At 73.6% G+C, this 55,888-nt stretch carries 51 protein-coding genes (2 of these 51 only partly in view); 30 read left to right on the top strand and 21 right to left on the bottom strand.

Annotated elements, in window-relative coordinates:
• Positions 1–19 carry the 5' end (the start) of a helix-turn-helix domain-containing protein gene (locus tag ACZ45Q_RS07440; protein ID WP_468256495.1) on the bottom strand. The gene continues 815 nt to the left of window position 1, outside the view, so the window shows 19 of its 834 coding nt (coding positions 1–19); its start codon is at positions 17–19; its stop codon lies beyond the left edge, outside the window.
• Positions 20–134: 115 nt separating this feature from the next.
• Between ACZ45Q_RS07440 and ACZ45Q_RS07435 the strand changes: the two genes are divergently transcribed.
• Genes ACZ45Q_RS07435 through ACZ45Q_RS07415 form a run of 5 tightly spaced genes read left to right on the top strand, consistent with a single transcriptional unit; the run spans position 135 to position 2,776 of the window.
• On the top strand, positions 135–356 hold the full coding sequence (locus tag ACZ45Q_RS07435; protein ID WP_468256276.1) for a hypothetical protein: 222 nt from the start codon (positions 135–137) through the stop codon (positions 354–356).
• Positions 353–568: a hypothetical protein gene (locus tag ACZ45Q_RS07430; protein WP_468256273.1), complete on the top strand. Its 216-nt coding sequence runs from the start codon at positions 353–355 to the stop codon at positions 566–568. Before ACZ45Q_RS07435 ends, ACZ45Q_RS07430 begins: the two co-directional genes overlap by 4 nt.
• A 21-nt stretch (positions 569–589) precedes the next feature.
• Complete coding sequence (gene recO / locus ACZ45Q_RS07425) at positions 590–1,339, top strand: DNA repair protein RecO (RefSeq protein ID WP_468256270.1); 750 nt, start codon at positions 590–592, stop codon at positions 1,337–1,339.
• Between the two features lie 40 nt (positions 1,340–1,379).
• Positions 1,380–2,213 carry an isoprenyl transferase gene (locus ACZ45Q_RS07420; protein ID WP_468256267.1) on the top strand — a complete coding sequence of 278 codons (834 nt, stop codon included), beginning with the start codon at positions 1,380–1,382 and terminating at the stop codon, positions 2,211–2,213.
• Between the two features lie 35 nt (positions 2,214–2,248).
• Entirely contained in the window at positions 2,249–2,776 is a 528-nt protein-coding gene (locus ACZ45Q_RS07415; protein ID WP_468256265.1) for a YcxB family protein, read from the top strand.
• A gap of 37 nt (positions 2,777–2,813) precedes the next feature.
• On the opposite strand, the gene ACZ45Q_RS07410 is transcribed toward ACZ45Q_RS07415, so the two are convergent.
• Genes ACZ45Q_RS07410 through ACZ45Q_RS07395 form a run of 4 tightly spaced genes read right to left on the bottom strand, consistent with a single transcriptional unit; the run spans position 2,814 to position 6,013 of the window.
• The gene (locus tag ACZ45Q_RS07410) at positions 2,814–3,230 is read right to left on the bottom strand and encodes a Fur family transcriptional regulator (RefSeq protein ID WP_468256262.1); all 417 of its coding nucleotides are present in this window, start codon (positions 3,228–3,230) and stop codon (positions 2,814–2,816) included.
• Positions 3,231–3,289: 59 nt separating this feature from the next.
• Entirely contained in the window at positions 3,290–4,192 is a 903-nt protein-coding gene (locus ACZ45Q_RS07405; protein WP_468256259.1) for a metal ABC transporter permease, read from the bottom strand.
• Between the two features lie 13 nt (positions 4,193–4,205).
• Entirely contained in the window at positions 4,206–4,973 is a 768-nt protein-coding gene (locus ACZ45Q_RS07400) for a metal ABC transporter ATP-binding protein (RefSeq protein WP_468256493.1), read from the bottom strand.
• A gap of 20 nt (positions 4,974–4,993) precedes the next feature.
• A complete protein-coding gene (locus ACZ45Q_RS07395) occupies positions 4,994–6,013 on the bottom strand; it encodes a metal ABC transporter solute-binding protein, Zn/Mn family (protein WP_468256257.1) in 1,020 nt (339 codons plus the stop codon).
• A gap of 160 nt (positions 6,014–6,173) precedes the next feature.
• Between ACZ45Q_RS07395 and ACZ45Q_RS07390 the strand changes: the two genes are divergently transcribed.
• The 3 genes from ACZ45Q_RS07390 (at position 6,174) to ACZ45Q_RS07380 (ending at position 9,366) form a co-directional block, all read left to right on the top strand.
• Positions 6,174–7,556 (top strand): glycine--tRNA ligase, encoded by a 1,383-nt coding sequence (locus ACZ45Q_RS07390; RefSeq protein ID WP_468256254.1) that lies wholly within the window; start codon positions 6,174–6,176, stop codon positions 7,554–7,556.
• Between the two features lie 184 nt (positions 7,557–7,740).
• Positions 7,741–8,754: an aldo/keto reductase gene (locus ACZ45Q_RS07385; protein WP_468256251.1), complete on the top strand. Its 1,014-nt coding sequence runs from the start codon at positions 7,741–7,743 to the stop codon at positions 8,752–8,754.
• Positions 8,755–8,778: 24 nt separating this feature from the next.
• Positions 8,779–9,366: a TetR/AcrR family transcriptional regulator gene (locus tag ACZ45Q_RS07380; RefSeq protein ID WP_468256248.1), complete on the top strand. Its 588-nt coding sequence runs from the start codon at positions 8,779–8,781 to the stop codon at positions 9,364–9,366.
• A 16-nt stretch (positions 9,367–9,382) separates the two neighbouring features.
• On the opposite strand, the gene ACZ45Q_RS07375 is transcribed toward ACZ45Q_RS07380, so the two are convergent.
• Positions 9,383–9,814, bottom strand: a complete 432-nt coding sequence (locus ACZ45Q_RS07375) for a teichoic acid biosynthesis protein C (RefSeq protein WP_468256245.1) — start codon at positions 9,812–9,814, stop codon at positions 9,383–9,385.
• A gap of 56 nt (positions 9,815–9,870) precedes the next feature.
• Here ACZ45Q_RS07375 and ACZ45Q_RS07370 point away from each other — a divergent pair, with 56 nt between their 5' ends.
• The 9 genes from ACZ45Q_RS07370 (at position 9,871) to ACZ45Q_RS07330 (ending at position 20,536) form a co-directional block, all read left to right on the top strand.
• A complete protein-coding gene (locus ACZ45Q_RS07370; protein ID WP_468256242.1) occupies positions 9,871–10,023 on the top strand; it encodes a hypothetical protein in 153 nt (50 codons plus the stop codon).
• A gap of 88 nt (positions 10,024–10,111) precedes the next feature.
• A complete protein-coding gene (locus tag ACZ45Q_RS07365) occupies positions 10,112–10,366 on the top strand; it encodes a hypothetical protein (protein WP_468256239.1) in 255 nt (84 codons plus the stop codon).
• A gap of 178 nt (positions 10,367–10,544) precedes the next feature.
• A complete protein-coding gene (locus tag ACZ45Q_RS07360; protein WP_468256236.1) occupies positions 10,545–11,210 on the top strand; it encodes a hypothetical protein in 666 nt (221 codons plus the stop codon).
• 9 nt (positions 11,211–11,219) lie between these two features.
• Positions 11,220–15,566 carry an HAD-IC family P-type ATPase gene (locus ACZ45Q_RS07355; RefSeq protein WP_468256233.1) on the top strand — a complete coding sequence of 1,449 codons (4,347 nt, stop codon included), beginning with the start codon at positions 11,220–11,222 and terminating at the stop codon, positions 15,564–15,566.
• Between the two features lie 409 nt (positions 15,567–15,975).
• A complete protein-coding gene (locus ACZ45Q_RS07350) occupies positions 15,976–16,086 on the top strand; it encodes a keywimysin-related RiPP (RefSeq protein WP_311688311.1) in 111 nt (36 codons plus the stop codon).
• Positions 16,087–16,111: 25 nt separating this feature from the next.
• A complete protein-coding gene (locus ACZ45Q_RS07345; protein WP_468256230.1) occupies positions 16,112–17,956 on the top strand; it encodes a lasso peptide isopeptide bond-forming cyclase in 1,845 nt (614 codons plus the stop codon).
• A gap of 29 nt (positions 17,957–17,985) precedes the next feature.
• A complete protein-coding gene (locus ACZ45Q_RS07340) occupies positions 17,986–18,240 on the top strand; it encodes a lasso peptide biosynthesis PqqD family chaperone (protein ID WP_468256227.1) in 255 nt (84 codons plus the stop codon).
• Positions 18,237–18,680, top strand: coding sequence for a lasso peptide biosynthesis B2 protein (locus ACZ45Q_RS07335; protein WP_468256223.1), 444 nt, complete (start codon positions 18,237–18,239; stop codon positions 18,678–18,680). Before ACZ45Q_RS07340 ends, ACZ45Q_RS07335 begins: the two co-directional genes overlap by 4 nt.
• A gap of 107 nt (positions 18,681–18,787) precedes the next feature.
• The gene (locus ACZ45Q_RS07330) at positions 18,788–20,536 is read left to right on the top strand and encodes an ABC transporter ATP-binding protein (protein ID WP_468256490.1); all 1,749 of its coding nucleotides are present in this window, start codon (positions 18,788–18,790) and stop codon (positions 20,534–20,536) included.
• 63 nt (positions 20,537–20,599) lie between these two features.
• On the opposite strand, the gene ACZ45Q_RS07325 is transcribed toward ACZ45Q_RS07330, so the two are convergent.
• Positions 20,600–21,496: an RNA polymerase sigma-70 factor gene (locus ACZ45Q_RS07325; protein WP_468256220.1), complete on the bottom strand. Its 897-nt coding sequence runs from the start codon at positions 21,494–21,496 to the stop codon at positions 20,600–20,602.
• A gap of 72 nt (positions 21,497–21,568) precedes the next feature.
• Positions 21,569–22,780: an NAD(P)/FAD-dependent oxidoreductase gene (locus ACZ45Q_RS07320; protein WP_468256217.1), complete on the bottom strand. Its 1,212-nt coding sequence runs from the start codon at positions 22,778–22,780 to the stop codon at positions 21,569–21,571.
• A gap of 173 nt (positions 22,781–22,953) precedes the next feature.
• Here ACZ45Q_RS07320 and ACZ45Q_RS07315 point away from each other — a divergent pair, with 173 nt between their 5' ends.
• Complete coding sequence (locus ACZ45Q_RS07315; protein WP_468256214.1) at positions 22,954–23,598, top strand: dihydrofolate reductase family protein; 645 nt, start codon at positions 22,954–22,956, stop codon at positions 23,596–23,598.
• Between the two features lie 79 nt (positions 23,599–23,677).
• Positions 23,678–24,835: a tRNA dihydrouridine synthase DusB gene (gene dusB, locus ACZ45Q_RS07310; RefSeq protein WP_468256212.1), complete on the top strand. Its 1,158-nt coding sequence runs from the start codon at positions 23,678–23,680 to the stop codon at positions 24,833–24,835.
• Positions 24,836–24,855: 20 nt separating this feature from the next.
• On the opposite strand, the gene ACZ45Q_RS07305 is transcribed toward dusB, so the two are convergent.
• Positions 24,856–26,544 (bottom strand): alkaline phosphatase family protein, encoded by a 1,689-nt coding sequence (locus ACZ45Q_RS07305; RefSeq protein WP_468256488.1) that lies wholly within the window; start codon positions 26,542–26,544, stop codon positions 24,856–24,858.
• Between the two features lie 873 nt (positions 26,545–27,417).
• Between ACZ45Q_RS07305 and ppdK the strand changes: the two genes are divergently transcribed.
• Positions 27,418–30,165, top strand: a complete 2,748-nt coding sequence (ppdK, locus tag ACZ45Q_RS07300; RefSeq protein WP_468256210.1) for a pyruvate, phosphate dikinase — start codon at positions 27,418–27,420, stop codon at positions 30,163–30,165.
• Between the two features lie 153 nt (positions 30,166–30,318).
• On the opposite strand, the gene ACZ45Q_RS07295 is transcribed toward ppdK, so the two are convergent.
• Both ACZ45Q_RS07295 and ACZ45Q_RS07290 read right to left on the bottom strand, forming a co-directional pair.
• Positions 30,319–31,476 (bottom strand): alkaline phosphatase PhoX, encoded by a 1,158-nt coding sequence (locus tag ACZ45Q_RS07295; protein ID WP_468256207.1) that lies wholly within the window; start codon positions 31,474–31,476, stop codon positions 30,319–30,321.
• A gap of 156 nt (positions 31,477–31,632) precedes the next feature.
• Entirely contained in the window at positions 31,633–32,115 is a 483-nt protein-coding gene (locus ACZ45Q_RS07290; protein WP_468256204.1) for an excalibur calcium-binding domain-containing protein, read from the bottom strand.
• A 182-nt stretch (positions 32,116–32,297) separates the two neighbouring features.
• On the opposite strand from ACZ45Q_RS07290, the gene ACZ45Q_RS07285 reads away from it, so the two are divergent.
• Positions 32,298–33,224, top strand: coding sequence for an oxidoreductase (locus ACZ45Q_RS07285; RefSeq protein WP_468256201.1), 927 nt, complete (start codon positions 32,298–32,300; stop codon positions 33,222–33,224).
• A 48-nt stretch (positions 33,225–33,272) separates the two neighbouring features.
• Here ACZ45Q_RS07285 and nirD read toward each other — a convergent pair whose 3' ends face one another.
• Genes nirD through ACZ45Q_RS07270 form a run of 3 tightly spaced genes read right to left on the bottom strand, consistent with a single transcriptional unit; the run spans position 33,273 to position 37,464 of the window.
• Complete coding sequence (gene nirD / locus ACZ45Q_RS07280) at positions 33,273–33,623, bottom strand: nitrite reductase small subunit NirD (protein ID WP_468256199.1); 351 nt, start codon at positions 33,621–33,623, stop codon at positions 33,273–33,275.
• Positions 33,620–36,247 carry a nitrite reductase large subunit NirB gene (nirB, locus tag ACZ45Q_RS07275; protein ID WP_468256196.1) on the bottom strand — a complete coding sequence of 876 codons (2,628 nt, stop codon included), beginning with the start codon at positions 36,245–36,247 and terminating at the stop codon, positions 33,620–33,622. Before nirB ends, nirD begins: the two co-directional genes overlap by 4 nt.
• Positions 36,247–37,464, bottom strand: a complete 1,218-nt coding sequence (locus tag ACZ45Q_RS07270; protein ID WP_468256193.1) for an NAD(P)/FAD-dependent oxidoreductase — start codon at positions 37,462–37,464, stop codon at positions 36,247–36,249. Before ACZ45Q_RS07270 ends, nirB begins: the two co-directional genes overlap by 1 nt.
• A gap of 197 nt (positions 37,465–37,661) precedes the next feature.
• Between ACZ45Q_RS07270 and ACZ45Q_RS07265 the strand changes: the two genes are divergently transcribed.
• Complete coding sequence (locus ACZ45Q_RS07265) at positions 37,662–38,444, top strand: sulfite exporter TauE/SafE family protein (RefSeq protein ID WP_468256190.1); 783 nt, start codon at positions 37,662–37,664, stop codon at positions 38,442–38,444.
• Here the strand turns inward: ACZ45Q_RS07265 and ACZ45Q_RS07260 are convergent.
• The gene (locus ACZ45Q_RS07260) at positions 38,441–39,355 is read right to left on the bottom strand and encodes an NAD(P)-dependent oxidoreductase (RefSeq protein WP_468256187.1); all 915 of its coding nucleotides are present in this window, start codon (positions 39,353–39,355) and stop codon (positions 38,441–38,443) included. The genes ACZ45Q_RS07265 and ACZ45Q_RS07260 overlap by 4 nt on opposite strands.
• Positions 39,356–39,457: 102 nt before the next feature.
• Here ACZ45Q_RS07260 and ACZ45Q_RS07255 point away from each other — a divergent pair, with 102 nt between their 5' ends.
• Positions 39,458–39,925 (top strand): winged helix-turn-helix transcriptional regulator, encoded by a 468-nt coding sequence (locus tag ACZ45Q_RS07255; RefSeq protein WP_468256185.1) that lies wholly within the window; start codon positions 39,458–39,460, stop codon positions 39,923–39,925.
• On the opposite strand, the gene ACZ45Q_RS07250 is transcribed toward ACZ45Q_RS07255, so the two are convergent.
• Positions 39,863–40,480, bottom strand: coding sequence for a class F sortase (locus ACZ45Q_RS07250; RefSeq protein ID WP_468256182.1), 618 nt, complete (start codon positions 40,478–40,480; stop codon positions 39,863–39,865). The genes ACZ45Q_RS07255 and ACZ45Q_RS07250 overlap by 63 nt on opposite strands.
• 111 nt (positions 40,481–40,591) lie before the next feature.
• Positions 40,592–41,119 (bottom strand): hypothetical protein, encoded by a 528-nt coding sequence (locus ACZ45Q_RS07245; protein WP_468256179.1) that lies wholly within the window; start codon positions 41,117–41,119, stop codon positions 40,592–40,594.
• Between the two features lie 289 nt (positions 41,120–41,408).
• Here ACZ45Q_RS07245 and ACZ45Q_RS07240 point away from each other — a divergent pair, with 289 nt between their 5' ends.
• Complete coding sequence (locus ACZ45Q_RS07240) at positions 41,409–41,993, top strand: NADPH-dependent FMN reductase (RefSeq protein ID WP_468256176.1); 585 nt, start codon at positions 41,409–41,411, stop codon at positions 41,991–41,993.
• A gap of 65 nt (positions 41,994–42,058) precedes the next feature.
• On the opposite strand, the gene ACZ45Q_RS07235 is transcribed toward ACZ45Q_RS07240, so the two are convergent.
• Complete coding sequence (locus ACZ45Q_RS07235) at positions 42,059–43,702, bottom strand: M4 family metallopeptidase (RefSeq protein WP_468256173.1); 1,644 nt, start codon at positions 43,700–43,702, stop codon at positions 42,059–42,061.
• Positions 43,703–43,881: 179 nt separating this feature from the next.
• Here ACZ45Q_RS07235 and ACZ45Q_RS07230 point away from each other — a divergent pair, with 179 nt between their 5' ends.
• Positions 43,882–44,298, top strand: a complete 417-nt coding sequence (locus ACZ45Q_RS07230; protein WP_468256486.1) for a gamma-glutamylcyclotransferase family protein — start codon at positions 43,882–43,884, stop codon at positions 44,296–44,298.
• Positions 44,299–44,333: 35 nt separating this feature from the next.
• Here the strand turns inward: ACZ45Q_RS07230 and ACZ45Q_RS07225 are convergent, their stop codons facing one another.
• Both ACZ45Q_RS07225 and ACZ45Q_RS07220 read right to left on the bottom strand, forming a co-directional pair.
• Entirely contained in the window at positions 44,334–46,562 is a 2,229-nt protein-coding gene (locus ACZ45Q_RS07225) for a molybdopterin oxidoreductase family protein (protein WP_468256170.1), read from the bottom strand.
• A 129-nt stretch (positions 46,563–46,691) separates the two neighbouring features.
• Positions 46,692–47,387, bottom strand: a complete 696-nt coding sequence (locus tag ACZ45Q_RS07220) for a SanA/YdcF family protein (RefSeq protein WP_468256166.1) — start codon at positions 47,385–47,387, stop codon at positions 46,692–46,694.
• Between the two features lie 215 nt (positions 47,388–47,602).
• On the opposite strand from ACZ45Q_RS07220, the gene ACZ45Q_RS07215 reads away from it, so the two are divergent.
• The 5 genes from ACZ45Q_RS07215 (at position 47,603) to ACZ45Q_RS07195 (ending at position 54,596) form a co-directional block, all read left to right on the top strand.
• Positions 47,603–48,388: a sirohydrochlorin chelatase gene (locus tag ACZ45Q_RS07215; protein WP_468256163.1), complete on the top strand. Its 786-nt coding sequence runs from the start codon at positions 47,603–47,605 to the stop codon at positions 48,386–48,388.
• Between the two features lie 40 nt (positions 48,389–48,428).
• Positions 48,429–49,745, top strand: coding sequence for a deoxyguanosinetriphosphate triphosphohydrolase (locus tag ACZ45Q_RS07210; protein ID WP_468256160.1), 1,317 nt, complete (start codon positions 48,429–48,431; stop codon positions 49,743–49,745).
• Between the two features lie 84 nt (positions 49,746–49,829).
• On the top strand, positions 49,830–51,095 hold the full coding sequence (locus tag ACZ45Q_RS07205; protein WP_468256157.1) for an NAD(P)/FAD-dependent oxidoreductase: 1,266 nt from the start codon (positions 49,830–49,832) through the stop codon (positions 51,093–51,095).
• 49 nt (positions 51,096–51,144) lie between these two features.
• Positions 51,145–53,061 carry a DNA primase gene (dnaG, locus tag ACZ45Q_RS07200; RefSeq protein ID WP_468256154.1) on the top strand — a complete coding sequence of 639 codons (1,917 nt, stop codon included), beginning with the start codon at positions 51,145–51,147 and terminating at the stop codon, positions 53,059–53,061.
• Positions 53,062–53,201: 140 nt separating this feature from the next.
• Complete coding sequence (locus tag ACZ45Q_RS07195) at positions 53,202–54,596, top strand: RNA polymerase sigma factor (RefSeq protein WP_468256151.1); 1,395 nt, start codon at positions 53,202–53,204, stop codon at positions 54,594–54,596.
• Positions 54,597–54,646: 50 nt separating this feature from the next.
• Here the strand turns inward: ACZ45Q_RS07195 and ACZ45Q_RS07190 are convergent, their stop codons facing one another.
• A protein-coding gene (locus tag ACZ45Q_RS07190) for an ABC transporter ATP-binding protein (protein ID WP_468256148.1) crosses the window boundary here: on the bottom strand, positions 54,647–55,888 show its 3' portion. The gene runs 687 nt beyond the window's last position; the window shows 1,242 of its 1,929 coding nt (coding positions 688–1,929); its start codon lies beyond the right edge, outside the window; the stop codon is at positions 54,647–54,649.

The following is a 55,888-nucleotide window of genomic DNA, read 5'->3' as shown; positions in this document are numbered from 1 at the left end:
GCCGTGAACCGTTGGCCAAGGCCAACCCCCATTCGCTGAGCCCCACTTGTAGTGCACGGACTCCTGCCGAGTGTAGGCAAAGAAGGGCACTGTGGAGGTAAGAAGAGTGAAACTCGAAAAGGAAGGGAAGCGCGGTGGAAGCACAGCACAAGGAGCAGCACTCGGCGTTCTGCGTCGAGGAAGCGGAGGAAACCGTGAAGGAATTGCGGGCGGCGCTCGCCAAGGCCGGAATTACCCTGCCGTCACTCGGTCTCGACCCGGTGAGTCTTGCGCGGGAGGCCCCCTGCCCGCTCGTGGAATTGGGGCGCTGCTCCCCCGAGACCGCCCGGCGGCTCGCCGCGGCGGTGGCGCGGTGAGGCCGGCCGTGGGCGCGTTCGTCGTCGACACCCGCTCCGGACGCGTCGGCATCGTGATGGGACACGAGGGGCCGTACGTGCAGCTGCGGCCCTACGGGGGAGGGCGGGAGTGGGACGCCGAACCGCAGGCCGTCCGGGAGGCGACCCCGGCCGAGCGGCTGCGCGCGGCCACCGCCTACGCCAACGCGCGAAGCCGCGGTGAGGTGCCTTGAACGTAGGCGACAATGGGTGCCATGAGTCTGTTCCGCGACGACGGCATCGTGCTGCGCACCCAGAAGCTGGGTGAGGCGGACCGGATCATCACCCTGCTCACGCGCGGTCACGGACGCGTACGCGCCGTGGCGAGGGGCGTGCGGCGGACCAAGTCGAAGTTCGGGGCGCGGCTGGAGCCGTTCTCCCACGTCGACGTGCAGTTCTTCGCCAAGGGCAGTGAGCTGGTGGGACGCGGGCTGCCGCTGTGCACGCAGAGCGAAACGATCGCTCCGTACGGCGGCGGCATCGTGACCGACTACGCCCGGTACACCGCCGGGACGGCCATGCTGGAGACGGCCGAGCGGTTCACCGACCACGAGGGGGAGCCGGCGGTGCAGCAGTACCTGCTGCTCGTCGGCGCGCTGCGGACCCTCGCCCGGGGCGAGCACGCCCCGGGGCTGGTCCTCGACGCGTTCCTGCTGCGCTCCCTCGCCGTCAACGGCTACGCCCCGACGTTCGGGGACTGCGCGAAGTGCGGGATGCCCGGCCCCAACCGGTTCTTCTCGGTCGCCTCCGGCGGTTCCGTCTGCCTCGACTGCCGGGTGCCCGGCAGCGTCGTACCCTCGCCCGAGGCCCTGGAGCTGCTCGGCGCGCTGCTCGCGGGAGACTGGGAGACGGCGGATGCCTGCGAGCCGCGGTACGTCCGGGAGGGCAGCGGGCTGGTGTCCGCGTACCTGCACTGGCACCTGGAGCGCGGGCTGCGCTCCCTCAGGTACGTCGAGAAGACCTAGACAAGCCACACAGCAACCGGCACGAGGAGACGAGAGACACATGGCCGTACGCGGGATCCTGGGGCGCCAGCGCCGGGAGTACAGGACGCCGGAGCCGCACCCGTCCGGCGCGCGGCCCCCGAAGCTCCCCGGCGAGCTGGTCCCGGACCACGTGGCGATCGTCATGGACGGCAACGGACGCTGGGCCAAGGAGCGCGGGCTGCCGCGCACCGAGGGGCACAAGGTCGGCGCCGAGCGGGTGCTGGACGTGCTCCAGGGCGCCATCGAGATGGGTGTGGGCAACATCTCGCTGTACGCCTTCTCCACCGAGAACTGGAAGCGCTCCCCGGAGGAGGTGCGCTTCCTGATGAACTTCAACCGGGACTTCATCCGCAAGAGCCGCGACCAGCTCGACGAGCTGGGCGTCCGGGTGCGCTGGGTGGGCCGGATGCCCAAGCTGTGGAAGTCGGTCGCCAAGGAACTCCAGATCGCCCAGGAGCAGACCCGGGACAACGACCGGCTGACGCTGTACTTCTGCATGAACTACGGCGGGCGGGCCGAGATCGCCGACGCCGCGCAGGCCCTCGCCGAGGACGTGCGGGCCGGGCGGCTCGACCCCTCGAAGGTGAACGAGAAGACCTTCGCCCGGTACCTCTACTACCCCGACATGCCGGACGTGGACCTGTTCCTGCGGCCCAGCGGCGAACAGCGCACCTCCAACTACCTGCTCTGGCAGAGCGCGTACGCCGAGATGGTCTTCCAGGACGTCCTGTGGCCGGACTTCGACCGGCGCGACCTGTGGCGCGCCTGCCTGGAGTTCGCCTCCCGCGACCGTCGCTTCGGCGGCGCCATCCCGAACGAGGAACTGCTCGCCATGGAGGGCAGGCAGGCGTAGGCCCGGGGCCGGGACGGGAAGCTAGGGTTCCGCCCATGGATCACCAGGGGCGGGACATCATCGAGCACACGGACGCCGACGTGGTGGAGCTGGTCTTCCGGCCGACCCACGCCGACATCCTCACCGGCATCCGCACCCGCGACCGGGTGCGGAGGCCGGCGGTGCTGCGCGGGGCGCTGGTGGCCCTGTTCGCCGTGGCCGTCGTGGTGGGCGCGGTCAAGGGCGCGGCGTGGCTCCCGCTGGTGCTGTACACCGTGTGCGGCGTCGTGATCTGGTGCACGCCGCACTTCCAGGCGAACCATGTGCTGCGCACCGTCGCCTGGCAGGGCGATTACCGCGCCACGGTCACCACCGCCGGGGTCACCGTGGAGACCGAGCACACCGTGCTCACCCAGCGGTGGTCCGTCTTCCGTGGCCACCGGGAGACCCGCGACCACCTGGTCCTGCTCAGCCGGGACCCGAGCATCCTGGTCGTCGAGGTGCTGCCGAAGCGCGGCCTGCGCGCGGAGGGCGATCTGACCCGGCTGCGCGACCTGCTGGCCGCGCATCTGCCCCGGGTCTGAGCCCGGCTCGCGGGGCGCCGTCCCACGAGCGGGCGGGCTAGTCGCCGGTCGCCGCGCACTCCGCGCAGGTGCCGAAGATCTCGACCGTGTGCTGCACGTTCACGTAGCCGTGCTCCGCGGCGACGGCCTCCGCCCACTTCTCCACCGCCGGGCCCTCGACCTCGACGGCCTTGCCGCACGAGCGGCAGACCAGGTGGTGGTGGTGGTCGCCGGTGGAGCAGCGCCGGTAGACGGACTCGCCGTCGGCGGTGCGCAGGACGTCGACCTCGCCGGCGTCGGCGAGGGACTGCAGGGTGCGGTACACCGTGGTGAGGCCGACCGAGTCGCCCTTGTGCTTGAGCATGTCGTGGAGCTCCTGCGCGCTGCGGAACTCCTCGACCTCCTGCAGGGCCGCCGCCACGGCGGCGCGCTGCCGGGTGGCCCGGCCCTTCACGGGCGGTCCAGCGGTGGTCACCGGTTGCCTCCTCACGTCTGCTCCTGCCGGGCCATTGTGCCAGCCCGGTCCGGCAGCGGTCAGACGCCGGCTCCGCCGCCGGAGCCCCGGCTGGCCGGAATCGCACACTCCGCCGGGTCCGGCTCGGGCCGTACCGCTGCCGCCGCCCGCGCGCGTCGCCGGGCCAGCGGGGCCGCCAGCGCGGTCAGCGCGATGAACGCGACGATGGTGAGCAGCACGATCGTCGCGCCGGGCGGAACGTCCTGGTAGTACGAGGTCACGGTGCCGCCGATGGTCACGCTCACGCCGATCGCGACGGCGATGGCGAACGTGGCGGCGAAGCTCCGGCTGAGCTGCTGCGCGGCGGCCACCGGGACCACCATCAGCGCCGAGACCAGCAGCAGGCCGACCACCCGCATCGCGACGGTCACCGTGACCGCCGCCGTGACGGCCGTCAGCAGGTTCAGGGCGCGCACCGGCAGGCCCGTCACCCGCGCGAACTCCTCGTCCTGGCTGACCGCGAACAGCTGCCGGCGCAGGCCGAGCGTGACCAGGACCACGAACGCGGCCAGGAGGCAGATCGCGGTGACGTCCGACTCCGAGACGGTCGACAGCGAGCCGAAGAGGTAGGAGTTGAGGTTGGACGTGGAGCCGCCGGGGGCGAGGTTGATGAACATCACGCCGCCGGCCATGCCGCCGTAGAAGAGCATGGCGAGGGCGATGTCGCCGCGGGTGCGGCCGTACCAGCGGATCAGCTCCATGAGGACCGCGCCGAGGACGGAGACCAGCGTCGCCATCCACACCGGGGACCAGGAGAACAGGAAGCCGAGGCCGACACCGGTCATCGCGACGTGCCCGATGCCGTCGCCCATCAGGGCCTGGCGGCGCTGTACGAGGTAGATGCCGACGGCGGGGGCGGTGATGCCGACCAGGACGGCCGCCAGCAGGGCCCGCTGCATGAAGGCGTAGTTCAGGAGTTCCATCGGATCGCTCGGTTCAGCTCAGCAGGCCCGTACGGACCGGTTCGGTGCCCGCGGGGGCGTGCGGGTGGACGTGGTCGTGGCCGGGCAGGGCGTGCTGGCCGACCGCCTTCGGGGGCGGGCCGTCGTGCACCACGCAGCCGTCGCGCAGGACGACGGCCCGGTCGATCAGCGGCTCCAGCGGGCCCAGCTCGTGCAGGACCAGCAGGACGGTGGTGCCCGCCGCGACCTGGGTGCGCAGGGTCTCGGCGAGGACCTCCTGGCTGGCCAGGTCGACGCCGGCCATCGGCTCGTCCATGATCAGCAGCTCGGGCTCGGGGGCGAGCGCCCGGGCGATCAGGACCCGCTGGTGCTGGCCGCCGGAGAGGGCGTCGACCGAGTCCTTGGCGCGGTCGGTCATGCCGACCAGGTCCAGGGCCCGGCGGACGGCTTCGCGGTCGGCCTTGCGGAGCACGCCGAAGCGGGCCCGGGAGAGCCGGCCGGAGGAGACGACCTCGGTGACCGTCGCGGGCACGCCGCCGGCGGCCGTGGTGCGCTGGGGCACGTAGCCGATCCGCGCCCAGTCCCGGAACCGGCGCCGGTCCGTGCCGAACAGCTCGATCCGCCCGGCGCTGAGCGGCACCTGGCCGATGACGCTGCGCACGGCGGTCGACTTGCCGGAGCCGTTCGCGCCGAGCAGCGCGACGACCTCGCCGCGGCGCACGGTGAGGTCGATGCCGCGCAGCACCGGGCGCGAGCCCAGCTCGGCGCGGACGCCGTGCAGGGATATGGCCGGTTCGGTCATGCCGTCCTCCGAGGAGCGGGTCACTTGGCGCCCAGGGCCTTCTTCAGGGCCGCGAGGTTGGCTTCCATGACCTGGATGTAGTCGTCGCCGCGGGACTTGTCGGTGATGCCCTCGACCGGGTCGAGGACGTCCGTCTTCAGACCGGCGTCCTTGGCGAGGGTCTTGGCGGTCTTGTCGCTGACCAGTGTCTCGTAGAAGACGGTGGTGACGCCGTCCTCCTTCGCCATGGTCTGCAGCTGCCTGACGCGGGCGCCGCTCGGCTCGGACTCGGGGTCGAGGCCGCTGATGGCCTCCTCGGTCAGGCCGTAGCGCTCGGCGAGGTAGCCGAAGGCGGCGTGCGTGGTGATGAAGACCTTGGTGTCGGTGTTCTTCAGCCCGTCGGCGAACTCGGTGTTCAGGGCGTCGAGCTTGCCGACCAGCGCCTCGGTGTTCTTCCGGTAGTCGGCGGCGTGGTCGGGGTCGGCCTTCTCGAAGGCCTTGCCGACGCCCTCGGCGACCTCGGCGTACTTGACCGGGTCGAGCCAGATGTGGGGGTCCTCGCCGCCCTCGCCGTGGTCGTGGCCGTGCTCGTCCTCGGCGGCGTGCTCCTCCTCGTGCCCGTGCTCGTCGGCGTGCCCGTGCTCGTCCGCGTGGCCGCCGGCCTCGGTGCCGTGCGTCTCCAGGGAGGTCAGCGTGGTGGCGTCGATCTTCGTCTTGATCCCGGACTGGGTGATCGCCTCGTCGACGGTGGGCTGGAGGCCCTTGAGGTAGAGGGCCGCGTCGGACTCCTGGAGCTGCGCGGTCTGCTTGGCGCTGATCTCCAGGTCGTGCGGCTCCTGACCGGGCTGGGTCAGGTTGGTGACGGCGACGTGCTCGCCGCCGATCTGCTCGGCGAGGAACGCCATGGGATAGAAGGACGCGACGACGTCGAACTTGTCCGTGCTGCCGCCCGCGCCGCCGGCCGCCGTGCTGTCGCCGCCGCAGGCGGTCAGGGTCGTGAGGCCGAGCGCGGTGGCCGCTGCGACCGCTATGCCGGATATGGTCCGTCGTCGTACGTTCATGACAGTCATTTTCAACGAATCTGGAAACCGTTGTCAACAAGCGCCCGAATCGGCCCGAGGCGGGCCCCGATTTGATTGAGGGGGAGTCCGCGCCGGTAACCTGAAGCATTCGCTGGAAGCATCTCGCTTCGTCGCCCGTCGTCGTAATGAAGAGAGCACCGTGGCCGCCGACAAGATCGACACCATCGTCAGCCTGAGCAAGCGCCGTGGCTTCGTATTCCCGTGCAGTGAGATCTACGGCGGCCAGCGGGCCGCCTGGGACTACGGTCCGCTGGGTGTCGAGCTCAAGGAGAACCTCAAGCGCCAGTGGTGGCGCTACATGGTGACGTCGCGCGAGGACGTCGTCGGTATCGACTCGTCCGTGATCCTGGCCTCCGAGGTCTGGGTGGCCTCCGGCCACGTCGCCACCTTCACGGACCCGCTCACCGAGTGCACCTCCTGCCACAAGCGGTTCCGCGCGGACCACCTGGAGGAGGCGTACGAGGAGAAGAAGGGTCGCGCCCCGGAGAACGGCCTGGCGGACATCAACTGCCCGAACTGCGGCAACAAGGGCCAGTTCACCGAGCCCAAGCAGTTCTCGGGCCTGCTCTCCACCCACCTCGGCCCGACCCAGGACAGCGGCTCCGTCGCCTACCTGCGGCCCGAGACCGCGCAGGGCATCTTCACCAACTTCTCCCAGGTGCAGAGCACTTCGCGCCGCAAGCCGCCGTTCGGCATCGCCCAGATGGGCAAGTCGTTCCGCAACGAGATCACGCCGGGCAACTTCATCTTCCGCACCCGCGAGTTCGAGCAGATGGAGATGGAGTTCTTCGTCAAGCCGGGCGAGGACGAGAAGTGGCACGAGTACTGGATGGAGCAGCGCTGGAACTGGTACACGGGCCTCGGCCTGCGTGAGGAGAACATGCGCTGGTACGAGCACCCGGCGGAGAAGCTCTCCCATTACTCCAAGCGCACCGCCGACATCGAGTACCGCTTCCAGTTCGGCGGCAGCGAGTGGGGCGAGCTGGAGGGTGTCGCCAACCGCACCGACTACGACCTCTCCTCGCACGCCAAGGCCTCCGGCCAGGACCTCTCCTACTTCGACCAGGAGGCCGGGGAGCGCTGGACGCCGTACGTCATCGAGCCGGCGGCCGGTGTCGGCCGCGCGATGCTGGCGTTCCTGCTCGACGCCTACGTCGAGGACGAGGCGCCGAACGCCAAGGGCAAGATGGAGAAGCGCACCGTGCTGCGGCTGGACCACCGCCTGGCGCCGGTGAAGGTCGCGGTGCTGCCGCTGTCCCGTAACCCCGAGCTGTCGCCGAAGGCCAAGGGCCTCGCGCAGACGCTGCGGCAGAACTGGAACATCGAGTTCGACGACGCCGGCGCCATCGGCCGCCGCTACCGCCGCCAGGACGAGATCGGCACGCCGTACTGCGTCACCGTCGACTTCGACACGCTGGACGACAACGCGGTGACGGTGCGCGAGCGGGACTCGATGAAGCAGGAGCGGGTGTCGCTCGACCAGATCGAGGGCTACCTGGCCTCGCGGCTGATCGGCTGCTGAGGCCGGCTCCCGGGGCTCCGCCCGCCGGACACCGAAACGCCCGTCCCTCACCCGACCGAGTCGGGGAGGGGCGGGCGTTTCGTTTGCCCGCGTGCGGGGGCGAGTGGCGACCGGACTGCGGCCGACTGACAAGTGACTGATGACAGATATTGAAATCTGTCATTCGTCATGTCATGGTGGTGGCATGACGAACACGACGATGCACACCCGCACCCTCGGAACCACCGGCCCCCGGGTCTCCGCCCTCGGCCTCGGCTGCATGGGCATGTCCGCGCTGTACGGCGAGGCGGACCGGGGCGAGTCGATCGCCACCGTGCACGCCGCCCTGGAGGCCGGCGTCACCCTGCTGGACACCGGCGACTTCTACGCCATGGGCCACAACGAGCTGCTCGTCGGCGAGGCCCTGCGCACCGCCCCCGCCGCCCGGCGCGAACAGGCCCTGGTCAGCGTCAAGTTCGGCGCCCTGCGCGACCCGGCGGGCGGCTGGTCGGGATACGACGGCCGCCCGGCCGCGGTGAAGAACTTCGCCGCGTACTCGCTCCAGCGCCTCGGCGTCGACCACATCGACGTCTACCGGATCGCCCGCCTCGACCCCGACGTGCCGATCGAGGAGACGGTCGGCGCCATCGCCGAGCTGGTCGAGCAGGGGTACGTGCGGTACATCGGGCTGAGCGAGGTCGGCGCCGCCACCATCCGCCGGGCCGCCGCCACCGCCCCGATCGCCGATCTCCAGATCGAGTACTCCCTCATCTCCCGCGGCATCGAGGACGAGATCCTCCCCGCCACCCGTGAGCTGGGCATCGGCATCACCGCGTACGGCGTACTGTCCCGCGGTCTGATCTCCGGGCACTTCACCGCCGACCGGCGGCTCGGCGCGGACGACTTCCGCGCCCACTCCCCGCGCTTCCAGGGCGCGAACCTGCGGCACAACCTGGACCTGGTCGAGGCGCTGCGGAAGATCGCCGACGCCAAGGGCGTGACCGTGGCCCAGATCGCCATCGCGTGGGTGCTCGGACGCGGGGACGACATCGTCCCGCTGGTCGGCGCCCGGCGCCGGGACCGGCTCACCGAGGCCCTCGGCGCGCTCGACGTGACCCTGGACGGAGCCGACCTCGCCGCCATCGAGGAGGCCGTGCCGGCGGGCGCCGCCGCCGGGGAGCGCTACCCGGCCGCGCAGCTGGCCCACGTCGAGCGCTGACCGGCGCCGGGTACGGTCTAGGGCATGGCACCGACCTCCGAGACCCTGACCGCCGAGCGCATCCTCGAAGCGACCGAGGAGGTCCTGCGCCGCCACGGCCCCGCCAAGGCCACCGTGGTGGACGTGGCCCGCGCGCTCGGCGTCAGCCACGGCAGCGTCTACCGGCACTTCCGGACCAAGGCCGCGCTGCGGGAGGCGGTCACCAAACGGTGGCTGGACCGTACCTCCGAGGCGCTGTCCGGGATCGTCGCCGCGGAACGCGACCCGGAGGCCCGGCTGCGCGACTGGCTGGCGACGCTCTTCGAGGCCAAGCGGCGCAAGGCCGGCGACGATCCCGAGCTGTTCGCCACCTACACCGTGCTGACCGACGAGAACGGCACGGTGGTCGGCGAGCACCTCGCCGACCTCACCGGCCAGCTGACCCGGATCGTCCGCGCCGGCGTGGCCGACGGCACGTTCGCCGCCGCCGACCCCGAGGCCGTGGCCCGCGCGGTCTTCCAGGCCACGGGCCGCTTCCACGACCCCTGCTACGCGCGCGAGTGGCGCCTGCCCGGCGTGGAGGAGGAGTTCGCGGCCGTGGTGGACCTGGTGGTACGGGGGCTGCGGGCCTGAGCGGGGCGGCCCGGGGTCAGATCAGCGCCTCCTTGTAGTAGACGCTGGCGCGCTTGCGGGAGTCCGTGTCGGACGTGACCGAGGCGAACCCCGAGCAGAGCCGGACGGCCGGCGGGTTGGCCGGGTCCGGCACCTGGACGGCCATGCCCTCCGGCTCGCGGTACGGCAGGCTGTACCCGGCCCGGGTCAGCTTCTGCTCCACCACCGCACCCGTGTTCCAGTCGACGCAGGTGAGGAAGGTGTTGCCGTCCGGGCCGACCGAGCCGTCCTTGCCGTACTGGGGGCCGGCCAGCAGGTAGAGGTAGGCGCCGTAGGTGGCGAAACCCTGGAAGGCGTCCGGGTAGCCCGGCTGGAGAACCTCGGGCTGCGCGACCTCGGCCAGGACGGTCCGGCCGCCCGACCGGAAGTCGGCCAGGTCGTACAGGCGGTACCGGAAGGCGCCGCCCACCCGGCAGCGGCGGCCATCGCGGAACCTTCGGCACCCGCAACTCCCGGGGGGACATCGTGCACGCCTTCACGACCGGCTTCGGCATCGGCGCGGGCGGCGGAATGAACTTCGGGTCCGGGATCACCGGCGTCACCAGGATCGCGGACGTCCCGAAGGCCGTCGCCGGTCTGGCGGGGACCGTCGCCGACAAGGTGACGTTCTGGGACTGAGGCCCCGCCGGCCGCGCGGGCGCCGGGCCGGAACACGGCCGGCGCCCTCGTGTATCGACACTCGGCCGCACCACGGGGAACGGACACCATGAACCCCACGCTCGAACTCGTCACCCTGGCCCAGGGCCCCGCGGACCAGCTGCCGCACATGGTGTGGGGTGCGGTGATCGGAGCCCTGGGGCTGCTGGTGGCGTCCGACTACCGGAACATCGGCCTGCGGCTGTACGACTTCACCACGAGCCTGACCCCGGCGGTGCGGACCCGCGCTTCGGGCCCGGCCTGTTCCGGGCCATCTGGGGAGTCGCCGGGGCCGCCGGAACCGGCGTCTTCCTGTTCAACCTGAGCGAGATGCTCGGCGGCTGAGCCTTCGCGCAGATCGCCGGGATGACCGTCCGAAGTGCGGGAACCCGGGTCATGACGGAAGGTGATGTTCTCAATCGGGTTCGTCGGGAGCGCGCGGCCGAGCGGTGTGCGCGCGAGGCGCCGGGCCCATCGGGCGAGAACGGGCGTGGAGGACAGTCATGGCTGAGCAGGAGTCGGCGCGGACGCTTCCGCAGCCGCTGAACGCCGCCGTGTCGGCGCTGCAGCACGTGCCGGGGGCCGGCATGGTCGGCAGGGCGGCGGGCGGAGCGCTGGACCGGATCGGTGCCGTGTCACCGCGCGGGCGGCGGCTGGCGGTGTACACGGGAGCCGGAGCACTGGGCGTCGCGGGGCTCGTGGAGTGGCCCGTCGCGCTCACCGTTTCGGCCGTGGCGTGGCTGACGCAGCCGCGCCCGAAGGAGACGACGGAGGCGCGGACCGTGCGCGCGGCGGGGGACGCGGACGGGGCGGGCACGAAGGCCGCCTCGAAGGACAGTGCCGGGGGTACGACGGCGACGAAGAGCGCCTCCGGGTCCGGGAGCACGGGCCGGAGCACCGCCGCACGGACCAAGAGCACGTCCGGCGGCAAGAGCGCCGCGAAGAGCGCGAGCAAGACGGCGAGCAAGACGGCGAGCAAGACGGCGAGCAAGACCGCGAGCAAGGCCACCACGAAGAGCGCGTCGCGGGCCAAGAGCACGACCGGGCCGAAGAGCTCCACCGGCACCAAGGCCTCCGCCAAGGCCAAGCCGAAGGGCTCCTCGGGCTCCCGGAGCGGGACCGCGCGCAAGACGACGGCATCCGGATCGCGCAGCAGGAAGGCGGGCTGAGACACAGCGATGGGCGTGGGACTCCTGACACGGTCCTCGGGCGCGGTCGCCGGCGTCGTCCTGGCCGGGCCCCGGCTGCTGGCCCGCGGCACGGCACCCGCGGTCGGCGCCGCCGCCGGCGCGGTGGCGGGCACGGCACGGGCCGGCGTACGCGGCGCGGACTTCGCGGCGCGGGCGGCCAGAGCCGCCCGCGCCGCGCTGCCGGGCGGCGACCGCCAGTGGCGGGCCGGGGCCCGCACCCATCTCGCGCTGCGCCCCGCCGCCGCGGACCGGGTGCGCCGGGCGGGCGGGGTCGGGCGAGTGGCCCGGCGGGTGGCGACGGCACTCGCCGAGCACCCGGACGTCGCCTTCGCCTACTGGGACGACGGACTCGCCCGGCTGGTGATCGCCGCCACCGAGGACGCGGTCACCGACCGGGTCGTGGACCGCGCGGACGAACTCGCCGCACAGCACGGGCTGCGGCGCGCCGACGACCTGGTCGAGGAGCCGGCTCACCCCGGCGATCCCTCCGCCGTCCGCGTCGCCGCGACCGTGCTAGGCGCCGACGTCCTGGGCATCGCCGCCGCGCTGACCGGCTCCGCGCTGCGCGTGCCGGCCTCCCCGCGGCTGGTCACCGCCGTGTCCACGCTGCTGCGCGAGAACCCCACCTTCCGCGCCTGGCTGCGCGAACGCCTCGGCCCCGACCGGATGGACGTGGCCCTGGCCGCCGCCAACGCGGCCGTGCACGGCGCCGGCCAGTCCCCGACCTCGCTGGTGCTCGACGGGGCACTGCGCGTCTGCCAGTTGGCGGAGGCGGTGTCCCGGTCGGCCGCGTTCGAGGTCGTCCACGACCGGCTGTGCGCACCGGACCGCGACAGCCTGCCCGCCGCCCCCTCGCTGCGCCCGCCGCTGCGGTCCTCCCCGGCCCAGGAGTACGCCGCCCACGCCTCCACCGGCAGCGTCGCCGGCGCCGCGGCCACCCTGCTGGTCAAACACGATCTCAGCGAAGCGGCCGAGGCGGTCCTCGCCGGCTCGCCCAAGGCCGCCCGGTACGGGCCCGCCGCCTTCCACGCCGTACTGAGCGCGGCCCTGTCCCGCACCGGTGTGCTGGTGCGCGATCCGGAGCGGCTGCGGCAGCTGGAGACCGCCCGCACGGTCGTGCTGCACCCCACCGCGCTGCGGCGCCCCGGCGAGGGCGCCGACCCCTGGACCGAGGAGGTCCTCGACGCCGCGCGCCGGGCCGGGCTGCGCGTGGTCATGGTGCACGACCCGGCCCTGGTCGACTTCACCGGCCTCGCCGACCAGGTGGTCAGCGACCGGCGGCCGTTGCGCGAGGTGGTGGACGGCCTGCGCGAGGAGGGCGGTGTCATCACCGTCGTACGGCCCCGGCCGGACGACGACGGCGCACTCCTCGACGGGCTGCTCGGCGGGGACGTGGCCGTGGCGCTCGCGGACGCCGACGCCCCGGTTGCCTGGGGCGCGGACGTGCTCGCCCCGCACGGGCTGCCCGACGTGTGGCGGCTGCTGCGGTCGGTGCCCGCGGCGCGCGGGGTCGGCCGGCGCTCCCAGGTGCTGGCCCGCTCCGGCGCCGCGCTGTCGGGACTGCTGGTGGCCGTCGGCGAGGCACGGCAGGGCAAGGGCCGCGGCCGGGGCCCCTCGTCGCTGCTCGGCATGCGGCACGCCCCCGTCGACGCGGGCGCCGCCGCGGCCCTGGTCTCCGGCACCCGCGCCGCGCTCGGCGTCGCCGTGGCCCGCGCCCCGCACCCCCGGCCCCGGGTCGCCTGGCACGCCCTGGACCCGGACGGCGTACGCGAGCGGCTGGAACGGGAGAAGGAGCCGGAGCCGTCCGCGACCGAACAGCTCACGGCACGGCTGCGCGCCGCCGCCGACCGGGCCGGCCGGGTGCCCGCGCTCGCCCCCGTGAAGTGGACCTGGCAGCTGGGCCGGGCCGTGCGCGGCGAACTGGACGACCCGCTCACCCCCGTGCTGGCGGTCGGCTCGGCGGCCGAGGCGATCCTCGGCTCCGTCATGGACGCGCTGCTCGTCGTCGGCGCCCTCGACCTGAACGCGCTCGTCGGCGGCTTCCAGCGGCTGCGCGCCGAACGCGCGCTGGCGGGGCTGCTGGCGCAGCAGAAGCAGAAGGCCCGGGTCGCCGAGGAGGAGACGCACGACGCCTCCGCCGAGGCCCGCGTCGTGGACGCCGCCAAGCTGCACCCCGGCGACATCATCGACCTCAAGGCGGACGACGTCGTGCCCGCCGACGCCCGGCTGCTGTGGGAGGACGGCCTGGAGGTCGACGAGTCGGCACTGACCGGCGAGTCCCTGCCGGTGGACAAGTCCGTCGACCCCGCGCCGCGGGCCCCGGTCGCCGAGCGGTACTGCATGGTCTACGAGGGCACGACCGTGGTCGCCGGACGCGCCCAGGCCGTCGTCGTCGACATCGGCGACCACACCGAGGCCGCCCGCGCCGTCTCGCTCGCCGCCCGCACCCCCGCCGCCGCCGGCGTGCAGGCCAGGCTCCAGGAGCTGACCCGCAAGGCCCTGCCGCTGACCCTGGCCGGCGGTGCCGCGGTGACCGGTCTGTCGCTGCTGCGCGGCACCCCCATCCGGCAGGCCGTCAGCGGCGGCGTGTCCGTGGCGGTGGCCGCCGTGCCCGAGGGACTGCCGCTGGTGGCGACGGTGGCCCAGCTGGCGGCGGCCCGCCGGCTCAGCCGCCGGGGGATGCTGGTGCGCACCCCGCGCACGCTGGAGGCGCTGGGGCGGATGGACACCATCTGCTTCGACAAGACCGGCACCCTCACCGAGAACAAGCTGCGGCTGGTGAAGGTCTCCACCGCCGACGGCACGGTCCACCGCCTCGGTGAGCCGCAGGCCGCGGAGACGGTGCGGATCGCGGCCCGCGCCTGCCCCCGGCTCAACGGCGACGGCGGCGGCCGGCCCACGCACGCCACCGACGAGGCCGTCCTGTCCGCCGCCGGGGACGACCCGGAGTGGACGCAGGACGAGGGCCTGCCCTTCGAGACGTCCCGCGGCTACGCCGCCGCGGTCGGCCGGGAGGCGGGCGGCGCCCCCGTCCTGGTGGTCAAGGGCGCCCCGGAGACGGTGCTGCCCGCCTGCGCCGGACTGCCGGACGACGCCTCGGAGGCCGCGCACGCCCTGGCCCGCGCCGGGCTGCGCATCATCGCCGTGGCGCAGCGGCCGCTGACCGACGACGAGGAACCGGAGCGGGTGCTGGAACAGCCGCCCGCCAAGCTGGAGTTCACCGGCCTGGTCGCGCTGGCCGACGTGGCCCGCGAGACGTCCCCGGCGCTGGTGCGCGGGCTGCGCGAGGCGGGCGTACGACCCGTGGTGCTGACGGGCGACCATCCGCAGACCGCCCGCGCCATCGCCGCCGACCTGGGCTGGCCCGAGGACGCGGTCGTGGTCACCGGCGACGAACTGGCCGCCGCCGACCGGACGGAGCGGTCGCGGATGCTGCGCGACGCCGACGTGGTGGCCCGGGTGGCGCCGGAGCAGAAGCTCCAGGTCGTGGAGTCGCTGCGGGACGCCGGCCGGGTCGTCGGCATGGTCGGCGACGGCGCCAACGACGCCGCCGCGATCCGCGCCGCCGACATCGGCGTCGGCATCAACGCCCGCGGCTCGGCCGCCGCGCGCAACGCCGCCGACCTCGTCGTCACCGGAGACGACCTGCTGGTGCTGACCGAGGCGGTGCGCGAGGGACGGGCGCTGTGGCACAGCGTCGCCGACGCCATCGCCATCCTCATCGGCGGCAACGCCGGCGAGGTCGGCTTCGGCATCCTCGGCACCGTCCTCGGCGGATCGGCGCCGCTGTCCACCCGGCAGATGCTGCTGGTGAACCTGTTCACCGACCTGTTCCCGGCGATGGCGGTGGCGGTGACCTCGGTGGAGGAGACCGAGGAGGACGGGACGGACGCCACCGACGCTCCGCTCGGCACGGCCGTCCTCGGCGAGCCGCTGATCCGGCAGATCCGGCACCGGGCCCTGACGACCTGCCTGGGGGCCACGGTGGCCTGGCTGTTCGGCCGGTTCACACCCGGCACGGCACGCCGCTCCACGACGATGGCGCTGTGCGCGGTGGTCGGCACCCAGCTGGCCCAGACCCTCGCCGACCGCCGCGGCAGCCGCCTGGTCCAGGTCACCTCGCTGGGCTCGGCCGCCGCCCTGGTCGCGCTGGTGCAGACGCCGGTCGCCAGCAACCTGTTCGGCTGCACCCCGCTGGGCCCGCTGGCCTGGGCGGGCGTGGCCCTGGCGATCGCGCTGGCGCTGGCGGGCCAGCGGGCCGTGCCGCACGTCGAGGAGGCGGTGACGAAGTGGTGGCCGAAGCTGGCGGAACGGCTGCCGGAGCTGGCGCGGTGATACCGCCGTCGGCCCCGGCCGCGGAAAGAGGTGTGCGAGGACGGGAGCCGAGTGCGCCCCGGCGGCTCTCTCCGATACCGCTGTCGCCACGCGGCGGCGGTGTCCGCAGACGTCGCCGGGTTGGCAGGTCCGAACGTTTCTCCTCCAGGGACGCACGTCGGCCTCGGTGGGGCGCGCCGATCGGCGGCACCACGAGCGGCGAGGCGGGCGCCTGCCCGTCCGGGTAATTCGCCTACTGTCATATTTTCCGTTGTGGCCTTGTCGTGCCGTCCGCCGTGCACCTAGCTAGGTGCTGCGACCGCTTCCTCCCCGAGGCTCCCGATGGGCCCTGGGCGGCCCCGCGGTGTGCCGGACACCCTGTGCACCGCCGGCCAGGGAAGCGGACGTGGACCCTGGCAGAGGAGACGTCATGAAGAAGGCCTACGAAGCGCCGACGCTCGTCCGGCTCGGATCGTTCCGGAAGAAGACCGGGCTGCTCCAGCGCTCCGGCAACGACCGGCTCATCCTGAGCAAGAACTGACGACCGACGGTCCTGACCCGACGTCATGACTGAACTGCACGAAAGTGCGGGGACGGGCCCCGGCGACGCGCACTTCGCGGTCTTCACCGACCGCGCGGACGCGGCCGCCGTGGCCCGCTCCTTCGCCCACCCCCGAGCACGCGTCCTCACGCACCCGTCGGGCCGGCCGTGGCTGGTGGGGCGGTGGGACGACCAGGAGATCGTGACGGCGCACGCCGGGCGCACCGCCCTGGCCGTCGTCGGCTGCTGCCCGGTCGACGCCGCCGAACTGAAGGCCCGGGCAGGACGGCTGCGCGACCCGGCGGAGCTGGACGCCCTGGCCCGCTCCCTGCCCGGCAGCTTCCACCTCGTGGCCGCCCTGGACGGGCAGCTCAGGGTCCAGGGCACCGCGTCCGGGCTCCGGCTGGTCTTCCACGCCCTCGTGGACGGCCTGCGGGTGGCCGCCACCCGTGCCGACGTACTCGCCGACGCGCTCGGCGCCGCGCCGGACGAACAGCGGCTGGCGGCGCGGCTGCTGTGGCCGGTCCCCTACCCGCTGTCCGAGACGTCCCTGTGGCGCGAGGTCACCGCCGTCCCCCCGCAGGACGCGCTGATCGTCACCGCGGACGGGCGGACCGCACGCCACTCACGGTGGTGGGCCCCGCCGGAGCCCGTCCGCACGCTCGCCGACGGCGCCCCCCTGGTCCGCGCGGCCCTCGCCGCGGCCGTCGACGCCCGCACGCGCGAAGGCGGCGTGGTCAGCTGCGACCTGTCCGGCGGCCTGGACTCCACGTCCGTCTGCTTCCTCGCCGACCGCTCTCCCGCCCGTGTGGTGGCCAGTACCTGGCCGGGGCGCGATCCGGCCGACACCGACCTGCACTGGGCCGAGCAGGCGGCGAAGCACCTGCCGGACGTCGAGCACGTGGTGTGGGACGCCGACGCCTCGCCCCTGGTCTACGACGACCTGCTCGCCATCGACGACCTGCTGGACGAGCCCACCATCGGCGTCATGGACCGCTCCCGGGTCCTGCACCACCTGCCCGGCATGGCACGGCGGGGCAGCCGGCTGCACCTGACCGGCATCGGCGGCGACCACGTGGCCTGGTGCTCCGAGGCCTACTACCACCGGCTGGCGCGCACCCGGCCGCTGTTCGCGCTGCGGCAGCTGCGCGGCTTCCGGGCCCTGTGGCAGTGGCCGCTCGGGGGCACGGTCCGCGCCCTGGCCGACTCCCGCCCCTACGGGCGGTGGCTCGCCGACGCGGCGGACCACCTGCGCGACCCGGCCCCCGCCACGGTCACCACCAGCCTCGGCTGGGGCACGCCCCCACGCCTCTTCGACTGGGTCACCCCCGACGCCGCCCGGCTGGCCCGGCGGGCGCTGCGCGAGGCCGCCGACCGGGCGGCCCCGCTCCACGCGGACCGCGGCCTGCACGCCGACCTGGAGCAGATCCGCTCCTGCACCCGCATCATCCGCCAGTGGGACCGGATGGCCGCCCGCGCCGGCGTGCCGATGGCCTCGCCGTTCCTCGACGACCGCGTCATCGAGGCCTGTCTCGCCGTACGGCCGAGCGAGCGGGTGACGCCCTGGCGGTACAAACCCCTCCTCACCGCCGCCATGAGCGGCATCGTGCCCGAGGCGTGCCTGCGGCGCACCACCAAGGCCGCCGCCTCCATGGACGCCGCCGACGGACTGCGCCGGCACCGCGCCGACCTGCACGCCCTGTGGGAGAACTCCCGCCTGGAACAACTCGGCCTGGTCGACGGGGACGCACTGCGCCGCCTCGCCCAGCGGCCCGCCACCCCCGGGCTGCGCGACGCCATCCTCTACTCCACCATCGCCACCGAGGTCTGGCTGCGCGGCCTCTCCCGCACCCGCACCCGCACCCGCTAGACCCGCACCGGAGAAAGGCAGTCACCCCCATGGCACTGCGGTTCAGCCCCGACGTCTCCACCGCTCGGACCGATTACGGCACCGTCCTGCTGGACCAGCGCACCGGGAGCTACTGGGAGCTCAACCCCACCGGCACCCTGGTGGTGCAGACCCTGCTGGACGGCGGCGACGAGGCGGCGGCCGTCGACGCCCTCGTCACGGAGTTCGACACCGACCGCACCCGCGCCGAGCAGGACGTCGCGGCTCTCGTGGCGGAACTGCGGACGTCGGGGCTGGCCGCATGACGACACCGAGCGCCCTGGAACGGCCCACCGGCGTCCCGCTTCCCCGGCGCCTGGCCGCCCGCCTCGTGCTGCTGCCCGCCGTCGCGCTGTCGCGGCTGCCCCCGCGGCGGATCCGCGCCGTCCTCGGCGCCGTCCGCCGCGGGGCCGCGCCCGCCACCGCCGCACAGGCCAGGAACGCCCGGGACGCGATGTGCGCGGTCAGCCTGCTGTGCGCCGGTCCGAAGGGCTGTCTGCCCCGCTCCCTGGGCGCCGCCCTGCTGTGCCGGCTCACCGGCAGCTGGCCCACGTGGGTCACCGGGGCGAGCGTGGTGCCTCCCTTCAACGCGCACGCCTGGATCGAGGCGGAGGGCCGGCCCATCGGTGAGGGGATGCCCGACGACTACTTCACGCGGCTGCTGGCGGTGGAACCGGTGACGGCGCACCGGCCGCCCCCCGCATGACCGGCGCCCGGGCCGAGACGCCGGAACGCCCGGCACGGGCCGAGGCGCCCGGCCGCTCGGCAGGCACCGAGGCACCGGACCGTTCCACACGGGCGGCGGTGGCCACCATGTACCGGCTGACCACCGGTCACCGGGCCGCGATCGTCGTGGCCACCGTGCTCACCCTCGTGGCCTCCGCCCTCGGGCTCGCCCAGCCCCTCGTCGCCAAGCGGATCGTGGACGCGAGCGGCGACGGACGCGTGTACTGGCCGCTGCTGCTCCTGCTCGCCGTGCTCTTCCTCACCGAGGCGACCACCGGCGCCGTCGGCCGGTTCGTCCTGGAACGCATGGGTGAAGGCGTCGTACGGCAGCTCCGCCACGGCCTGGTGGCCCGGCTGCTCCGGCTGGAGATGCGGGAGTACGACCGTCACCGCTGCGGCGATCTCGTCTCCCGCGTCACCGCCGACACCACCCTGCTCAGGGAAGTCGTCTCCCAGGCCCTCGTCGACCTGGTCACCGGCGCGCTCGTCGCGGCGGGCGCCATCGCCCTGATGCTGTGGATCGACCCGCTGCTGCTGCTTCTGGTCGCCGCCACCGTGGCGGCCGCCGCCGCGGTCGTCGCCTCGCTGCTGAAGGGCATCCGGGCCGCGTCCGAACACATGCAGAACTCCGTCGGCGCGATCGCCGCCGACCTCGAGCGCGCCCTCGGCGCCCTGCCGATGGTGCGCGTGCACCGCGCGGAGGAGCGGGAGGCCCGGCGCATCGGAGAACGCGTCGAGGCGGCGTACGGGGCGGGCGTGCGGACCGCGAGGCTGGCCTCCGTGATGAGTCCGGCCGTCGAACTCGCCGTCCAGGGCTCCTTCCTGCTCGTCCTGGTCATCGGCGGGCTGCGCGTCACCGGCCACGCCAACTCGCTCGGCGACCTGGTGGCCTTCCTGCTGTACGCCTCCTACCTCGTGCTCCCGCTGTCCTCGGTCTTCCGCGCGGTCGGGCTGATACAGCGCGGCATGGGCGCCTACCAGCGCGTCCAACAGGCCCTCGACCTTCCCGCGGAGCCCCCGCAGGGCCGGACGCCGGCCGTGCGGGCGCGCACCCGGGAACCGGCCCGGCCGGCCGCACCGGGCCCGGAACCCGCCCTGGCCCTGCGGGACGTCACCTTCGGCTACGACCCCGACCGGCCGGTCCTGCGCGGCGTCAGCCTCACCGTCCCGCACCGGAGCCAGACGGCCCTGGTCGGCCGGTCGGGCGCCGGCAAGAGCACGGTCTTCGCCCTGGTGGCCAGGTTCTACGAACCCGACTCCGGGACCCTGCTCTTCGACGGGCGGCCCGCCACCGCACTGTCCCGCGCGGAATGCCGTGAGCGCATCGCCGTCGTCGACCAGAACACCCACGTCGTCCACGGCACCCTGCGCGACAACATCACCTACGCGGTGCCCGACGCCTCCGAGGCCGAAGTGCGGCGCGTCGTCGAACTCGCCCGGCTCGACGACGTCGTGCGACGGCTGAGAGGGGGCCTGTCCGGCATGCTCGGCGACCGCGGCAGCACCCTCTCGGGAGGCGAACGCCAGCGCGTCGCCCTGGCCCGCGCCCTGCTCGCCCGTCCCCGGCTGCTCCTCCTCGACGAACCCACGTCCCACCTCGACGCCATCAACGAGGCCGCGCTCACCACGGTGATGAAGGAGGCCGCGCGCGACTGCGCGCTCCTGGTGATCGCACACCGGCTCTCCACCGTCCAGCACGCCGACCGGATCGTCGTGCTGGACGACGGCCGCACCATCGCCGGCGGCCGCCACGAGGACCTGCTCACCAGCAGCCCCGTCTACCGCGAACTGGCGGCCGGCCAGATGCTCCGCCCGGCGGCACGGACGTTCGAGTAGCCGCTCGCCGGGCCGGCCGCGGCTCCGCCGGCCCCTGGCGGCGCTCCCGCCGGAGTCCGGGCCTCACCTCAGGGTGAGCGGGGTCTCGGACTCCACGCGGGTCAGCTTCTCCGGGTTGCGGACGTAGTAGATGCCGCTGATGCTGCCGTCCTCCACCCGGAACGCCATGACGCCGTCCAGCTCGCCGTCCACCCGGACCAGCAGCGCCGGGCTGCCGTTGATCGTCGTCAGCTCCGTGGTGATCGCGCCGGCGACCTTGCCGACGCCGCCGAGGATGTAGCGGGCGGCCTTCCCGGCGCCGACGACCGGCCGCGGCGAGGCCTGCTTCAGGCCACCGCCGTCGCCCATCACCACGACGTCGGGCGCGAGCACGTCGAGCAGGCTCTGCGGGTCCCCGCTCTCCACGGCCCGCCGGAACGACTCCAGGGCGGTCCGGGTCTCGCCGGGGGAGACCGCCGTGCGGGGGCGGCGGGCGTCGACGTGCCGGCGGGCGCGGTGCGCGATCTGGCGGACCGCCGCCGGGCTCTTGCCCACCGCCGCGGCGATCTCGTCGTAGCCGACGTCGAAGACCTCGCGCAGCACGAACACGGCGCGCTCGGTCGGTGACAGCGTCTCCAGGACCAGCATCAGCGCCATCGACAGGCTCTCCGCCAGCTCGGCGTCCTCGGCCACGTCCGGTGCGGTCAGCAGCGGCTCGGGCAGCCACTGGCCGACGTACGCCTCCTTGCGGCGCTTGAGCGTGCGCAGCCGGTTCAGCGCCTGCCGGGTCGTGATCCGGACGAGGTACGCGCGCTGGTCGCGCACCTGGTCCAGATCGACGTCGACCCAGCGCAGCCAGGTCTCCTGGAGCACGTCCTCGGCGTCCATCGCCGAGCCGAGCATCTCGTAGGCGACGGTGAACAGCAGGTTGCGGTGGGCGACGAAGGCGTCGGTCGCCGGGTCGCCGGCGTGGTCACTCATGTCTGGCTCCAGGAGTCGGCGGCACGTGCCCGGACCGGCCCGGGCGGCCGGAGGGGATCATCGCAGGGCGGTTCAGGGAGTGACCTCCGCCTCCGCCGTCACCGGCGCGCCGCCGCGGGCCGCCAGCAGCTCCCGGCGCCTGGCCCCGCCCGAGACGCGGTGCAGACCGTACGAGCCGGGCTTGTGCGCCTCCGCGGCCAGGTGCTTGATGATGCTGGTGCACACCAGCTCCTTGACCCGCGCGCCGGGACGGCCGCCGATGTGGAACCCCACCGCGACGTCGTACCGGTGGGCGAACTGGAAGATGCCGGCGCGCCGGCCCAGGCTGATGCACTGACCGGCGAAGACCTGGTTGAGCGGCGCGGGCCGCTCGCCCTCGATCCGGCTGAGCACCGTGTCGGCGGCCCGCGCGCCCAGCGGGATGGCGGCCTGGCAGCTCATCCGCAGCGGCAGGTCCGACGGCGCCGCGGAGTCCCCGGCGGCCAGGATGCGCGCGTCGTCCACGCTGGTCAGCGTCTCGTCCGTGCGCAGGCGGCCCAGGGCGTCGGTGCTCAGTCCGCTGCGCGCCGCCAGGTCCGGCACGCCGAACCCGGCCGTCCAGACGGTGACCGCGCCGGGCAGCTCCCGGCCGTCGGCGAGCCGGACGGCGTCCCGCGTCACGGCCGTCACCTTGGTGCCGGGCCCGTCGAGCACGGTCACCCCCAGCCCGGCCAGCCGCCCGGCCACCGAGCGCCGTCCCCGCCGGTGCAGATAGGGGCCGAGTTCGCCCCCGCAGACGAGGGTCACCGCGCGGCCCGCCTCGGCCAGCTCGGCGGCGACCTCGATGCCGGACGGGCCGGCCCCGACGACGGTCACCGGGGCGTCGGCGGGCGCCGCGTCGAGGGCCGGGCGCAGCCGGTGCGCGTCCTCCAGGCCGGCGATCGGGTGGGCGAACTCGGCGGCCCCGGGCACGCCCGGATCGGCGCTGCCGCTGCCGACGGCGTAGATCAGGTAGTCGTAGCCGACCGTCGCGCCGGCCGCCAGCGTCACGGTGCGCCCGGCGGCGTCGATCCGGGTGGCGGTGTCGACCAGCAGCCGGACGCCGTCCGCGAGGACGTCCCGGTAGGCGACGACCGCCTCGCCGGACCCGGCCACCAGCTGGTGCAGCCGGACCCGGTTGACGAAGTCCGGCCGGGGGTTGACCAGGGTCACGGTCACGTCGTCGCGCCGGGTGAGCCGGTTGGCGGCCATGACCCCGGCGTATCCGCCGCCGACGACGACCACGTGCGTGTTCTTCTCGGCCATGATGTCTGTCTCCTGCCTCCCGAAGGGTTCGGCATCAAGACACCGGTGGCCCGGCGGCTGTGACACACCTGTGAGACGGATCACGTGCGGGGGCCGATTCCGGCCGGGGTGCTCCGATGAGTTCCGCCGGTCGCGGCCGTCTACCCGGTGTCGGGCACTACAGGAGGAGCGAGATGAGCCAGCTGCTGAGAGTCCAGAACTTCAACGTCTCCAGCGACGGTTTCGGCGCCGGCGAGGGGCAGAGCCTCGAGCGGCCGTTCGGGCACGCCGACCCCGGCACCATGTTCACCTGGGCCGGGGCCACGGCGAGCTGGCCGAACCGCACCGATCCGGGGGGCAGCCGAGGGCTCGACGACTACCTCGTCCGGGACTTCCACCGGAACATCGGCGCGGAGATCATGGGCCGCAACAAGTTCGGCCCCCAGCGCGGCCCCTGGCAGGACCACGAGTGGCGGGGCTGGTGGGGCGAGGAGCCGCCGTTCCACACGCCGGTGTTCGTCATGACCCACCACCCGCGCCCCTCGTTCACCCTGTCCGTCACCACCTTCCACTTCGTGGGCGGCGACCCGGCCGCGGTCCTGGAGCAGGCCCGGGAAGCGGCGCAGGGCAAGGACGTCCGGCTCGGCGGCGGGGCCACCGTCATCCGGCAGTTCCTCGAGGCCGACCTCGTGGACACCCTGCACGTGGCGGTGTCACCGCTGAAACTCGGCGCCGGGTCCCGCCTGTGGGAGTCCCCGGACGAACTGCTCGACCGCTTCCACCGCGACGTCGTCCCCAGCCCGAGCGGTGTTACGCACCACCTGTTCTGGCGCAAGTGACACGGCCCGCCCCGCCCCGGAACGCATGCCCGCCCGTACCGGGGGCGGGCGCGGTCCCCGGTACGGGCACAATGGAGGAATGTCCACGTCGTCCACGCCCACCACGGCCCCGTCGCTGCGGGTCGGCCCGCACACCGTCCAGCCGCCCGTCGTCCTCGCCCCCATGGCCGGGATCACGAACGCGCCCTTCCGCACCCTGTGCCGGGAGTTCAGCGCGGGCAAGGGCCTGTTCGTCAGCGAGATGATCACGACCCGGGCGCTGGTCGAGCGGAACGACAAGACGATGCAGCTGATCACGTTCGACGCCAGCGAGCGCCCGCGGTCGATCCAGCTGTACGGCGTCGACCCGGTGACCGTCGGCAAGGCCGTCCGCATGATCGCGGAGGAGGACCTCGCCGACCACATCGACCTGAACTTCGGCTGCCCGGTCCCCAAGGTGACCCGCAAGGGCGGCGGCTCCGCCCTCCCCTACAAGCGGAACCTGCTGCGGGCCATCCTGCGCGAGGCCGTCAGCGGGGCCGGCGACCTGCCGGTGACCATGAAGATGCGCAAGGGCATCGACGACGACCACATCACCTACCTCGACGCCGGCCGCATCGCCGTCGAGGAGGGCGTCACCGCCATCGCGCTGCACGGCCGCACCGCCGCCCAGCACTACGGCGGCACCGCCGACTGGGACGCCATCGCCCGGCTCAGGGAACACGTCCCGGAGATCCCGGTCCTCGGCAACGGCGACATCTGGTCGGCCGAGGACGCCCTGCGGATGGTGCGCGAGACCGGCTGCGACGGGGTCGTCGTCGGGCGCGGCTGCCTGGGGCGGCCGTGGCTGTTCGCCGACCTGGTCGCCGCCTTCGAGGGCCGGTCCGACGCCTTCGCCCGGCCCACGCTGCGCGAGGTCGCCGACGTGATGGTCCGGCACGCGCGGCTGCTCGGCGAGTGGCTCGGCGACGAGCAGCGCGGCGTGGTCGACTTCCGCAAGCACGTCGCCTGGTACCTCAAGGGCTTCGCCGTCGGCTCCGAGATGCGCAAGCGGCTCGCCGTCACCTCCTCGCTCCAGGCGCTGCGGGCCGGGCTGGACGAGCTGGACCTCGACCAGCCCTGGCCGGCCGGCGCCGACGGCCCCCGCGGCCGTACGTCGGGCAACAACCGCGTCGTCCTGCCCGACGGCTGGCTGAAGGACCCGTACGACTGCGCGGGCGTCGGCGAGGACGCGGAGCTGGACACCTCCGGCGGCTGACCGGCCCCGGCGGGCGCCGGTCAGCTCCCGGACGGGCGGGGCGTCGAGCCGTAGGCCGTGAGGAAGCGGTCGCGGAAGGCGTCCATGCGCCAGACCGGGGCGTCCTCGGCGGGGCGCAGGCCCTCCGTCCAGTTCCAGTCCGCGATGGCGTCCAGCACCCCGGGGTCCTTGGCGACGATCGTCACCGGCACGTCCCGGCCGGAGTGGTTGCCGGCGACCCGGGATATGGGCTGGTGGTCGCCGAGGAAGACCAGCACGGTGTCCTCGTCGCCGTAGCGCTCCAGCCACTGGGTGAGGCTGGTGAGCGAGTACTCGATCGACCTGCCGTACTCCGTACGGGAGCGGGTCGTGTCGGCGACGACGTCGGACGGGTCCTCGCCCGCCCGCTCGATCGGGCCGAAGATCCGCCCGTCGCCCAGCTCCTCCCAGCCGACCATCCGGGGGGTCGGCGCCCACGGCTGGTGGCTGGAGGTCAGGATCACCGCCGCCATCAGGTCCTTCTCCCGCTCCCTGCCGTGCTCCAGCCGCTGGAACGCCTGGAGCGCGTACTGGTCCGGCATGGTCGACCAGCTGAACTTCGGCCCCCGGTACCCCAGGTCGTGGGCGTCGTAGACCTTGTCCAGGCCGTAGAACCGCCCTTCCGGCCAGGCCTTCTGCACGCCCGGCATGATCCCCACCGTGTCCCAGGCGCCGGTTCTGCCGAACGCCTTGGTGAGGGTGAGGTGGTCGCCGGCGGTGACCGTGCGGTACCGCTGCTGGCTGGAGATCCACAGCCCGGACATGAACGTGGAGTGGCCCAGCCAGCTGCCGCCGCCGAACGTCGACGAGGTCAGCCAGCCGCTCCTCGCCCGGTACCCGGCCTCCGTCAGGGCCTCTTCCCCGGCGTCCAGCGTCCGGCCGACGCCGGGCGCGATCAGGGGGTCCTCCAGGGCCGTGCGGCCGTAGCTCTCGATGAACGTGAAGATCACGTCCTTGCCGCGCAGTCCGGTCAGGAGCTGGTCGCCCGGGGTCGCGCCGAAGGCGTCCTCCTTGGCCTCCTCGGCGAACGCAGCCTCGTCGCGCAGGGTGTGCACGGTCAGCCGTACCTGGTTCTTGGCCGCCCAGGTCGCCTGGCGGGAGGCGACGGGCACGCCGAGGAGCTGGAGGCCCAGCGCGGAACAGGTGATCCACACCGTGCCCGCGACCAGCACCCCCCGCCTCGTGCGGGCCCGGTGCGCGGCCAGCAGCTCGGTGAGCCGCACCGTCGCCAGCGCCATGACCACCGGCAGCAGCAGCGCCAGCCCGGCGGCCCCCACCGTGGCGAGGGCCGCCGTGGTGCCGCCCATCGAGTCCGCGACGAAGGACCGGGCGTCGTCCAGCAGCTCCCAGTCCAGGACGATGTTGAAGCCCCGGCCGAGGTACTGCCTGAACCCCATGTCCAGGGCGTTGACGACGGTCAGCGCGCCCAGCACGGCTCCGGACAGCAGCGCGGCGCCGAGCCGCGTGCGGCGCGGCAGCACCGGCAGCACGACCGCCGCGACGATCGCCTCCGCGGGGATGCGGGTGAACCGGTCGGGCCGCAGGGCGGACACGTCGTTCGGCAGCAGCAGCGCCCCGAGGACGAGGACGGCGGCGAGCACGGTCGTCGTCCGGCGCGGGGCGCGCGCGGCCACCGGGTGCCGGGAACGACGGGCGAGCCGGTGGGCGAGGCGGTCGGCGAACGGGGCCAGCGGCGCGGCGAAGGGGGCAGGGCGGCCGGTGGGCGCGGGGAGGCGGTCGGGGGGCGGGAGGAGCCGGTCGGTGAACCGGGTGAGCCGGTCGCCGGCCCGGGTGAGGCCGTCGGCGATCCTGTCGCGCCGGCCGGGGACGCCCTCGCGCCGGTTCCCCGGGGACGGGTGCGCGGCGCTCGGGGTCTTCGATGCCGGCCCGGCGGCGGGGGACGCGTCGTCATCGGTCGCGTCGGGCCGCTGACGAGAGCGCGTGAACACGGGCACCCGAAGGTCCTTCCGTACGAAACCCGGTGGACGGCGGACCCGGTGTGGGGGCCCGGGTCCGCCGTGGATCCGTACGGCTGCCGGGGGAGCCGTGTTCAACGGTCCCCCGGGATTTGGCCGGAACTCCCTCCCCGAGGCGGGTGTCCCGCGCGGACCCGGGCCGGCCGTGGGTACTCGGGAGGCGGTCGGTGACGGGCGCGTTTCCGCCGGGCCGTCCGTCCGCGGGCACGTCCGCATGGTGAAATCCGGGCGGCTGTGGCAGCGTGATTCTCGCCACCCCTGATAAGGGTCGCGCTCAGATGAGCGGTTTCTGGGCGGCTGCACTTCTCAAAGAATGGCACTGAGTGCCACGCCTTGATCGTTCATCGAGCGAACTCATACGTAGGAAATCGCGCTCATGTGAGCGACGAAGTGCCGTCTACGGGAGTTGATGAATTCAAGAAGTGAACGCAAAGTCGTTCGGTGCCTTGCCAAGCCTTGACTTTCGATCCGCTGGCGGACGAGTGGTTACAGGCGCATGACGCACAAGTGGACGTACCCAGGTGCCTTTGATCTGGGTACATTCCTCGCCGTCAGGGCAGCCACCGCGTCCTCGAGGAGTCGAGACCCGTGTCGGAAAACAAAGATCCCCAGGTAGCTGAGCACGGAGAGAGCGTTGAGGGCGTGAAGTTCGTTTACGACTTCACCGAGGGCAACAAGGACCTCAAGGACCTGCTCGGCGGCAAGGGCGCCAACCTCGCCGAGATGACCAACCTGGGCCTTCCGGTCCCGCCCGGCTTCACCATCACCACGGAGGCCTGCAAGGTCTACCTGGAGAGCGGCGAGGAGCCGGCGGCACTGCGTGACGAGGTGAGTGCGCACCTCGCCGCCCTCGAAGAGAAGATGGGCAAGAAGCTCGGCCAGACCGACGACCCCCTCCTCGTGTCGGTCCGCTCCGGAGCCAAGTTCTCCATGCCGGGCATGATGGACACCGTCCTCAACATCGGCCTGTCCGACAAGTCGGTGCAGGGCCTGGCCAAGCAGGCCGGCGACGACCGCTTCGCGTGGGACTCCTACCGCCGCCTCATCCAGATGTTCGGCAAGACCGTCCTCGGCGTCGACGGCGACCTCTTCGAGGACGCCCTGGAGGCGGCGAAGGCCGCCAAGAAGGTCACGGTCGACACCGAGCTGGAGGCCGCCGACCTGAAGAAGCTGGTCACCAAGTTCAAGAAGATCGTCAAGGCCGAGGCCGGCCGGGACTTCCCGCAGGACCCGCGCGAACAGATGGACCTCGCCATCAAGGCGGTCTTCGACTCCTGGAACGGCGAGCGCGCCAAGCTCTACCGCCGCCAGGAGCGCATCCCGCACGACCTGGGCACGGCCGTCAACGTCTGCTCCATGGTCTTCGGCAACCTCGGCCCGGACTCCGGCACGGGCGTCGCCTTCACCCGCGACCCCGCCTCCGGCCACCAGGGCGTGTACGGCGACTACCTCCAGAACGCGCAGGGCGAGGACGTGGTGGCGGGCATCCGCAACACCGTCCCGCTGGCGGATCTGGAGCGGATCGACAAGAAGTCGTACGACCAGCTGATGCAGATCATGGAGACGCTGGAGAACCACTACAAGGATCTCTGCGACATCGAGTTCACCATCGAGCGCGGCAAGCTGTGGATGCTCCAGACCCGCGTCGGCAAGCGCACCGCGGGCGCCGCCTTCCGCATCGCCACCCAGCTGGTGGACCAGGGCCTGATCGACGAGGCGGAGGCGCTGACCCGCGTCAACGGCGCCCAGCTCGCCCAGCTGATGTTCCCCCGCTTCGACGAGAGCGCGAAGGTCGAGCAGGCCGGCCGGGGCATCGCGGCCTCGCCGGGCGCGGCGGTCGGCAAGGCGGTCTTCGACTCCTACACCGCCGTGAAGTGGTCCCGCTCCGGCGAGAAGGTCATCCTGATCCGCCGCGAGACCAACCCCGACGACCTGGACGGCATGATCGCCGCCGAGGGCATCCTGACCTCGCGCGGCGGCAAGACCTCCCACGCGGCCGTCGTGGCGCGCGGCATGGGCAAGACCTGTGTCTGCGGCGCCGAGGAGCTGGAGGTCGACACCAAGCGGCGCCGGATGACCGTCCCCGGCGGCCACGTGGTCGAGGAGGGCGACGTCGTCTCCATCGACGGCTCCACCGGCAAGGTCTACCTGGGCGAGGTGCCGGTCGTGCCCTCCCCGGTCGTGGAGTACTTCGAGGGCCGGATGCACCCCGGTGCCGACGACGCCGACGAGCTGGTCGAGGCCGTGCACCGGATGATGGCCTTCGCCGACCGCAAGCGCCGGCTGCGGGTGCGCGCCAACGCCGACAACGCCGAGGACGCGCTGCGCGCCCGCCGCTTCGGCGCCCAGGGCATCGGCCTGTGCCGTACCGAGCACATGTTCCTCGGTGACCGCCGCGAGCTGGTCGAGCGGCTGATCCTGGCGGACACGGAGGCCGAGCGCGAGGAGTCCCTCAAGGAGCTGCTCCCGCTCCAGAAGCAGGACTTCGTCCAGCTCTTCGAGTCGATGGACGGCCTGCCCGTCACCGTCCGCCTCCTCGACCCGCCGCTGCACGAGTTCCTCCCCGACATCACCGAGCTGTCGGTCCGCGTGGCCCTGGCCGAGTCCCGCCAGGAGCCCCACGAGAACGAACTGCGCCTCCTCCAGGCCGTTCACCGCCTGCACGAGCAGAACCCGATGCTGGGCCTGCGCGGCGTGCGCCTCGGCCTGGTCATCCCCGGCCTGTTCACCATGCAGGTCCGGGCCATCGCGGAGGCCGCGGCCGAGCGCAAGGCGGCCAAGGGCGACCCGCGCGCCGAGATCATGATTCCGCTGGTCGGCACGGTCCAGGAGCTGGAGCTGGTGCGGGACGAGGCCGACCAGGTCATCGCCGAGGTCGAGGAGGCCTCGGGCACGAAGCTCAAGCTCTCCATCGGCACGATGATCGAGCTGCCGCGGGCCGCGCTGACCGCCGGCCAGATCGCCGAGGCGGCGGAGTTCTTCTCCTTCGGCACCAACGACCTGACGCAGACGGTCTGGGGCTTCAGCCGGGACGACGTGGAGGCCTCGTTCTTCACGGCGTACCTGGAGAAGGGCATCTTCGGCGTCAGCCCGTTCGAGACGATCGACAAGGACGGCGTCGGCTCGCTGGTCGCCGCCGCGGCCAAGGCAGGCCGCGCCACCCGCCCCGACCTCAAGCTCGGCGTCTGCGGCGAGCACGGCGGCGACCCGGAGTCCGTCCACTTCTTCCACGAGGTGGGGCTGGACTACGTCTCCTGCTCCCCGTTCCGCATCCCGGTCGCCCGCCTGGAGGCGGGCCGCGCGGCGGTCACCTCCCAGGGCAGCGACCACCGCTGAGCCCGGCACCGGGTCATCCGACCCCGGAGCCGTCGTCTGTCACCCGACCACCCTCACCGATCGGCGACGGCTCCGGTCCACGGAAGAGAGGGCGGCACCCCGTGCGGGGGGTGCCGCCCTTTCGTGCGCGCCGGTGCGGTCCGCCCCCGCGGACTACACCCGGAACGGCCCCTGGACCTCGTAGGTGATGCCGCCCGAGGAACTGCCGCTCGTGCCGCGCTGGCTGGAGAAGTACAGGCGGGTGCCGTCGGGGGAGAAGGCGGGGCCGGTGATCTCCGAGCCGGACTGGCCGTCGATCCGCAGGAACGGGGCGACCACGTCGTCCGGGGTGATCACGCATATGTCCATGGTGCCGCCGTCCTCGGCCACGAACAGGTCGCCGGAGGCGGAGCCGGTGACGTTGTCCACGCCGGTCAGCGGGGCGGCGCCCGAGGGCACCAGCGAGTCGTCGTAGGCCAGCTCGACGGTCTGGGCGGCGGCGTTGTACTGCCAGACGCGGTTGTCGCCCTTGGTGGTGAACCAGCAGGTGTCGTCGGCGTAGTAGCAGCCCTCGCCGCCGCTGAAGCGCTTGGCGCCGGAGACCTGGTAGCGGGTGGCCGTCCGGCCCGACGGGTCGGGGACCCGGGACCACGTCACCGGGCCGCTGGTGCCCGAGCCGGCCACCATCACCTCCAGTGTGCCGGACGACAGGTCGCCCCAGGTCGTCGGGCGGAAGCGGTAGAAGCAGCCGTCGGAGACGTCCTCGGTCAGGTAGATCACCCGGCGGACGGGGTCGGCCGCCGCCGCCTCGTGCTTGAAGCGGCCCATCGCGTCCCGGCGGACCGCCGCCTGCACGCCCCACGGGTCGGTCTCGTAGACGTAGCCGCGGTCCACCTCCTCGCACGACAGCCAGGTGTTCCACGGCGTCTTGCCGCCCGCGCAGTTCTGCCGGGTGCCCGACAGCACGCGGTACGCCGCCGTGATCGCGCCGGTCGAGGAGAACCTCACCGCGCTCGCACCGCCCGACGGGTTGATCTCCGAGTTGGACACGTAGATCCAGCCCGTCCCGTCGGCGTAGCAGGCGCCGCCGTCGGGGGCGTTGTGCCAGGTGTACGAGGTGCCCGGGACCTTCTGGCCGGAACGGGCCACGACCCGGCTGGAGAAGCCCGCCGGAAGCCGGATGCCGTTGGCGTCGGGGGAGCCCAGCGGGCCGTAGGGGCCCGTGCCGGGCTGGGCCGGGGCGGCGTACGCGGCGCCGCGCCACAGGGTGCCGCCGAGCGCGGCCGACGAGCCGCCGAGGGCGACCGCACGCAGGAGGGTACGACGTTCCACTCTCACTCCCAGAGTGCCGTGACCGCCCCGCCGCCGAGTGACGGCGGGGTCGCGCGATCAGGGACCCTAGGGGAGCGTGGTGGACAGGGCATGGACATGCCGTGACGGGTCGTCGTACGGCCGGCGGTCGTGCCCCCGGCGGGGTGTGACGTGGCGTCAGTCGGTGCCGCGCCGCCTGCGGGCCGCCACCAGCAGGCCGCCGCCGGCCAGCAGCACGGCCGCCCCGCCCGCCGCGAGGTACGGCGTGGTGTCGTCGCCGCCGGTCGCGGCCAGGTCGGTGTCCTTCTCGCCCGAGGACCCGGCGGCCCGGGAGTTCTCGGACTCGCCGCCCGCTCCGGCGCCGGAGTCCTGGCCGCTGCCGGAGTCGTCCTTGCCGTCCGCCTCGTCCGCCTCGTCCGCCTCGTCCGCCGGGACGAAGCCGGCCGGCGGCTTGTCGCAGCCGGTGCCGTCGCCGTCGCGGTCGAGGTGCTCGCCGTAGTGCTCGTCGTCCTTGTCGATGTTCGCGTACCCGTTGTCGTACGCCTCGGTGCAGTTCTTGAAGGGGTGGTTGCCCTCGTGGGCCTGGGCGGCGGTCGCGGGGAGGGCGGCCAGGGCCAGGGCCGTGACGGCCACGGCGGCGGGCTTGCGGAGCAGGTGCACGGAAGATCCCCCTGGATCGGTTTCGGTGTGCGTGAGGGGTGTGAGGTGATCGAAGGTATTGAGGGGCCGCGGATGTGGTGGCGATATGGAGGACCCGTGATGTGAACGTGACGTGACCGGACGGTAGCTCTCCGCTCCCGGGGCGTACCGTGGGGCGTCGGACGGACGGGAAGGAGTCGGCGATGGCCGGCTGGAGTGTGCGGGACATCCCCCGGCAGGACGGGCGCGTCGCCGTCGTCACCGGGGCCAACGGCGGACTCGGCTACGTCACCGCGCGGGAACTGGCGCGCATGGGGGCGCGGGTCGTGCTCGCCTGCCGCAGCGAGGCCCGCGGCGGCGAGGCGCTGGCCCGGCTCCGCGCCGAAGTGCCGGGCGCGCGGGCGGAGATGCGCCGGCTGGACCTCGGGGACCTGGCCTCCGTACGGGAGTTCGCGGGCGGCCTGCCCTACGGCCATGTCGATCTGCTCGTCAACAACGCCGGGGTGATGGCCCTGCCGTACGGGACCACGGCGGACGGCTTCGAGACCCAGTTCGGCACCAACCACCTCGGGCACTTCGCCCTCACCGGCCTGCTGCTGCCGGCCCTCTTCGCCGCCCCCGCCGCCCGCGTCGTGACCGTCTCCAGTCCGCTGCACGCGCTGGCCAACGTCGACCTGCGCGACCCGCACGCGATGCGCCGGTACAACCGCTGGGTGGCCTACGGCCGGTCCAAGTCCGCCAATCTGCTCTTCACCCACGAACTGGCGCGCCGGCTGGCGGAACACGCCCCCGACGTCGTGGCCGCCGCCGCCCACCCGGGCTACGCGGCGACCAACCTCCAGACCGCCGGACCGAGCGCCGAGGGGCGCCGGACCGCCGAGCGGATCATGCGCGCCGCCAACCGGGTGTTCGCCCAGCCGGCGGAGGCGGGAGCCCTGCCCCTGCTGTACGCCGCGACCGCCCCCGGCGTGGCCCCCGACTCCTTCACGGGCCCGTCCTTCCTGATGTGGCGCGGCACCCCCGCACCGTCCTGGCGGGCCCCCTGGACCCTGAACGACACCATGGGGCAGCGGCTGTGGACCGCCTCCGAGCGGATGACCGGGGTGACGTACGAGGCGTTGAGGGGATGACGCGGACGCGGTGCGCCGACGGCGCGTCCACCACCTGATGGCCGCCCGTCAGGACGCCTTCACCGCATACGTCGTCACCCGCACCGACGCGTCGTCCAGGCACTGCCCGGAGGTCAGGTCGAAGCGCTGCTTGAGCAGGGGCGAGGCGACGTAGGGGCGGCCCTGGTGAGTGCCGGTCAGGCCGCGGGAGAGGACCGCCGCGCCGGTGAACGGATCACGGTTGTCGATGGCGTACAGCTCACCGGCCCGGTCGCGGAACAGGGCCGCCTGCCGGCCGTCGGGCAGCAGCACCGCCACGCCGCGGCCCGGCATGAGCCTGCCCAGGTCGCAGGCCGCGAACCAGCCGTCGGCCAGCTGGATCTGCACCTTCAGGTCGGTGGTCTCGGGTGCCAGGGTCATCGCTGGGCGCTTCCTTCCAGGACGTCTTCCGTGACGGATTCCGTCTCGGACGGCCGCAGGCCGATGTTCAGCAGCGGCAGGTCGGGCTTGATCTGGTCGCGCTCCGGTACGAAGGCGACCACCGGGTCGGGGGTGTCGGGCGCGTTCACGAACGACACGAACCGGGCGAGCTTCTCGGGGTCGCCCACCGTCTCCGCCCACTCGTCGCGGTAGTGGGCGACGTGCGCCGCCATCAGCGCCTCCAGCTCGTCGCAGATGCCGAGCGAGTCGTGCACGACGACGTCCCGGACGTGGTCCAGCCCGCCGGAGATCCGCTCCAGCCAGGTGGAGGTCCGCTCCAGGGGTTCGGCGGTGCGGATGTAGAACATCAGGAACCGGTCGATCAGCCGGACCAGTTCGGCGTCGGACAGGTCCTGCGCCAGCAGGTCGGCGTGGCGCGGGGTGGCGCCGCCGTTGCCGCCGACGTACAGGTTCCAGCCGTTGGAGGTGGCGATCACCCCGAAGTCCTTCGACTGGGCCTCCGCGCACTCGCGGGCGCAGCCCGACACCGCCGACTTCAGCTTGTGCGGGGAGCGCAGGCCCCGGTAGCGCAGCTCCAGGTCGATCGCCATGCGCACCGAGTCCTGCACGCCGTAGCGGCACCAGGTCTGCCCCACGCAGGACTTCACCGTGCGCAGCGACTTGCCGTAGGCGTGCCCGGACTCGAAGCCCGCGTCCACCAGCCGGGCCCAGATCAGCGGGAGCTGCTCGACGCGGGCGCCGAACATGTCGATGCGCTGGCCGCCGGTGATCTTCGTGTAGAGCCCGAAGTCCCGGGCGATCTCGCCGATGACGATGAGCTTCTCGGGGGCGATCTCGCCGCCGGGGATGCGGGGGACGACCGAGTACGAGCCGTTCTTCTGGAGGTTGGCCAGGAAGTGGTCGTTGGTGTCCTGGAGAGCCGCCTGCTCGCCGTCCAGGACGTAGCCGCTCGCGCCGATCGTCGGGGCGAGGGAGGCGATGACCGAGGCCACCGCCGGCTTGCAGACCTCGCAGCCGTCGCCACCCCGGGCCGCCTCGCGGCCGTGCCGGTCCAGCAGCTCCCGGTAGGAGGTGATGCGCAGGGCGAGGACGATCTCGTACAGCTCCTCGCGGGTCTGGGCGAAGCAGCCGCACAGGCCCTTGTCGACCTCGACGCCGCTCGCCTCCAGCTCTGCGGTGACCAGCTGGCCGAGCACCTTCACGCAGGAGCCGCAGCCGGTACCGGCCTTGGTGCACTTCTTCACCTCGGGCACGGTCGCGCAGCTGTGCTCGGTGACCGCACCCCGGATGGTGCCCTTGGTGACGTTGTGGCAGGAGCAGATCACCGCGTCGTCCGGCAGCGCGCCCGGCCCGAGCTGCGCCGGGGCACCGGCGCCGGCGGGCAGCACGAGGGCCTCGGGCGCGACCGGCGGCACCGAACCGGTCAGGGCGCGCAGCGTGCCGTAGGCCTCCGCGTCGCCGACCAGGATGCCGCCGAGCAGCGTGCCGTCGCGGCCGACGACCAGCTTCTTGTACAGGCCCGCGCGGGAGTCGGAGTAGACGACGTCCAGGCAGTCCTCGGTGGCGCCGTGCGCGTCGCCGAAGGAGGCCACGTCCACGCCGAGCAGCTTGAGCTTGGTGGACAGGTCGGCGCCGGTGAACGCCGCCTCGTCGGCGGCGATGGTCGCGGCGGCCGTCTCGGCCTGCTCGTAGCCGGGGGCCACCAGCCCGTACACCCGGCCGTCGGCGGCCAGCGCGCACTCGCCGATCGCGAAGACGTGCGGGTCGGTGACCGTGCGGCACTGCTCGTCCACGGCGATGCCGCCGCGCTCGCCGACCGCCAGCCCGCAGTCCCGGGCCAGCTGGTCGCGGGGGCGGACACCGGCGCTGAACACCACCATGTCGGTGGCCAGTTCGGAGCCGTCGGACAGCTTCATGCCGGTCACCGCGCCGTCGGCGCCGGTCACGATCTCCTGCGTGCCGGTGCCGGTGTGGACGGTCAGGCCCATCTCCTCGATGGTGCGCAGCAGCGCCGCGCCGCCGCCCTCGTCGACCTGGACGGGCATCAGGCGCGGCGCGAACTCCACGATGTGGGCGGCGAGCCCCAGGCCCTTCAGGGCGCCGGCCGCCTCCAGGCCGAGCAGACCGCCGCCGACCACCGCGCCGGTCCTCGCCCGGGCCCTGGCGTACTCCTCGATGGCGAGCAGGTCCTCGATGGTGCGGTAGACGAAGCAGCCCTCGGCGTCCTTGTTCGGGACCGGCGGGACGAAGGGGTAGGAGCCGGTGGCCAGCACCAGCACGTCGTAGTCGACGGCCAGGCCGGAGCGGGCGGTGACCCTGCGGGCCTCCCGGTCGACCGTCTCCGCCGGGTCGCCGACGTGCAGCTCGATGCCGTGGTCCGCGAGGAACGCCGGGTCCGTCAGGGACAGGTCCTCGGGCGACTTCCCCGAGAAGTACGAGGTGAGCTGGACCCGGTCGTAGGCGGGGCGCGGCTCCTCGCACAGCACGACCACGCGGTGCGTGGCGGTCAGGCCGCGCTCGGCCAGCGCTTCGAGGAAGCGCTGGCCGACCATGCCATGGCCGACGAGCACGATGGTGGGGGTGTCCCCCGAGGTGGCGGTCATCAGGAGCCTCCGTCATGGGTGAGCAGGTGGAGCAGGGGGCCGCCGCCGGAGGGGAGCGGCTCTGCTCCCTCCCAGGCGCGTGCGAGCGCGCCCACGGTGCCGAGTTCGCCGACGAGGACCCCGCCGACCAGCCGGTCGTCGCGGACGACGACCTTGCGGTAGGTGCCGCGGGTGGCGTCGGTGAGCTGCACGACGTCGTCGCCGGGGCGGGGGTCGGTCTCGCCGAACGCGGCGAGGTCGAAGGGGCTGTCGGGCCCGGTGAGCGTCAGCCGGGTCAGGGAGCGGGTGCCGGTGTAGCGGGCGCCGGCGTCCCCGGCCAGCAGCCGGGCGAGGGTCTCGGCCTGTTCCAGCGCGGGCGTCGCCAGGCCGTACACCGTTCCCGCGTGCTGGGCGCAGTCGCCGACGGCGCGGATGTGCGGGTCGCTGGTGCGCAGCTCGTCGTCGACCAGCACGCCCTTGCGCACGGCGAGCCCCGCGTCCCGGGCGAGGCCGACACGGGGACGCACCCCGCAGGCCAGCACCACCAGGTCGGCGTCGAGGGCGTAGCCGTCGGCCATCTCCACCGAGCGCACCGCCCCGGCGACGCAGCGCACGTCCCGCACCCGGCACTCGGTGTGCACCTCGATGCCGAGGTCGGTCAGGTGCCGGCGGACCAGCTCGGAGGCGGCGGGGTCGAGCTGGCGTTCCATGAGCCGCTCGGCCTGCTGGGCGAGGACGACCTGCGCGCCGCGCACGGCCAGCGCCCGGGCGGCGGAGACACCGAGCAGCCCGCCGCCGATCACCACGGCCCGCGCGCCCGGCCGCACCGCCTTGGACAGGCCCAGGCAGTCGTCCATGGTGCGGAAGGCGTGCACGCCCTCGGGCAGTTCGTGGCCGTGGGCGAACAGGCCCCGCAGCGGCGGCAGCACGGGGTTGGAGCCGGTGGCCAGGACCAGCGTGTCGTAGCCGACCCGGGAGCCGTCGGCGCAGTGGACGGTGCGTTCCGCCCGGTCGACGCCGGTGATCCGGCCGCGCCGCAGCCCGGCGGGCGCCGGGAGCGCGATCACGTCGGGGCTGTAGCGTCCGGCCAGCACCTCGGCGAGCAGCACCCGGTTGTACGGGCGGTGCTCCTCGTCGCCGATCAGCAGCGCGGGGGTGCCGAGCTCGCCGAGCCGCCGGGCGAGCGTCACGCCCGCGAGGCCGGCGCCGATCACCACCACACGCGTATTCGAGGTCATGGCACCGAGCGTGCGGTGCCGGTGTTACCCGGTGGCATCACGTCTGTTTCCCGCCGGGAACGCTGCCCTCAGCGGGGGAGGGGGGTGGGTGTGAGGGCCCGGGACCGCCGGTGACGCCGCCGCCTCCACGGTGGCGAAGCTCAGAAGACCCTCATCTCGATGGACGCGACATCCATCTGCTCCGTAGGGTCGCGATCATGCCCGACATATCGCTGACCGCGCTCGTCCTGCTCTGCCTCGCGGCGCTGGCCGCCGGCTGGATCGACGCCGTGGTCGGCGGCGGGGGGCTGCTGCTCCTGCCCGCCCTGCTGCTGGGCCTGCCGGCCGGCACCCCGGCCGCGCACGCGCTCGGCACCAACAAGGCCGTCGCCATCGTCGGGACGACGGGCGCGGCGGTGACCTACGCCCGCAAGGCGCCCGTGGACGTGGGCACCGCCGTCCGGATCGGGCTGGCGGCGCTGGCCGGGTCCTCGGGCGGGGCCTTCTTCGCCGCCGGGATGAGCACCGAGGTGCTCAAGCCGGTGATCATGGTGGTGCTGCTCGCCGTCGCCGCCTTCGTGATCCTGCGCCCCGCCTTCGGCACCGCCCCCGCCGCCGGACCCGCCTCCCGCCGGCAGAAACTCGCCGCGATCGGCCTGGCCGGCATCGGCATCGGCTTCTACGACGGCCTCATCGGCCCCGGCACCGGCACCTTCCTGGTGCTGGCGCTCACCGCCCTGCTCCACCTCGACCTGGTGACCGCCTCCGCCACCGCGAAGATCGTCAACTGCTGCACCAACGCCGGCGCCCTCGCCATGTTCGCCTGGCAGGGCGCGGTGCTGTGGCAACTGGCCGCCCTGATGGCCGTCTTCAACCTGGCGGGCGCCACGCTCGGCGCACACACCGCCCTGAAGCGGGGCAGCGGCTTCGTGCGGATCGTGCTGCTGACGGTGGTGTTCGCACTGGTGGCGAACCTGGCGTACGAGCAGTGGCTGGCCTAGGCGGACCGCTCACCTCTCGCGCGCAGGTCGAGCAGGTCGATCAGGCCCGTGCCGTCCTCGTCGCCGTGGCCGTCGGCGAGCCGGCGCGCCATGAGGCCGAAGTACGGGGTGAGCAGCTCCGCGCTCACGCCCTGCTCCTCGGCCGTCCGCAGCAGCGTGGCGTTGCCCGCGACCTGCATCGCGAGGTTGGAGACCACGCCCCGGGTGTAGTCGCCGCTCTGAAGCTGCTCGGCGGTCTGGTGCGCGGCCGGGGCCATCGCCGTCAGCCAGGACACCAGCAGCGGCGCGAAGTCCTTCGGGGCGACGTCCTCCCGGCGGAGCAGCGCGAAGGCGTGGGACACGCCCGCGAACATCCCGCTCATCGCGCTGAGCAGCGCCACGTCGTGCAGGGCGGCGAAGCCCGGGTCGGACCCCACGTAGCGGGCGCCGGCCGGGACGGCGAGGGTGTCGCGGTGCTCCTCGAAGAGGTCGGGGGAGCCGCTGTAGAGGATGTACGCCCCGGACTCCGGGTCCCCGATCATCGGCGGTACCGCCATGATCCCGGCGTCCAGGAACCGGGCGCCGCGCTCCGTCACCCAGGCGGCGCGGGCCCGGCCGTCGGCCGGGGTCCCGGTGGTGAGGTTCACCAGGTCCCGCCCGGCCAGGTCGGTTCCCTCCAGCGCCTCGCCCACCGAGGTGTCGTCGAGCAGGCAGACGATCACCAGGCGGCTCGCGGCCACCGCGTCCGCGGCGCTCGGCGCCACCGTCGCGCCCTCGGCGGCGAGGGCCTCGGCCCGTGCGGGGGTGCGGTTCCAGACGGTCACGGAGTCGCCGGCGGCGAGCCAGGCGCGGGCGAGGGCGGTGCCCATGGCGCCGGCGCCGAGGAGGGTGAGAGGCGTACGGGTGCGGGAGGGGGTTGCGGTGTCGGTCATGGGGTCAGCCTCGGGCGTGGGAACAATCCGCTCAAGTACGCACTTGCGAGTGGGTGGTTACCTCGACGGAAGCGTGCAGGCAGGAGAGACGGGAGTCGGGCCATGAGGGCGCTACGGCGGCCGGGAGCGTACGTCTGCGGGATCGACGCGGCGATGGACGTGATCGGCGGGAAGTGGAAGGTGCTGATCCTGTGGGCGCTGGGCCGGCGGCCCCACCGCTTCGGCGAGCTGCGCCGGGAGCTGCCCGGTGTGACGGAGAAGGTGCTCGCCGCCCAGCTGCGCGAACTGGAGGCGGACGGCGTCGTGCACCGCGAGAGCCACGACGAGGTGCCGCCGCGCGTGGAGTACTCCCTGACCCCGCGCGGCGTCGCCCTGAACGCGGCGCTCGAGCCGCTCGGCGCCTGGGGGAAGGTGAACGTCCTGGGCGAGCCGCCACCGGCCGCCGCGCCCGCTGCCATGGCCGTCAGGCCGCCCGCCGCCACGCCCGTCACGGCGGGCGCGGGGGGCTCACCGGGAGCCCGTCAGATGGGCGAAGACGACGACGTTGCCCTGGTAGCCGGTGGCGCGTGAGTAGCCGCCGCCGCAGGTGATGACCCGCAGTTCGGGGCGTTTCGCCGGGCCGTAGACCTTCTCGTCGGGGAAGTCCCGCGCGTCGTAGACCTCGACCGCGGACACCGTGAACACCGCCGCGGAGCCGTCCAGCCGGTCCACCTCGATGGTGCTGCCCCGCTTCAGCGCGCCGAGCCGGTAGAAGACGGCCGGGCCGTCGGCGTTGTCGACGTGCCCGGCGACGATCGCGGTGCCCCGTTCACCGGGGGTGGTGCCGGCCTCGTACCAGCCGGCGAGGTTGTCGTCCCCGGCCGGCGGCACCTGAAGGCTGCCGCTCGGGGTCAGGCCCAGACCGGTCAGCGGGGCGTCCACGCGGATCGCCGGGATGCGGATGCGGTTCGGCGGCGAGGGCGCCAGCGCCGGTGCCGCGGGCACCTGCGGGGTCTTCCCGGCGCGGGCCTCGGCGGCGGAGGGCTGCGGCGGCCCGCTCTCGGCGCCGTCGCGCAGCAGCCACGCCCCGGAGCAGAGGGCGAGCACGGTGACGGCCGCTATGGCGGTGTTGCCGACCCTGCGCATGGCGACCTCTCTCCGATCGGGCTCCCCGGCCCCCTCCGGGCCGCGAGGGGCGTCGGACCCGGAGGGGGTGGGGAAGTGCGGTACCGGCGGACGGACAGCGGAGGGTGCCCGTCAGATCCCGTCGCCTCTCGCCCGGCGATGCAGGAGCCAGGTACCGCCCGCGGCGGCGACGGCGAGAGCCGCCACGCCGGCCGCGGTCTGCACGGGGTCGGGGCCCAGAGCGCCGCCGACCCCCGTCTTCACGCTTCCTCGGGGAGCCACCTGTCCGCGCGCGGACGTCAGCGTCACCACCAGGTCGCCCGCCACCTTCCGCCCGCCCTCGGCGCAGGTGGCGACGATCTCGTACGTCCCCGGCTGCGCGCTCGGCGGCACCCGGAACTGCCCGATCGACTCGCCCTCGTGCGCGCTCGGCGTGATCGTGAAGGCGCCGGCGCCCACCGCGCTGGCGTCGCCCGCGGCGGTCCCGGCGTCGCCGCACGCCGTGGTGGTCACCGTGGCCCGGTCGCCGGGGACGACCGAGGACGGGAACACGTCCAGACCGCCCCTCTCCGCTGCGGCGCCGTACGCGGGCGCGGCGGCCAGGCCCGCGGCGGCGACGGCGAGAGCGGTACCGGTCAGCAGGCGGGCGGTACGTCGCATCGATGCTCCTTGCGCTCCTCGGTGGCCCTGCCCTACCGAGGAAAGACGCACCGCCCGTGGACCGCTTCCTGAGGAACCGTCAGGAATGAGGTGAACGGGTGGCGCGGGGCTGGTGCGTGCCGTGCCCGGCACGCCGTTTCGGCAGGTCACCGAGGTGCGGGGGTGCCCGGCGGAAAAGTACTCGAAGGGCCCATGGCGCGACGGGTGAACGGGTGACCGCCGCACGCGGCGGACCCCGCCGGGCCGGCGGCTTGACCTCGACAAAGGTTGAGGTATGAGGCTGGTCCGCATGAACACCGAGACCTCACCCCTCGACGTGACCCTCGTCGTCGGCAGCAACCGCCACGGCCGCTTCGGCCCCGTCGTCGCCGACTGGCTGCTGGACCGCGTCCGCGCCCGCCCGGACCTGGTCCCCCGGGTCGTGGATGTGGCCGGCGCCGACCTGCCCACGAGCTTCGCCCGGAGCCCCGAGGCGACCGCGGCGCTGGCGGACGTGACCCCGAAGCTGGCCGCCGCCGACGCGTTCGTCGTGCTCACCCCGGAGTACAACCACTCGTACCCGGCGGGGCTGAAGAACCTCATCGACTGGCACTACGGCGAGTGGCGGGCCAAGCCCGTCGCCCTCGTCTCCTACGGCGGCCTGTCCGGCGGCCTGCGCGCCACCGAGCATCTGCGCCAGGTCTTCGCCGAGCTGCACGCCGTCACGATCCGGGACACCGTCTCCTTCCACAACGCGGGCGCGTCCTTCGACGACGCGGGCCGGCTGAAGGACCCCTCCGGAGCGGAGGCGGCGGTCAAGACGATGCTGGACCAGCTGGTCTGGTGGGGCCGGGCCCTGCGGGACGCCAGGGAGCGGCAGCCGTACGCCGCCTGACACGGCGTAGGCCGGCTCCACTCCCGGCCGGGAGTGGAGCCGGCCTACGGGCCTCGGCCGTGCGGTCAGCCCACGTTCACCGCGCTCCAGGCCGCCGCGACCGCGTCGCGCTCCGCGCTGCCGGAGCCGTAGAGGTCCTCGGCCGCCTTCAGGGTCGCCGTACGGGCGCCCGCGTAGTCGGTGGAGGAGGTCATGTAGACGGTCAGCGCCCGGTACCAGATCGCCCCCAGCTTCTCCTTGCCGATCCCGGTCACCGTGGAGCCGTCGCACGTCGGCGAGGAGTGCCGCACGCCGCCCACCGTCTTCGCCCCGCTGCCCTCGGCCAGCAGGTAGGCGAAGTGGTTGCCGACGCCGGAGGAGTAGTGGACGTCGAGGTCGCCGACCGACGTGCTCCAGCAGTCGGCCGAACTGCCGTCCCGGCTCGGCTCGTCCATGCGGCGCAGCCACTCCCGGCCGAACCCGGGGCGGACCACCTTCTCGCCGACCAGCCAGTCACCGGGGTCGTCCGGGTTGGCGGCGTGGAACTCCACCAGGGTGCCGAAGATGTCCGACGTGGCCTCGTTCAGGCCGCCGGACTCGCCCGAGTAGGTCAGCGCCGCCGTCTTCGAGGTCACGCCGTGCGACATCTCGTGCCCGGTGACGTCCAGCGACACCAGCGGGCCGAACGTCGTGCCGTCGCCGTCGCCGTACGTCATGCAGGAGCAGGTGTCGTCCCAGAAGGCGTTGTTGTACCGGGTGCCGTAGTGCACCCGGCTGTAGGAGCCCTTGCCGTCGTTCGCGACGCCGCGGCGCCCGTGCGTCTTCTCGTAGTAGTCCCAGGTGACGCCCGTGCCGTACTGCGCGTCCACCGCGGCCGTGGCGCGGTCGGACTCCGTGCCCGTGCCCCAGTGGTTGTCGGCGTCGGTGAACACCGTCGAGGGCGCCCGGCTCAGGCAGATCGTCAGGATGCACAGGTCGGTCTGGTTCGCCGCGTCGCCGGTGTACGTGTCGCCGCGCGCCGGGTCCTTCAGCGCATAGCCCGACCCGGTCCGCGTCGTGGTCAGCGGCACCGTCCCGCTGTAGAGGGACCGGCCGTCGCCCGAGGCCGACTCCAGGCTGTCCCAGGCGTCGATCCGGGCGCCGGTGCCCGCGTCGGTCAGCAGGGTGCGGGCGACCGGGTTGCCGGCGGGGTCCAGGGCCACCGCGTGGGTGCGCCAGGCCAGCCGGGGTGCGCCGTGCAGGGCGTCGACGACCAGCTCCGGCTTGGCGGTCAGCCGCTTCAGCAACTGGCCCGGGTGCGCGGCGCGCAGCAGGTCCGCGGCCAGGCCGGCGGCCTTCGGGGCGGCCAGCCGCGGGGTCACCGTCGGCAGCGAGAGCGGCTGCCGTGACGCCCGGTCCGCGCCGCGCAGGGTGCCGTCGGGCGCCAGGTGGACCACGAAGTCGCCGCCGAGGACGGGCAGTCCGCGGTAGGTCCGGTCGTAGCGGACGTGCTGGGTGCCGTCCGGGTCGACCACCACGTCACGGACCCAGGTCTTCTGAGGACCCGTCAGCCCCAGGCTCGCGGCGTGCTCGGCGAGCACGGCCGACGCGTTGCCGACGGCTTCGGCGCGGGTGGGCCCCTCGGCCGCCTGCGCGGTGGGGGAGAGGGCGGCGACCAGCAGGGTCGCGGTGGTGGCGGCGAGGCCGGCCGTGGCGGGACGGGAACCTCGTACGGGCCGTATTCGGCTCATCGCTCTCCTTGGGGGAGGCGCCGGCGGGCGCGTGGGGGAGTCGGGGAGGGGGTGGGGGGTGCCCTCGATTCAAGGGGCCCCCGACCTGCCATGTCCATGGCGCTCGCGTGGAGATCATGAGGGGATAGGAGAGGGACGGGCGGGGGGCCCGAGGGGAGAGAATGACCTTCGTGGAAGCTGTGCGACTGCCGTTCTTCGTCTACGGCACCCTCCGCCCGGGCGGCTCCAACCACGCCCTGTTCCTGCGTGGGCGCACCCGCGCCGAGGAACCGGCCCTCCTGCCCGGCGCCGTGCTGTACGAGGGGCCCGGCTACCCGTACGCCGTCGAGGACCCGGACGGCCGGGTCACCGGGGAGCTGGTGACCGCGACGCCGGAGGCCTACGCCGGCCTGCTCGCCGCCCTCGACCGGCTGGAGGGGTACGTGCCGGGCGACCCGCGCAACCTCTACGAACGGGTGGCGAGGGACGTCGTACGCGACCGCGACGGACGTCCCGTGCGCGCCTGGGTGTACGTCGCCGCACCCGCCGTCGCCGCCCGCCTGCGCGCCCGGGGCCGCCGCATCGAGGGCGGGGCGTGGTGCCCGACGGGGGCCTGACGCGGCGCCGAGGGGCCGCCCGCGGCGCTACGGGGTCACGGGGTCACGGGGTGACGGGGTGACGGGGGCACGGGCTGCGCCGGTTCCACCGTCTCGACCCGCACCGCGCACACCTTGAACTCCGGCATCCGCGAGGTGGGGTCCAGGGCCGGGTTGGTCAGCGAGTTGGCGCGGCCCTCGCCCGGCCAGTGGAACGGCATGAAGACGGTGTCGGGCCGGATGCCGGCGGTGATCCGGGCCGGCGCCACGGCCCGCCCCCGCCGGGAGACGACGGCCACCGGATCGCCCTCGGCCGCGCCGAGCCGCGCCGCCAGCCGCGGGTGCAGCTCCACGAACGGGCCGGGCGCGGCGGCGTTCAGCTCGTCGACGCGCCGGGTCTGGGCACCGGACTGGTACTGCGCCACGACCCGGCCGGTGGTCAGCAGCACCGGGTACTCGTCGTCCGGCTCCTCCGCGGCCGGGCGGTGCACGACCGGCACGAAGCGGGCCCGGCCGTCCTCGGTGGCGAACCGGTCGAGGAAGAGCCGGGGCGTGCCGGGGTGGGTGCCCGCCGGCACGGGCGTCTCCTCCCGCGCCGGGTCGTCCGGCACCACGTCCAGCCAGGCGTCCTCCGCGTCGCCCGCATCCGGGCCCCGCGTCGTCGCCGGGCACGGCCAGAACACGCCGTTCTCCTCCGCCAGCCGCCGGTAGGTGATCCCGGAGTAGTCCGCGAGCCCGCCCGCGCTCGCCCGGCGCAGCTCCTCGAAGACCTCCTCGGGGTCGGTCGGGAAGCCCTTCTCCAGCCCCCGCCCGCCGCCGAGCCGCGCGGCCAGCTCGTGCAGCACCTCCAGGTCGCTGCGCACCCCCTCGGGCGGGGTGAGCGCCCGGCGCCGCAGCAGCACCCGCCCCTCCAGGCTGGTCGTGGTCCCCGTCTCCTCCGCCCACTGGGTGACCGGCAGCACCACGTCCGCCAGCGCCGCCGTCTCCGACAGCACCACGTCGCACACGGCCAGGAACTCCAGCGACCTGAGACGTTCCTCGACATGCGCCGCGCGCGGCGCCGACACCACCGGGTTGGAGCCCATCAGCAGCAGCGACCGGATGTCCGTGCCGAGCGCGTCGAGCAGCTCGTAGGCGCTGCGCCCCGGCCCCGGCAGCGAGTCCGGGTCCACGCCCCACACCTCGGCCACGTGCCGCCGCGCCGCCGGGTCGTCCAGCTTGCGGTAGCCGGGCAACTGGTCGGCCTTCTGCCCGTGTTCGCGCCCGCCCTGCCCGTTGCCCTGCCCGGTCAGGCAGCCGTACCCCGACAGGGGCCGTCCGGCCCGCCCCGTCGCCAGGCACAGGTTGATCCACGCGCCCACCGTGTCCGTCCCCTTGGACTGCTGCTCCGGCCCGCGCGCGGTGAGCACCATGGCGTGCTCCGGCGCGCAGAACATCCGCACCGCCTCCCGCAGCTGCGGCACGGACACCCCCGTGATCCGCTCCACGTACTCCGGCCAGTGCGCCATCGCCGCCGCCCGCGCCTCCTCCCAGCCGGAGGTGCGCTCCTCGACGTACGCCTCGTCCACCCGGCCCTCGGCGACGACCAGGTGCAGCAGCCCCAAGGCGAGCGCGAGGTCGGTGCCGGGGCGGGGCGCGAGGTGCAGATCGGCCTGCTCGGCCGTCTTCGTACGGCGCGGGTCGACGACGATCAGCGTGCCGCCGTTCTCCTTCAGCTCGTGGAAGAAGCGCAGCGACGGCGGCATGGTCTCGGCGAGGTTCGAGCCGACCAGGATCACGCACCCGGTCCGCGGGATGTCCTCCAGCGGGAACGGCAGCCCCCGGTCGAGCCCGAACGCCCTGGTCCCGGCCGCCGCGGCCGACGACATGCAGAACCGCCCGTTGTAGTCGATCTGCGAGGTTCCCAGCACCACGCGGGCGAACTTGCCCAGCGCGTACGCCTTCTCGTTGGTCAGGCCGCCCCCGCCGAACACGCCGACCGCGTCCGCCCCGTGCGCACCGCGCACCCCGGCGAGGTTCGCGGCGATCCGGTCCAGCGCCTCCGGCCAGCTCGCCGGCACCAGCGCGCCGTCGCCGTCCCGCATCAGCGGGGAGGTCAGCCGCACCCGGGAGGACAGCACCTCGGGCGCCGTACGGCCCTTGCCGCACAGCGCGCCCCGGTTCACCGGGAAGTCCGTACGCTCGGTCACCTCGACGGTCCCGCCGGCGGCGGGCGTCAGGTTCATCCCGCACTGCAAGGCGCAGTACGGGCAGTGCGTGGGCGTCGGCGTCACGGGTTTCTGCATGTCACCCACAGTGCGCCGCGCGTGTTACGCGTCCGGGCGGCTCCTTGTTACACCGCCGGGACGGCGACCTCCCCGCAGCGGTCCGCCGGCCGTGAGGCGCCGGTCCGCCGAGTGGGCCGGCCCTGCCGGTCAGCCATCGCCGGCCAGCGCCCGCGCCACCCCGGGCTCCCGCGGCCCGAGGAACCGCGGATCGGGCTCGAACACGGCGTCCAGCGCCGCCTTGCCCGCTGCCAGCACCTCCCGCGCGCCCCCGTAGTACCAGGTCACATCGTGTACGGCGGCGACCCCGACGCCGTACGAGGCCACCCCGGCCTGCTCGCACAGCGCCACCGCCCGCCGGATGTGGAAGTCCTGGCTGATCAGTACCGCCCGTTCCACCCCGAAGATCTTCCGCGCCCGGACGCAGGAGTCCCACGTGTCGAATCCCGCGTAGTCGCTGACGATCCGCCCGTCGGGCACCCCGTGCCGGACCAGGTAGCCGCGCATCGCGTCCGGCTCGTCGTACTCCTTCCGGCTGTTGTCCCCGGTGACCAGTACCACCTTCACCCTCCCGGTCCGGTACAGCTCGGCCGCCGCGTCCAGCCGGTGCGCCAGGTACGGCGACGGCTCCCCGTCCCACAGTCCGGCACCGAAGACCACGGCGACGTCGGTGCGCGGCACGTCGGCCGTGGAGTGGAGCCGGCCGTCGGCCACCAGCCGCAGCCAGGCCGCCGGCAGCAGCGCCAGCACACAGACGGCCATCACGGCCTGCACCAGCCGCCGCTGCCCCGCACGCGTGCGCGGCGGCTTCGGCAGGCGCGGCCTGCCCGGTCTCCAACGACGCATCGCGCGCCCCCATCGATCGTTCCTGGTCATCCCCGGTCTTTCCCGGTCGTTCCCCGACAGTCAGGGACGCCCGACACGGCCGTACGGTTCACCGCCTCAGGCGCATCCGCGGCTCATCCCGGATCACGGGATCGGCCCCCGTCGTGTGAAGCACCGGAAAATTCCCGTGACACCCGCGCAACGGGGCGGCAACGTCCGGCGGACACCATCGCTGCATGACAGCTCCCCCCGCCCTGGTCGTCGTCGCGCACGGCAGCCGCGACCCACGCGCCCTGCGCACCGTCCGCGCCCTGCTGGACCGGGTCCGCGCCCTGCGCCCCGGCCTGCCCGTACACCTGGGGCACATCGAGCTGAACGAGCCCCTGCTCCCGGACACCCTCACCGCCCTCGGCGAGCGCGAGGCGGTCCTCGTCCCGCTGCTCCTCAGCCGCGGCTACCACGTCAAACAGGACATCCCGGAGATGGCCGCGGTCGCACCGGTACGCACGCGCGTGGCCGCCCCGCTCGGCCCGCACCCCCTCCTCGTGGACGCCCTGCACGACCGTCTGACCCAGGCCGGCTGGCCCGCCGGCGCCCCGCGCGAGGAGAGCGCCGTCGTCCTGGCCGCCGCCGGCTCCCGCGACCCGGACTCCCGCACCGACACCACCCGCACCGCCCACCTCCTCGCCGCCCGCCTGGGCGTCCCGGTCCTCCCGGCCTACGCCTCGGCCGCGACCCCGACGGTCCCGGAGGCGATCGCCTCCCTGACCGCCCAGGGCCGCCCCCGAACGGCGGTCGCCTCCTACTTCACGGCCCCCGGCCGCTTCGCGACGGAGTGCGCGGCAGCGTCCCCATGGCTCACCTCGGCCCCCCTGGGCACCCACCCGGCCATGGCCCGCCTGATCGCGCTGCGCTACGAAGAAACGGTGCGGACGACGCCTCTCAGGGGCGCGGGGCCGTGTCCATCCGCGGCTCCGCCGCGGGGCGCGCTCAACCACGAACCACCCGCACTCGCCCGCTAAGAGTCCCCCGGCAGACGCGATGGCGCTTACTGTCGGCCCCATGGAAGGCACCAACACAGACACCGCCCCCGAACACCACGCCCCGCCGCCCGCCGGCTACGACCCGGCGGCAGCCGCCCGCTGGGCACCCGAGCCGGACAAACGCCCCGGACGCACCGCCTTCCAGCGCGACCGCGCCCGCGTCCTGCACTCCGCGGCGCTGCGCCGCCTCGCCGGCAAGACCCAGGTCGTCACCCCCGACACGGCCGGCCGGGGCCCGGCCTGGGACGCCAGCCCCCGCACCCGCCTCACGCACAGCCTCGAATGCGCCCAGGTCGGCCGCGAACTGGGCGCCGCCCTCGGCTGCGACCCCGACCTGGTGGAGACCGCCTGCCTGGCGCACGACCTCGGCCACCCGCCCTTCGGCCACAACGGCGAACAGGCGCTGAACGAGTTCGCCGAGGACTGCGGCGGTTTCGAGGGCAACGCCCAGTCCCTGAGACTCCTCACCCGCATCGAGCCCAAGCGCTTCACCGCCCAGGGCTCCGTCGGCCTCAACCTCACCCGCGCCGCCCTGGACGCCGCCACCAAGTACCCGTGGCCGCGCGGCGCCCACCCCACCGACCCGTCCTCGCCGAAGTTCGGGGTGTACGAGGACGACCTGCCCGTCTTCACGTGGGTCCGCGAGGACGCCCCCGGCACCCGCACCTGCTTCGAGGCCCAGGTCATGGACTGGTCCGACGACGTGGCGTACTCCGTGCACGACGTCGAGGACGGTCTGCACGCCGGCCACATCGACCCCAACTGCCTGCTCGCCGACCCCGAGCGGGACGCGGTCTTCGAGGTCGCGATCGGCCGCTACGTCCCCGCCGGCACCGATCCGGCCGAACTCGCCGCCGCCCTCGACCGGCTCCTCGCCCAGGAGTGGTGGCCGCACGGCTACGACGGTTCCGCGATCGCGCAGGCCCGGCTGAAGGACGCCACCAGTCAGCTCATCGGCCGGTTCTGCCTGGCCGCCGAGGCCGCCACGCGCGCGGCGTACGGCGGCGGACGGCTCACCCGGTACGGCGCCGAACTGGTCGTGCCGCGCGGGACCCGCATGGAGTGCGCCGTCCTCAAGGCCGTCGCCGACCGGTACGTCATGCAGCGCGCCGAACAGGAACGGCTCCGCGCCGACCAGCGGATCGTCGTCGCCGGACTCGCCGAGGCGCTCACCGCCCGCGCCCCCGACGGCCTGGACCCGCAGTTCCGCGCCCTGTTCGACCGGGCGGGCGACGACCGCGCCCGCAAACGGGTGATCGTCGACCAGATCGCGTCCCTCACCGACAGCTCCGCCCGCTCGCTTCACGCCCGTCTGACGGGGCACCCGGAAGACTGACCTGATCGGGCCACTCCCCCTTCCCGCAGCCCGCTCCGTGCGGGACGCTCGCATGTGGCGGCATTCCGACGAGGAGGCAAACACGTGGTCGACGCGGATCAGACATTCGTCATCGTCGGAGGAGGCCTGGCCGGTGCCAAGGCCGCCGAGACGCTCCGCACGGAGGGCTTCACCGGCCGGGTGATCCTCGTCTGCGACGAGCGCGACCACCCCTACGAACGCCCGCCCCTGTCCAAGGGCTACCTCCTCGGCAAGGAGGAGCGGGACAGCGTCTTCGTGCACGAGCCCGCCTGGTACGCGCGCCACGACATCGAGCTGCACCTCGGCCAGACGGTCGTCGAGATCGACCGCGACGCCAGGACCGTCCACTACGGCGACGACGGCACCCGCATCCGCTACGACAAGCTGCTGCTGGCCACCGGCGCCGAGCCCCGCCGCCTCGACGTCCCCGGCACCGACCTGGCCGGCGTGCACCACCTGCGCCGCCTCGCCCACGCCGAACGCCTCAAGGGCGTCCTGACCGCCCTGGGCCGGGACAACGGCCACCTGCTGATCGCCGGCGCCGGCTGGATCGGCCTGGAGGTCGCGGCGGCGGCCCGCGAGTACGGCGCCGAGGTCACCGTCGTCGAGCCGTCCCCGACCCCGCTGCACGGCGTCCTCGGACCCGAACTGGGCGGCGTCTTCGCCGAGCTGCACCAGGCGCACGGCGTCCGCTTCCACTTCGGCGTGAGGCTCACCGAGATCGTCGGCCAGGACGGCGTCGTCCTCGCCGCCCGCACCGACGACGGCGAGGAGCACCCGGCGCACGCCGTGCTCGCCGCGATCGGCGCCGCCCCGCGCACCTCGCTCGCCGAGGCCGCCGGCCTGGAGATCGCCGACCGCGCCCAGGGCGGCGGCGTCGTCGTCGACGCCCGGCTGCGCACCTCCGACCCCGACATCCACGCGGCCGGCGACGCGGCCTCCTTCCACCACGCCCTGTTCGAGACCCGGCTGCGCGTGGAGCACTGGGCCAACGCCCTCAACGGCGGCCCCGCCGCGGCCCGCGCGATGCTGGGGCGGGACGTGGTCTACGACCGCGTGCCCTACTTCTTCTCCGACCAGTACGACCTGGGCATGGAGTACTCCGGCTGGGCACCGCCGGGCTCCTACGACCAGGTGGTGATCCGCGGCGACGCCGCCAAGCGCGAGTTCATCGCCTTCTGGGTGAAGGAGGGCCGGGTGCTCGCCGGGATGAACGTGAACGTGTGGGACGTCACGGAGCCGATCCAGCAGCTCATCCGCGCGGGGGCCCAGGTGGACGCCGAGGCCCTGGCGAACCCGCACGTTCCGCTCGAAAGCCTCGTCCCCTGAGCGTCGGACCGGGGCCGGGGCTGTCGGCGGACCCCCGTAGAATTCACGCGTGGCAGGACGGATCAACGACGAGGACGTGAAGGCGGTACGGGACGCGGTCCCGATCGACGCCGTGGTGTCCGAGTACCTCCAGCTGCGCAACGCGGGCGGCGGCAACCTCAAGGGGCTGTGCCCGTTCCACGACGAGAAGTCACCGTCCTTCCAGGTCAGCCCCGGCAAGGGACTGTTCCACTGCTTCGGCTGCCAGGAGGGCGGCGACACCATCACGTTCGTGATGAAGATCGACCACCTCACCTTCTCGGAGGCGGTCGAGCGCCTGGCCGGCCAGGCCGGCATCACCCTGCGCTACGAGGAGGGCGGGTACAACCCCGCCCACCAGCGCGGCGAACGGATCCGCCTGGTCGAGGCCCACAAGATCGCCGCGGAGTGGTACGCGGAACAGCTCGCCACCAGCCCCGAGGCGGAGACCGGCCGGGTCTTCCTCGCCGAGCGCGGCTTCGACCAGGCCGCCGCCGTCCACTTCGGCGTCGGCTACAGCCCCCAGGGCTGGGACCACCTCACCCGCTACCTGCGCGGCAAGGGCTTCAGCGACAAGGAGCTGATCCTCTCCGGGCTCTCCCAGGAGGGCCGCCGCGGCCCCATCGACCGCTTCCGCGGCCGGCTGATGTGGCCCGTCCGCGACATCGGCGGCGACGTCGTCGGCTTCGGCGCCCGCAAGCTCTACGACGCGGACAACGGCCCGAAGTACCTGAACACCCCCGAGACCGCCATCTACCGCAAGTCCCAGGTCCTCTACGGCATCGACCTGGCCAAGAAGGACATCGCCAAGACCAGCCGCGCGGTGGTGGTCGAGGGCTACACGGACGTGATGGCCTGCCACCTGGCCGGCGTCACCACCGCCATCGCCACCTGCGGCACCGCATTCGGCGGCGAGCACATCAAGATCCTGCGCCGGCTGCTGATGGACAACGGCAGCGCCCGGGTGATCTTCACCTTCGACGGGGACGCCGCCGGCCAGAAGGCCGCCCTGCGCGCCTTCGAGGACGACCAGAAGTTCGCCGCCGAGACCTACATCGCCATCGCCCCCGACGGCATGGACCCCTGCGACCTGCGGCTGGCCAAGGGCGACGAGGCGGTCGCCGACCTGGTCGAGCCGCGCACCCCGCTGTTCGAGTTCGCCCTGCGCCAGATCGTGGGCCGCTACGACCTGGACACCCCGGCCGGCCGCGCGGCGGCCCTGGACGAGGCGGCCCCGGTCGTCGCCCGGATCAAGAACAGCGGCGCCCAGCACGAGGTCGCCGTGCAGCTCGCGGGCATGCTCGGCATCCTCGACACCCAGTTCGTGGTCAAGCGCGTCGCCCAGCTCGCCCGCTGGGCCCGCGAACGCGGCGGCAAGGGTCCCGCGCCCGACCGCCGGCACCGCACCGGCCCCCAGCAGTACGCCGCCGCGCCCGCCGCCTCCGCCCCGCGCGGCCCGGCCCTCAACCTCCGCAACCCCGTCTACGCCACCGAACGCGAGCTGCTCAAGCTCGCCCTCCAGCGTCCGGAGCTGGTCTCCCCGGCCTTCGACGCGTACGGCGTCGACGAGTTCACCGCCCCGCCGTACGCGGCCGTCCGCCAGGCCATCCTGGAGGCCGGCGGCGCCGAGGCGGGCGTCGCCGACCCGCAGGACTACCTGGTCCGCGTCCGCGAGGCCGCCCCGGACGACGCCGTCCGCGCCATGGTCACCGAACTCGCCGTCGAGGCGATCATGCTGCGCCGCGAGGTCGACGAGGTCTACGCCGGAGCCCAGCTGGTCACCGTCCGCCGCCGCGCCGTCGAGCGCCGCGTCCGCGACGTCCAGAGCCAGCTGACCCGCCTCTCCGCCGACGGCGACGCCGCCCGACTGGCCGCCGTGCAGAACGAGTTGTGGGTCCTCCAGCAGTACGACCAGGCGCTGCGGGAGCACGGGGCCGCCGCCCTGTGAGCCGTCGCCCGGCGGGCCGGACGCCCCGGCCGGCCGGCGGGCGGGGACGCCCCGGGTAACCGCGCGGTCACGGACCGGACGCAAAAAGTCACCGCACGCCCCTCGTGGCGGCGATGTGTCGTACCCCACACTGGGTTCCGGTGCCTGAGTCCTCGGAGCGCGGCCGACCCGTCCCCCACGGGTCCGACACTCCCGCGGTTCCGCTCATCGCGAATGGGACGGACAGCGGCGAGGCCGCCGACTCCGCCCCCGAAGAACCGCTGCCGTACGCCCTGGCAGCGATCATCCTGGAGGTCGCCCCCGTGCAGACCCAGACCCTCACCCACGCCGACATCAGTACCGACGGCCCGGAGCCGGACGGCGAGGCCGGCGTCCTCGTCGCCGGGCCCCCGCGGAACCGGGCCGTGCACCACCCGCACCACCGGCCGGACGAACCGCAGGCCGAGGCGCTGGAACCGCCCGAGACGTTCGAACCGCCCGAGGCGCTCCGGCCGGCCGAGGGGCCGGCCGGCGACCCGGCGGACGACCCTGCGGACGGACGGGTGGACGAACCCGCCGGTGAACCGGTGGAAGCCCTGGAGCCCGAGCCCGTCGAGCTGCCGCCCGCCCGTGCCGAGACCGGCGGCCCCTCCTCGGACCTGTTCCGCCAGTACCTCCGCGAGATCGGCCGCATCCCCCTGCTCACCGCGGCCGAGGAGGTCGAACTCGCCCGGCAGGTGGAGGCCGGCCTGTTCGCCGAGGAGAAGCTGAGCAGCACCCCCGACCTGGACAGCCGGCTCGCCCATGACCTCGACCGGCTCGTCGTCATGGGCCGGGTCGCCAAACGCCGCCTGATCGAGGCCAACCTGCGGCTCGTCGTCTCCGTCGCCAAGCGCTACGTCGGGCGCGGGCTGACCATGCTCGACCTGGTGCAGGAGGGCAACCTCGGCCTGATCAGGGCGGTCGAGAAGTTCGACTACGCCCGCGGCTTCAAGTTCTCCACGTACGCCACCTGGTGGATCCGCCAGGCCATGTCCCGTGCGCTCGCCGATCAGGCCCGCACCATCCGCGTCCCCGTGCACGTCGTCGAGCTGATCAACCGGGTGGTCCGCGTCCAGCGCCGCATGCTCCAGGAGCGCGGCTACGAACCGACCCCGGAAGAGGTCGCCGCCCATCTCGACCTGCTTCCGGAACGGGTCAGCGAGGTGCTGCGCCTCGCCCAGGAGCCCGTCTCCCTGCACGCCCCCGTCGGCGAGGAGGACGACGTCGCGCTCGGCGACCTCATCGAGGACGGCGACGCCGCCAGCCCTGTGGAGTCGGCGGCGTTCCTGCTGCTGCGCGAGCACCTGGAGGCCGTGCTCTCCACCCTCGGCGAACGCGAACGCAAGGTCGTCCAGCTCCGCTACGGCCTGGTCGACGGCCGCCCGCGCACACTGGAGGAGATAGGCCGCATCTTCGGCGTCACCCGTGAACGCATCCGCCAGATCGAGTCCAAGACCCTCAACAAGCTGAGGGACCACACCTTCGCGGACCAGCTGAGGGGCTACCTGGACTGACATCGGGGTGCCTCCCCCGGAAGGGGGCACCCCGACGCCGGGCACGACCCTCAGTCGACCTCGGCCACCGCCTCCGCGAACTGCGCCCGGTACAGCCGCGCGTACGCCCCGCCGGAGGCGAGCAGCACCTGATGCGACCCCTGCTCGACGATGGAGCCGTTCTCCATCACCAGGATCGTGTCCGCGTCCCGGATCGTCGACAGCCGGTGCGCGATCACGAACGACGTCCTCCCGGCCGCCAGCTTCGCCATCGCCTTCTGGATCAGCACCTCCGTCCGCGTGTCCACGGAACTCGTCGCCTCGTCCAGCACCAGGATCACCGGATCGGACAGGAACGCCCGCGCGATGGTGATGAGCTGCTTCTCACCGGCGCTGACCCCCGTCCCCTCGTCGTCGATCACGGTGTCGTACCCCTCGGGCAGCGTCCGGATGAACCGGTCGGCGTGCGCCGCCCGCGCCGCCTCCTCGATCTCGCCCCGCGTGACCTCGCGGGACGCCCCGTACGCGATGTTCTCCGCGATCGTGCCGCCGAACAGCCAGGTGTCCTGGAGCACCATGCCGATCTGGGCCCGCAGCTCGTCCCGGGACATCCTCGCGATGTCCACCCCGTCCAGCGTGATCCGCCCGCCGGACACCTCGTAGAACCGCATCAGCAGATTGACCAGCGTGGTCTTCCCCGCCCCCGTCGGCCCGACGATGGCGACCGTGTGACCCGGCTCCACCGTCAGCGACAGATCCTCGATCAGCGGCCTCTCCGGGTCGTACCGGAACGACACGTGCTCCAGCGCCACCCGCCCGCGCAGCTCGGCCGGCCGCTCGGAAGGCACCGGGTCGGCCTCCTGCTCCTCGGCGTCCAGCAGCTCGAAGATCCGCTCGGCGGAGGCCACCCCGGACTGCACCAGGTTCGCCATCGAGGCGACCTGCGTCAGCGGCATGGAGAACTGCCGGGAGTACTGGATGAAGGCCTGCACATCACCGATGGACAGCGAACCCGACGCCACCCGCAGCCCGCCGACCACCGCGACCAGCACGTAGTTCAGGTTGGAGACGAACATCATCAGCGGCTGCATGATCCCGCTGTTGAACTGCGCGCGGAACCCGGCCTCGTACAGCGCACGGTTCTGCTCGGTGAACTGCCGCGCCGACTCCTCCTGCCGGCCGAACACCTTCACCAGCGTGTGCCCGGTGTACATCTCCTCGATGTGCGCGTTCAGCGTGCCGGTCGAGCGCCACTGCTGCACGAAGTGCGGCTGCGACCGCTTGCCCACGCGCGTGGCGACGACGAACGACAG

Source organism: Streptomyces sp. NPDC031049, assembly GCF_055571015.1.
The sequence above is the reverse complement of the archived record's forward strand: the minus strand, read 5'-3'. Positions and strand labels throughout refer to the sequence as shown.

What these genes read in the sequence shown, in the direction of transcription:
- recO (WP_468256270.1), top strand. Translation starts at nt 590, where the DNA reads ATGAGTCTGTTCCGCGACGACGGCATCGTGCTGCGCACCCAGAAGCTG.
- ACZ45Q_RS07420 (WP_468256267.1), top strand. Translation starts at nt 1,380, where the DNA reads ATGGCCGTACGCGGGATCCTGGGGCGCCAGCGCCGGGAGTACAGGACG.
- ACZ45Q_RS07415 (WP_468256265.1), top strand. Translation starts at nt 2,249, where the DNA reads ATGGATCACCAGGGGCGGGACATCATCGAGCACACGGACGCCGACGTG.
- ACZ45Q_RS07405 (WP_468256259.1), bottom strand. Translation starts at nt 4,192, where the DNA reads ATGGAACTCCTGAACTACGCCTTCATGCAGCGGGCCCTGCTGGCGGCC.
- ACZ45Q_RS07400 (WP_468256493.1), bottom strand. Translation starts at nt 4,973, where the DNA reads ATGACCGAACCGGCCATATCCCTGCACGGCGTCCGCGCCGAGCTGGGC.
- ACZ45Q_RS07395 (WP_468256257.1), bottom strand. Translation starts at nt 6,013, where the DNA reads ATGAACGTACGACGACGGACCATATCCGGCATAGCGGTCGCAGCGGCC.
- ACZ45Q_RS07385 (WP_468256251.1), top strand. Translation starts at nt 7,741, where the DNA reads ATGACGAACACGACGATGCACACCCGCACCCTCGGAACCACCGGCCCC.
- ACZ45Q_RS07380 (WP_468256248.1), top strand. Translation starts at nt 8,779, where the DNA reads ATGGCACCGACCTCCGAGACCCTGACCGCCGAGCGCATCCTCGAAGCG.
- ACZ45Q_RS07365 (WP_468256239.1), top strand. Translation starts at nt 10,112, where the DNA reads ATGAACCCCACGCTCGAACTCGTCACCCTGGCCCAGGGCCCCGCGGAC.
- ACZ45Q_RS07360 (WP_468256236.1), top strand. Translation starts at nt 10,545, where the DNA reads ATGGCTGAGCAGGAGTCGGCGCGGACGCTTCCGCAGCCGCTGAACGCC.
- ACZ45Q_RS07355 (WP_468256233.1), top strand. Translation starts at nt 11,220, where the DNA reads ATGGGCGTGGGACTCCTGACACGGTCCTCGGGCGCGGTCGCCGGCGTC.
- ACZ45Q_RS07350 (WP_311688311.1), top strand. Translation starts at nt 15,976, where the DNA reads ATGAAGAAGGCCTACGAAGCGCCGACGCTCGTCCGGCTCGGATCGTTC.
- ACZ45Q_RS07345 (WP_468256230.1), top strand. Translation starts at nt 16,112, where the DNA reads ATGACTGAACTGCACGAAAGTGCGGGGACGGGCCCCGGCGACGCGCAC.
- ACZ45Q_RS07340 (WP_468256227.1), top strand. Translation starts at nt 17,986, where the DNA reads ATGGCACTGCGGTTCAGCCCCGACGTCTCCACCGCTCGGACCGATTAC.
- ACZ45Q_RS07335 (WP_468256223.1), top strand. Translation starts at nt 18,237, where the DNA reads ATGACGACACCGAGCGCCCTGGAACGGCCCACCGGCGTCCCGCTTCCC.
- ACZ45Q_RS07330 (WP_468256490.1), top strand. Translation starts at nt 18,788, where the DNA reads ATGTACCGGCTGACCACCGGTCACCGGGCCGCGATCGTCGTGGCCACC.
- ACZ45Q_RS07325 (WP_468256220.1), bottom strand. Translation starts at nt 21,496, where the DNA reads ATGAGTGACCACGCCGGCGACCCGGCGACCGACGCCTTCGTCGCCCAC.
- ACZ45Q_RS07320 (WP_468256217.1), bottom strand. Translation starts at nt 22,780, where the DNA reads ATGGCCGAGAAGAACACGCACGTGGTCGTCGTCGGCGGCGGATACGCC.
- ACZ45Q_RS07315 (WP_468256214.1), top strand. Translation starts at nt 22,954, where the DNA reads ATGAGCCAGCTGCTGAGAGTCCAGAACTTCAACGTCTCCAGCGACGGT.
- dusB (WP_468256212.1), top strand. Translation starts at nt 23,678, where the DNA reads ATGTCCACGTCGTCCACGCCCACCACGGCCCCGTCGCTGCGGGTCGGC.
- ACZ45Q_RS07285 (WP_468256201.1), top strand. Translation starts at nt 32,298, where the DNA reads ATGGCCGGCTGGAGTGTGCGGGACATCCCCCGGCAGGACGGGCGCGTC.
- nirD (WP_468256199.1), bottom strand. Translation starts at nt 33,623, where the DNA reads ATGACCCTGGCACCCGAGACCACCGACCTGAAGGTGCAGATCCAGCTG.
- nirB (WP_468256196.1), bottom strand. Translation starts at nt 36,247, where the DNA reads ATGACCGCCACCTCGGGGGACACCCCCACCATCGTGCTCGTCGGCCAT.
- ACZ45Q_RS07270 (WP_468256193.1), bottom strand. Translation starts at nt 37,464, where the DNA reads ATGACCTCGAATACGCGTGTGGTGGTGATCGGCGCCGGCCTCGCGGGC.
- ACZ45Q_RS07265 (WP_468256190.1), top strand. Translation starts at nt 37,662, where the DNA reads ATGCCCGACATATCGCTGACCGCGCTCGTCCTGCTCTGCCTCGCGGCG.
- ACZ45Q_RS07260 (WP_468256187.1), bottom strand. Translation starts at nt 39,355, where the DNA reads ATGACCGACACCGCAACCCCCTCCCGCACCCGTACGCCTCTCACCCTC.
- ACZ45Q_RS07255 (WP_468256185.1), top strand. Translation starts at nt 39,458, where the DNA reads ATGAGGGCGCTACGGCGGCCGGGAGCGTACGTCTGCGGGATCGACGCG.
- ACZ45Q_RS07250 (WP_468256182.1), bottom strand. Translation starts at nt 40,480, where the DNA reads ATGCGCAGGGTCGGCAACACCGCCATAGCGGCCGTCACCGTGCTCGCC.
- ACZ45Q_RS07245 (WP_468256179.1), bottom strand. Translation starts at nt 41,119, where the DNA reads ATGCGACGTACCGCCCGCCTGCTGACCGGTACCGCTCTCGCCGTCGCC.
- ACZ45Q_RS07240 (WP_468256176.1), top strand. Translation starts at nt 41,409, where the DNA reads ATGAACACCGAGACCTCACCCCTCGACGTGACCCTCGTCGTCGGCAGC.
- ACZ45Q_RS07235 (WP_468256173.1), bottom strand. Translation starts at nt 43,702, where the DNA reads ATGAGCCGAATACGGCCCGTACGAGGTTCCCGTCCCGCCACGGCCGGC.
- ACZ45Q_RS07225 (WP_468256170.1), bottom strand. Translation starts at nt 46,562, where the DNA reads ATGCAGAAACCCGTGACGCCGACGCCCACGCACTGCCCGTACTGCGCC.
- ACZ45Q_RS07220 (WP_468256166.1), bottom strand. Translation starts at nt 47,387, where the DNA reads ATGCGTCGTTGGAGACCGGGCAGGCCGCGCCTGCCGAAGCCGCCGCGC.
- ACZ45Q_RS07215 (WP_468256163.1), top strand. Translation starts at nt 47,603, where the DNA reads ATGACAGCTCCCCCCGCCCTGGTCGTCGTCGCGCACGGCAGCCGCGAC.
- ACZ45Q_RS07210 (WP_468256160.1), top strand. Translation starts at nt 48,429, where the DNA reads ATGGAAGGCACCAACACAGACACCGCCCCCGAACACCACGCCCCGCCG.